This is a genomic window from Zeimonas sediminis, assembly GCF_023721795.1.
In the GTDB taxonomy this organism is placed as follows: Bacteria; Pseudomonadota; Gammaproteobacteria; order Burkholderiales; family Burkholderiaceae_E; genus Zeimonas; species Zeimonas sediminis.
Window position 1 is genome coordinate 2,069,490 of the sequence record NZ_JAMQYE010000001.1, and the last position, 56,307, is coordinate 2,125,796.

Sequence of the window (56,307 nt, forward strand, 5' to 3'; positions counted from 1 at the left end):
GCTGTAGCCGATCGCGGCCAGGATCCGGCCCAGGTTCGGGTCGGAGGCGAAGAATGCGGTCTTGACCAGCGGCGAATGGGCGATCGCGTAGGCCACGGCGGCGGCCTCCTCGGGGCTGGCCGCCTGCTCGACGTCGATCGTGATGAACTTGGTCGCGCCCTCGCCGTCGCGAACCAGCGCCTGCGCGAGTTTCTGGGCGACCGCCAGCAGGGCCGCCTTCAGCTCGGCGGCGCCGGGATCCGACTCGCTGGCGACCGACGCGCCGCTTGCGCCGCTGGCCACGAGGACCAGCGAATCGTTGGTCGAGGTGTCGCCGTCGACCGTGACCCGGTTGAAGCTGCGATCGGCGATCTCGCGCACCCAGCGCTCGAGCAGGGGCTGCGCGATCGCCGCGTCGGTCGCCATGTAGCCGAGCATCGTGGCCATGTTCGGGCGGATCATCCCGGCGCCCTTCGAGATGCCGGTGACCGTGACCGTTCGCCCGCCGATCGAGACCTGCGCCGACTCGCCCTTGGGGATCGTGTCGGTGGTCATGATCGCCTCGGCGGCGTCCAGCCAGTCGCCGGCGCCGAGGTCGGCGACCGCCGCGGAGATGCCGGCCGACAGGCGATCCATCGGCAGGTGCTCGAGGATCACGCCGGTCGAGAACGGCAGCACCCTGTCCGCGGCAAAGCCGAGCGCCTGGCCGAGCAGCTCGCAGCTGCGCCGCGCGTTGGCCAGCCCCGGCTCGCCGGTGCCGGCATTGGCGCAGCCGGTGTTGACCAGCAACGCGCGAATCGCGCCGCCGGAACCGGCGAGATGTTCCTGGCAGACGCGGACCGGCGCCGCGCGAAAGCGGTTGGTGGTGAACACGCCGGCCACGGTGCTGCCTTCGGCGAGCCGCATCACGAGCACGTCGCGCCGGCCCTGCTTGCGGATCGCGGCCCTCGCGGTGCCGATCTCGACGCCGGCGACCGGCAGCAGCGACTCGCGAGCGGGGGTAACGAGATTCACGGGCATCGGGTCACTCCGGGACGATCAGGCGAGCCGGCCGTGGCACTGCTTGTACTTCTTGCCGGAACCGCAGGGGCAGGGATCGTTGCGGCCGATCTTGTCGCCGAAGCGGCGCACCGGCTGCTGGCCGGAAGGCTGCGACTCGGGGGCGTGCTGGACCGCGATCGCGACCGACTCCGGGTCGGCCTCCGCAGAGGCCGCGGCGGCCTGGCCGAAGTCGGCGTGCGTGTAGTTGACGTTGGAGTAGTGCGGCTGCACCGCCTCCTCGGCCTGCTCGACCTGCTCGGCGCTCTGGATCCGCACCGTCATCAGGATGCGCGTGACGTCGTCGCGGATGCGCTGCTGCATCAGGTTGAACAGCTCGAAGGCCTCGCGCTTGTATTCCTGCTTGGGGTTCTTCTGGGCATAGCCGCGCAGGTGGATGCCCTGGCGCAGGTAGTCGAGCGCCGACAGGTGCTCGCGCCAGTGCTGGTCGATGGTCTGCAGCAGGATCGAGCGCTCGAAGCCCGCGAAGGCCTCTTCGCCGACCAGCTCGACCTTGGCGCGATAGTGCGCATCGGCCGCCTTCAGCACCTCGGCGAGCAGGTCCTCGTCGGTGAGCTCGGGGCGCTCGGCCAGCATCTGCGTGAGCGGCGCCTCGATCTGCCAGTCGGTCTCGAGCAGCTTCTGCAGCCCGGCGACGTCCCATTGCTCCTCGACCGACTCCTCGGGCACGAACTGGCGGAACAGGGCGCCGAACACCGCGTGGCGCAGGTCGGTGATCCGCTCGGCGATGCCCTCGGACTCGAGCAGCGAGTTGCGGTCGGAATAGACGATCTTGCGCTGGTCGTTGGCGACGTCGTCGTACTCGAGCAGCTGCTTGCGGATGTCGAAGTTGCGCGCCTCGACCTTGCGCTGCGCCGACTCGATCGACCGGGTGACCATGCCGGCCTCGATCGCCTCGCCCTCGGGCAGCTTCAGCCGGTCCATGATCGCCTTCAGGCGGTCGCCGGCGAAGATCTTGAGCAGCGGGTCGTCCATCGACAGGTAGAACCGCGAGGAGCCCGGGTCGCCCTGCCGGCCGGAACGCCCGCGCAGCTGGTTGTCGATGCGGCGGGACTCGTGGCGCTCGGTGCCGATGATGTGCAGGCCACCGGCCGCGATCACCTGGTCGTGAAGCGCCTGCCACTCGCCGCGGATCTTGTCGATTCGCGCGGTCTTCTCGGCCTCTGGCAGGCTCTCGTCGTCGCGGATGTGGTCGATCTGCTTCTCGGCGTTGCCGCCCAGCACGATGTCGGTGCCGCGGCCGGCCATGTTGGTGGCGATGGTGATCGCCCGCGGCCGGCCGGCCTCGGCGACGATCGCCGCCTCGCGCTCGTGCTGCTTGGCATTGAGCACCTGGTGCGGCAGCTTCTTGGCGGCGAGCATGCCCGACAGCAGCTCCGAGTTCTCGATCGAGGTCGTGCCCACCAGCACGGGCTGGCCGCGCTCGTGGCAGTCCTCGATGTCGGCGAGGATCGCGTTGTACTTCTCGCCGGCGGTGCGGAAGACCTGGTCCTGGCGGTCCTGGCGGATCATCGGCCGGTGCGTCGGGATCACGATGGTTTCCAGGCCGTAGATCTCCTGGAACTCGTAGGCCTCGGTGTCGGCCGTTCCGGTCATGCCGGCCAGCTTGCCGTACATCCGGAAGTAGTTCTGGAAGGTGATCGACGCGAGCGTCTGGTTCTCGGCCTGGATCGCGACGCCTTCCTTGGCCTCGACCGCCTGGTGAAGGCCGTCGGACCAGCGCCGGCCCGGCATCAGCCGCCCGGTGAATTCGTCGACGATGACCACCTCGCCGTTCTGCACCACGTAGTGCTGGTCGCGGTGGAACAGCGTGTGCGCCCTCAGCGCGGCCATCAGGTGGTGCATCAGCCCGATGTTGGCCGGGTCGTACAGGCTGGCGCCGCCGCCCAGCATGCCCATCTGCGCGAGGATCTCCTCGGCCTTCTCGTGGCCGGCCTCGGACAGGTAGACCTGGTGCGCCTTGCGGTCGACCCAGTAGTGGCCGGGGGGATCGGGCTCGCCGGACTTCGGCTCGTGCGGCATCTCGGCCAGGAGCTTGGGCACCTGGTTGATCCGCACGTACATCTCGGTGTGGTCCTCGGCCTGCCCCGAGATGATCAGCGGCGTGCGCGCCTCGTCGATCAGGATCGAGTCGACCTCGTCGACGATCGCGTAATGCAGCCCTCGCTGCCGGCGGTCGCCGACCGAGTACTCCATGTTGTCGCGCAGGTAGTCGAAGCCGAACTCGTTGTTCGTGCCGTAGGTGATGTCGGCCGCGTAGGCCTCTTTCTTGTCGGCGGTGGCCTGCTGCGACAGGATCGTGCCGACCGACATGCCGAGGAAACGGTAGAGCCGCCCCATCCACTCGGCGTCCCGGCTGGCGAGGTAGTCGTTCACCGTGACCACGTGCACGCCCTTGCCGGCCAGCGCGTTCAGGTACACCGCCAGGGTGGCGGTCAGCGTCTTGCCCTCGCCGGTGCGCATCTCGGCGATCTTGCCCGAGTGCAGCACCATGCCGCCGATCAGCTGCACGTCGAAGTGGCGCATACCGAGCACGCGCCGCGCCGCCTCGCGGCAGACCGCGAAGGCCTCGGGAAGCAGCGCGTCGACGGTTTCGCCGTTGGCGACGCGCTGGCGGAACTCGACGGTCTTGGCGGCGAGCTGCTCGTCGCTCAGCGCGGTGAGCGAGGGCTCCAGCGCGTTGATCTGGGCAACGGTCTTGCGATACCCCTTCAGCATCCGCTGGTTGCGGCTGCCGAAGATCCGGGTGAGGAATTTCTGGATCATCGGGTCTCGGGCGGTCGCGGCCTGCTCGCGAATGCGGCGGACGGACCGACGGGTAGATTAACCGGTGGAGTCTAGCACGCGACCTCGGGCGGCCCGGGCCCGTGCTATCGTCCGTCCGACCGAGGTTCCGCCCGCATGCAGCACGCCTTCCGACCCGGGTCTTCCCGGCCGATCCAGACCTTGCTGGACAGCGATCCGGCGCTGCGCCAGCTCGCCCGGCAGGTCGAGGACCTGGTCGCCCTGCAGCGCGCCCTGCAGGAGGCCAGCGCCGGCGCGCCGGTCACCGTTTCGGGACTCGCCGGCGGCACGCTGACCGTGGTGGTGCCCAGCGCTGCCTGGGCCACGCGCCTGCGCCAGAGCGAGCCTTCGCTGCTGGCCGCGCTGGCGCGCCAGGGAATGCGGGTGGAAAGACTGAAGATCCGGCCGCAGCGCCAGGCAAGGGCGGCGGCGCCGGCCGCGCCGCCGAAGGCGCCGGTGCCGGCCGGCGCGCTGGCCGCGCTCGATGCGCTCCGGGCCGGGGTGGGCCCGTCGCCGCTGCAGGAAGCGCTCGACCGGCTGATCGCCCGCCACCGAGGCTCGAGCCCGGCGCTCAGGCCTGGAGGCGCTCGACGATGACGATGCCGAAGAAGACGACCGCCAGCACGACCGTGAGCTTCAGCGCCAGCAGGCCGCGACGCAGCCAGACCCGGTCGCGGGTCAGGAGCCAGGCCAGCGCGCACAGCGCCACCGCGCCGAAGCCGACCAGCGCGAGGATGCGCAGCGCGACCATCATCGGGCAGCCCCGCGCCGCTCAGGCGTGAGCCCAGTCGAGGGCGAAGAACTTCGGCGCCTCGCGGCGCTCGGAGAAGCTGACGATCTCCCAGGCCTCGCGGCGCCCGAGCAGCGCGCGCAGCAACTGGTTGTTCAGCGCGTGGCCCGACTTGTGGGCGGTGTACGAGGCCAGCAGCGGATGGCCGACGAGGTACAGGTCGCCGATCGCGTCGAGGATCTTGTGCTTGACGAACTCGTCGCCGAAGCGCAGGCCGTCGGCATTCAGCACGCGGTACTCGTCCATGACGATCGCGTTGCCGAAGCTGCCCCCCTTGGCCAGGCCGTGGGCGCGCAGGTACTCGACGTCCTGCATGAAGCCGAAGGTGCGGGCGCGCGCGACGTCGCGCACGTAGGAGGTCTCGGCGAAGTCGACCTCGACCTCCTGGACGGTGGCGTCGATCGCCGGGTGGCCGAACTCGATCGAGAACCGGAGCCGGAAGCCGAAGTGCGGCTCGAGCCGCGCCCATTTGTCGCCTTCGCGGACCTCGACCGGCTCGAGCACGCGGATGAACTTCTTGGCCGCCGCCTGCTCGACGATGCCGGCCGACTGGACCAGGAACACGAAGGAGCCTGCCGAGCCGTCGAGGATCGGGATCTCGCCGGCGGTGACGTCGACGTAGAGATTGTCGATGCCGAGCCCGGCCAGCGCCGACATCAGGTGCTCGACGGTGGCCACGCGGACCTGCGCGGCGTCGCCGGCATCGCCGGCGGTGAGCGTCGAGGCCATCCGGGTGTCGGTGACCCGCGACGCCTCGCTGCGGATCTCGACCGGCGGATCGAGGTCGACCCGCCGGAAGACGATGCCGGTGTCCACGGCCGCGGGGCGCAGCACGAGCTCGACCCGCTCGCCCGAGTGCAGGCCTACGCCGGTGGTTCGCACCAGCGAGCGGATCGTGCGTTGTCGCATCATGGCCCTGGCGGTTGCGGCAGCGGGTGGCGCGGGCGCGGCGCGATCAGAGGCGCGCCAGCATGGCGTCGGCGCTCGATACCTCGAACTTGCCGGGCGCCTCGACGTCGAGCGACTTGACCACGCCGTCCTCGACCAGCATCGCGTAGCGCTGCGAGCGCACGCCCAGGCCGCGGGCCGACAGGTCGAGCTCGAGACCGATCGCCCTGGTGAACTCGCCGCTGCCGTCGGCCATCATGCGGACCTTGCCGCCGCACTGCTGGTCGCGGCCCCAGGCGCCCATCACGAACGCGTCGTTGACCGACACGCACCAGATCTCGTCGACACCCTTCGCCTTCAGCGCGTCGTGCTGCTTCAGGTAGCCCGGCACGTGCTGGGCCGAGCAGGTGGGCGTGTAGGCGCCGGGCAGGCCGAAGACGACGATCTTCTTGCCGCGAACCAGGTCCGAGACCTTGAACGCGTTCGGGCCGATCGAGCAGCCGTTGCCCTCGACTTCGATGAATTCGTGCAGCGTGGCTTCCGGCAGCTTGTCGCCGACCTTGATCGTCATGACGGAACTCCGTGGTGGGTTGTGGAACCCTTCATTTTATGACTTCGCGCCCCGCAACGCAGGCGCCCGGCCGTCTTGCCCCTTCGATCGGAGTGGGCAAGGCGGCCGGGCGCCGCCGCGACGGGGCGCCCGACACCCTCGCCCGCCCGCGGAGGCCACGCGGGCGGGCGTCGGGAAGCGGTCCTGCGCGGACCCGCTTCGCCGGCGCGGGGAAACCGGCGAACCGGGGCGCGCGGCCCTGGCTCAGTCGGCCTGCTTGCGCAGGAAGGCCGGGATGTCGAAGCGCTCGACGCCGCTGTCCTCGAGCGCTTGCACCTGGGCCACCGCCGAAGCGCGGCCGCTGCGCCACACGGTCGGCTGGTCGAGCTGGCCGTAGTTCGGCCCGGACGCGACCGCGTTGTCGGTGCCGGTGCGCAGTTGCGACTGCGGCACCAGCACGGGCTTGGCCGCGCGCTTGCCGATGCCGGTGGCGACCACGGTCACGCGCAGGCGGTCTTCCATGCCTTCGTCGAACACGGTGCCGTGGATGATCGTCGCGTCCTCGGCGCAGAAGGCCTTGATCGTGTTGATGACGTCGTTGGTCTCCTTGAGCTTCAGGCTGCGGTTGGCGGTGATGTTGACGATCACGCCGCGCGCGCCCTGCAGGTCGACGCCGTCGAGCAGCGGCGAGGCCACCGCCTGCTCGGCGGCGATCCGGGCGCGGTCGAGGCCGGCGGCCTCGCCGATCCCCATCATCGCCTTGCCCTGCTCGCCCATCACGGTGCGGACGTCGGCGAAGTCGACGTTGACCAGGCCCGGGATGTTGATGATCTCGGCGATGCCGGCCACCGCGTTGTGCAGCACGTCGTCGGCGCGCCGGAACGCGTCCTCGAGGCTGGCGTCGTCGTCCATCACCTCGAACAGCTTCTGGTTGAGCACGACGATCAGCGAGTCGACGTGATCGACGAGCTGGTCGATGCCCTGCTCGGCGATCTGCATCTTCTTCGCGCCCTCGAACTCGAATGGCTTGGTGACGACGCCGACCGTCAGCACGCCGAGCTCCTTGGCCACCTCCGCCACGATCGGCGAGGCGCCGGTGCCGGTGCCCTTGCCCATGCCCGCGGTGAGGAACACCATGTTGGCGCCCTGCAGCGCGGCGCGGATCTCGTCGCGCATCGCGTCGGCCGCCGCCCGTCCGGCCTCGGGCCGCGCGCCCGCGCCCAGGCCCTGGTCGCCCAGCTGGATCGTGCGCTCGGCGAGCGAGCGGCGCAGCGCCTGCTTGTCGGTGTTCAGCGCGATGAACTCGACGCCCTGCACGCCGCGGTTGATCATGTGGTTGACGGCGTTGCCGCCGGCACCACCGACGCCGATCACCTTGATCACGGCGCCTTCCACTTCGTTCTCGATCATTTCAAAGCTCATCGTCTTGGCCTCCAGGATGGTGAGGCGGCAGGTCGGGGAAGCCGGGCCGGATTCCGGCGCGCGCCCCCGCAGGCGCGGCCTCTCGGCCCCGCCTCCCCTTCATGCCGCCCCGGTGCGAAAAACACGGGGTCTTCGGAAAGTCAGAAATTCCCAAGGAACCACTCCTTCATGCGTCGCAGCGTTTCCTTGAACGAACCGGACTGCTCGGCCACCTTGCGGCCGCGCAGCCTCTGAATCCGGGCTTCCTCGAGCAGGCCGACCGCGGTCGAGTAGCGCGGCGAGCGCACCACGTCGGCCAGGCCGCCGCTGTAGGCCGGCATGCCGATGCGCACCGGCTTCAGGAAGATGTCCTCGGCGAGCTCGACCATGCCGGGCAGCAGGCTGGTGCCGCCGGTGAGCACCACGCCCGACGACAGCAGTTCCTCGTAGCCGGACTCGCGGATCACCTGCTGCACCAGCGAGAAGAGCTCCTCGACGCGCGGCTCGATGACGGCCGCCAGCGCCTGGCGCGACAGCGTGCGCGGGCTGCGGTCGCCCAGCCCGGGCACCTCGATCTTCGCGTTCGGATCGGCCAGCGCCTGCTTGGCGATGCCCGAGCGCAGCTTGATCTCCTCGGCCTCGGGGGTCGGCGTGCGCAGCGCCATCGCGACGTCGTTGGTGATCTGGTCGCCGGCGATCGGGATCACCGCGGTGTGGCGGATCGCCCCGCCGGTGAAGATCGCGATGTCGGTCGTGCCGCCGCCGATGTCGACCAGCGCGACGCCGAGCTCCTTCTCGTCCTGCGTGAGGATCGCCATGCTGGAGGCCAGCGGCTGCAGGATCAGGTCCTGCACCTCGAGCCCGCAGCGGCGCACGCACTTGACGATGTTCTGCGCCGCCGACACCGCGCCGGTCACGATGTGGACCTTGACCTCGAGCCGCACCCCGCTCATGCCGATCGGCTCGCGGATGTCCTCCTGGCCGTCGATGATGAACTCCTGCGGCAGCACGTGCAGGATCTGCTGGTCGGTCGGGATGTTGACCGCCTTCGCGGTCTCGATCACCCGCGCCATGTCGGCCTCGGTGACCTCCTTGTCCTTGATCGCGACCATGCCGCTCGAGTTGAACGAGCGGATGTGGCTGCCCGCGATGCCGGTGTAGACCGTGCGGATCTTGCAGTCCGCCATCAGTTCGGCTTCCTCGAGCGCGCGCTGGATCGAGGCGACGGTGCTCTCGATGTTCACCACCACGCCCTTCTTCAGGCCCTTCGAGTCGTGCTGGCCCAGCCCGACTATCTCGTAGTGGCCGTCGCCGCGCATCTCCGCGACGATCGCCACGATCTTCGAGGTGCCGATGTCGAGCCCGACGATCAGGTCCTTCGCGTCTCTGGTCATGCTCCGGTCCCGACTGCGTTGATGCCTGCCTTCATCCCTGCTTCCATCCCGCTCATTTGCCCGCCGCGGCGCGGCGCCTCCGTTTGCTGCCCGACCCTCATCGCCCGCGCTCCTGCCCGCGAGTCTCCTGCCTGCGCGACTCCTGCCCGCGACGCTCCTGCCCCCTGGCCGCCTTGCCCGCCGCCTGCGCGTCGGGATCGCCCGACTCCTCGAGCATCGCCAGCGAGCGCATCGCGAACCCGTTCGGATAGCGCAGGTCGATCACCTCGGCGCGGCGCTGGAGCTCGGCCATCGCCTGCGGATAGGTCTCGACCCAGCGCGCGAGCCGCCGGTCGATCGGCATGCCCTGCTCGCGGCCGAGCAACAGCGTCGTGCCGTCGGAGAGCTTCAGCGTCCAGGCGTGACGGTCGGACAGCGACACGGCCACCGGCTCCACGCCGAGCGGCGCCACGACCTGGCGCAGCTCGGCCCAGCGGCGCGCGACCTGCACCTCGGTGCCCGGCGGCCCCGAGAACTGCGGCAGGGGCCCGCTCTCCTCGGCCTCGCCGAGGTTGGCCGAGAACAGCTCGCCGAAGGTGTTGACCAGCCGGCCGTCGCCCCACAGCGCGAGCGGCCGGTGCTCCTCGATCTCGACGAGCAGCCCGTCGGGCCAGACGCGCCTCACGCTCGCCTTGCGCACCCAGGGGACCGTCTCGAGGAGCGCCCGGACGTCGGCCAGGCTGGTTGCGAAGAAGTTCCCCCGGACGCCGCGCACGACCGTGGCGCGGAGCACGGCGTCGGGCACGTGACGCAGCGTCTCGCCCGGCGCGGGCTCGATCTCGACGGCCCGAAGCGTGAACACCGGCCGCTGGGAAACCCACCAGAACGCGGCGCCGAGGCAGGCGGCGAGCACGAGCCCGAACATCAGGTTCGCGAGCGTGTTCAGCAGGCGGGCGTCTTGCCAGGGATTCACCGGCCGCCCCCGATCTTCAGCGAGGCGCCGGCCAGGATCGCCAGGCACAGGTCCTCGTAGGACATGCCGACGGCGCGCGCGGCCATCGGCACCAGCGAGTGGCCGGTCATGCCGGGCGAGGTGTTCACCTCGAGCAGGAAGGGCTCCTGGTCGGCGTCGCGCAGCATCACGTCGACGCGGCCCCATCCCTCGCAGTTCAGCGCGCGGTAGGCGTCGAGCGCCAGCGACGCGATCCGGGCGGCGAGCGGCGCCGGCAGCTCGGCCGGGCAGACGTATCGGGTGTCGTCGCGGAAGTACTTGTTCTGGTAGTCGTAGTTGCCGGCCGGCGCGACGATCTCGATGACCGGCAGCGCGCGCGCCGACTCGCCGGAGCCGAGGATCGCCACGGTCAGCTCGCGGCCGGCGACGAACTCCTCGCAGAGCACCTCGTCGTCGTGGCGACGGGCGATCTCCCAGGCGACGGCCGCCTGGTCGGCCGAGGTCAGCTTCGTGAAGCCGATCGTGGAACCCTCGCGCGAGGGCTTGACCGCCATCGGCAGGCCGAAGCGGGCCGCGGCCTGCACGACGTCGGCCGCGCATCGCGCGACCGCGAAGCCCGGCGTGGACAGGCCGTGCGTGAGCCAGATCCGCTTCGTGAAGACCTTGTCCATCGCGATCGCCGAGGCCATCACGCCGCTGCCGGTGTACGGGATGCCGAGCAGCTCGAGCGCGCCCTGCACGGTGCCGTCCTCGCCATAGCGCCCGTGCAGCGCGATGAAGGCCCGCTCGAAGCCGTCGCGGCGCAGGTCGTCGAGCGCGCGCTCGGCCGGGTCGAACGGGTGCGCATCGACGCCGCGCCGGCGCAGCGCCTCGAGCACCCCCGCGCCCGACATCATCGAGACCTCGCGTTCGGCCGAGCGGCCGCCGAACAGCACGGCCACGCGGCCCATCGCGGCCGGGTCGACGGTCTTCGGATCGACGCTCACTGGCCTTCCTCCTGCTCGGCGATCTCCTTCAGGCGGGCCGGCACCGAGCCGATCGAGCCCGCGCCCATCGTGACCACCACGTCGCCGTCGCGCGCGACATCGAGGATGCTCCCGGGCATGTCGGCGACGTCCTCGACGAACACCGGCTCGACGCGGCCGCCGACGCGGATCGCGCGGGTCAGCGCGCGCCCGTCGGCCGCGACGATCGGCGCCTCGCCGGCCGGATAGACCTCGGCGAGCAGCAGCAGGTCCACCGTCGAGAGCACGCGGACGAAGTCCTCGAACAGGTCGCGGGTGCGGGTGTAGCGGTGAGGCTGGAAGGCGAGAACGATCCGCCGGCCCGGGAAGGCGCCGCGCGCCGCGGCCAGCGTCGCCTCCATCTCGGCCGGGTGGTGGCCGTAGTCGTCGACCAGCGTGAAGCGGCCGCCGTCGGCGCTCGCGAACTCGCCCCAGCGCTGGAAGCGCCGGCCCACGCCGCGGAACTCGGCGAGCGCGGACGCGATCGCCTCGTCGGCGACGCCGAGCTCGTCGGCCACCGCGATCGCGGCCAGCGCGTTGCGCACGTTGTGCTCGCCGGGCAGGTTCAGCAGCACCGGCAGCGGCCGCGCGTCCTCGCGCAGCAGCGTGAAGCGCATCCGGCCCGCGTCGGGGCGCACGTCGACCGCGCGGAAGCGCGCGCCCTCGGACAGGCCGTAGCCGAGCACCGGCTTGGAAACGAAGGGCAGGATCTCGCGCACCACCGGATCGTCGACGCAGAGCACCGCCGCGCCGTAGAACGGCAGGCGATGGGTGAAATCGACGAAGGCCTGCTTGAGCCGCGCGAAGTCGTGCCCGTAGGTCTCCATGTGGTCGGCGTCGATGTTCGTGATCACCGCGACCATCGGCGACAGGTTCAGGAACGAGGCGTCGGACTCGTCGGCCTCGACGACGATGTACTCGCCGGTGCCGAGCCTGGCGTTGGCGCCGGCGCTGTTCAGCCGGCCGCCGATCACGAAGGTCGGGTCCAGGCCGCCCGCCGCGAGAACCGACGCGACCAGGCTCGTCGTCGTCGTCTTGCCGTGCGTGCCGGCGATCGCCACGCCCTGCTTGAGCTTCATGAGCTCGGCCAGCATCAGCGCGCGCGGCACCACCGGCACGCGACGGCCCCGGGCCGCGATCACCTCGGGATTGTCGCCGCGCACCGCGGTGGACGTGACCACGCAATCGGCGCCGTCGATGTTGCCGGCCGCGTGACCGATCGCGATCGCGGCGCCGAGCGCCTCGAGCCTGCGCGTGGTGGCGCTGTCGGCCACGTCGGATCCGCTGATCCGGTAGCCCAGGTTCAGCAGCACCTCGGCGATGCCGCTCATGCCGGCGCCGCCGATGCCCACGAAATGGATGTGCTTGACCTTGTGCTTCATTTGTCCAGTGCGACCTCCTCGCAGGCGTCGGCCACGGCGGCCGCCGCATCGGGCCGCGCGAGCGCGCGGGCGCGCGCGGCCATCTGCGCGCAGGCGCCGCGGTCGAGCTCGCCCACGAGCGCCGCGAGCCGCGATGCGTCGAGCTGCGATTGCGGAAGAAGGCGCGCCGCGCCCTGCGACGACAGGTAGCGCGCGTTGGCGGTCTGGTGGTCGTCGACCGCGTGCGGGAATGGCACCAGGACGCTCGCGACCCCGGCGGCGGCGATCTCCGAGACGGTCATCGCGCCGGCCCGGCAGACCAGCAGGTCGGCCTCGCCGTAGGCGGTGGCCATGTCGTCGATGAACTCGACGACCTGCGCGTCGAGCCCGGCCTCGCGGTAGCGGCGCTCGACCTCGTCGCGGCGGCCGCGCCCGGTCTGGTGCACGACCTGCGGGCGGGCGGACGCGGGGAGCGCAGCGATCGCCGCGGGAACCGTCTCGTTGAGCACCTGCGCGCCGAGGCTGCCGCCGACGACCAGCAGCCGCAGCGGGCCGCTGCGGCCCGCATAGCGCAGCGCCGGATCGGCGAGGCCGGCCAGGTCGGCGCGGACCGGGTTGCCGCAGGTGCGCGCGCCGGGCAGCGCGCCCGGGAAGGCCTCGAGGCGCCGGTCCGCCACCTTCGCGAGCAGCCGGTTGGTCAGCCCCGCGACCGAGTTCTGTTCGTGCACGACGAGCGGCCGGCCGGTCAGCGAGGCCATCATGCCGCCGGGGAAGGCCACGTAGCCGCCCATGCCCAGCACGACGGCCGGACGGGCGGCGCGCAGCGCGCGCAGGCTCTGCCAGAAGGCGCGCAGCAGCACCGCCGGCAGCAAGAGCTTGGTCAGGAGGCCCTTGCCGCGCAGCCCGCCGATCGCGACCGGCCGCATCGGGATCCCGTGTTTGGGCACCAGCATGGCCTCCATGCCCGCCGGATTGCCCAGCCACTCGACCTTCCAGCCGCGCGTGCGCATCTCGGCGGCCACCGCGAGGCCGGGCATCACGTGGCCGCCGGTGCCGCCGGCCATGATCATGACGGTCCGGCTCATGCGGCACCCCGCAACGAACGGCGATTCTGGCTCCGGCCGCTCGCCTTGGCTCGCTTGACTTCGCTGCGCGAAGTCAGCCTGCACCGAAATCGAAAACTCATGCGGCACCCCGCATGAGTTTTCGATTTTCGAAGTCCACGCGCAGCAGGATCGCGATCGCCACGCAGTTCACCAGGATGCCCGAGCCGCCGTAGCTCATCAGCGGCAGCGTCAGCCCCTTGGTCGGCAGCAGGCCGGTGTTCACGCCCATGTTGATGAAGGCCTGGAAGCCGATCCACAGGCCGATGCCCTTGGCGACCATCCCCGCGTACACGCGGTCGAGCTTGATCGACTGACGGCCGATCTCGAACGCGCGGCGCGTGAGCCAGAAGAAGGCGACGATGATCGCCATGACCCCGACCAGGCCGAGTTCCTCGCCGATGACCGCCAGCAGGAAGTCGGTGTGCGCCTCGGGCAGGTAGTGCAGCTTCTCCACCGAACCGCCCAGGCCCACGCCGAAGAACTCGCCGCGCCCGAACGCGATCAGCGAGTGCGACAGCTGGTAGCCCTTGCCTAGCGCGTTGGCCTCGTCGAAAGGATCGAGGTAGGCGAAGATCCGCTCGCGGCGCCACGGCGACAGCGCGATCAGCGCCGAGAAGGTGACGCCCGCGATCACGACCAGGCCGGCGAACAGCTTGCCGCTCAGGCCGCCCAGGAACAGGACCCCCATCGCGATCCCGGCGATGACCACGAAGGCGCCCATGTCCGGCTGCAGCAGCAGCAGCAGGCCGACCAGCGCCACCGCGAAACCCATCGGAAGGAAGCCCTTCCTGACGGTCTGCATGTGGTCCTGCTTGCGCACCGTGTAGTCGGCCGCGTAGAGGACGACGAACAGCTTCATCAGCTCCGACGGCTGCAGGTTCAGCACGTAGAGCGACAGCCACCGGCGCGCGCCGTACACGACCTTGCCGACTCCGGGCACCAGGACGATCACCAGCAGGACCAGCCCGAACAGAAAGAGCCAGCCCGACCACGCCTGCCAGCGGTTCATCGGCACCGAGAAGGCGACGACCGCTGCCGCGAGGCCCACGCAGACGGCCAGCAGGTGACGGAGCAGGAAGTGAGTCGGCTGGTAGCGCGCGAAGCGCGGCGAATCGGGCAGCGCGATCGACGCCGAGTAGACCATCACCAGGCCGGTGAGCAGCAGCGCGCCGACGACCCACAGCATCGCGACGTCGACGCCGGGGGCGGCCGAGGACAGGCGGGTGCCGGCGCGGGCGCCGGCACCGCGCGCGGTCGGCCTCAGGCGCAGGCTGCTCAGCACGGCGCCTCCAGCGGATTGCCTCGTTCGGCCGCGATCTCGCCGACCGTCCTCGCGAAGACCTCGGCGCGATGCGCGTAGTCGCGGAACATGTCTAGGCTGGCGCAGGCCGGCGACAGCAGCACCGCATCGCCCGCCCGCGCGCCCTGCGCGGCCGCGCGCACCGCCGCAGGCAGGTCCGGGCAGTCGACCAGCGGCACGCCGCAGTGGGCGAGCGCCGCGCGCAGCCGGGGCGCGTCGCGCCCGATCAGCCACACGCCGGTGGCATGGTGGGCCACGGCCGGCGCGAGCGGCGCGAAGTCCTGGCCCTTGCCGTCGCCGCCCGCGATCAGCCGGCAGCGCTTGCCGAGCCCCTCGAGCGCTGCGACGGTGGCGCCCACGTTGGTGCCCTTGCTGTCGTCGTAGTACTCGACGTCGTCGACGACCGCGATCAGCTGGCAGCGGTGCGGCTCGCCTTCGTAGGCGCGCAGGCCGTGCAGCATCCGCGCCATCGGCACGCCGATCGCGGCGCACAGCGCCAGCGCGGCCAGCGCGTTCAACTGGTTGTGCAGGCCGCGGATGCGCAGCGCGTCGGCCGGCATCAGCCTGCGGACGGTGAAGGGCGGCGGCTCGCGCCGGCGGCGCCCCGCCGGCAGGTCGTCGACCGCGACCGCCTGGGCCAGCCAGGTCAGCGCGCCGTCGCGCACCAGGCCGAAGTCGCCGGCGCTTGCCGGCGCATCGGCGCCGAAGCTCGCCATGGGCTCGCGGTCGATCGCGGTCGCGGCATCGCCGCGGTTGCACACGGCCACCGTGCCGGGGGCGTAGATGCGCTTCTTGGCGGCGGCATAGCTCGCCATCGACGCGTGCCAGTCGAGATGGTCCTCGCTGACGTTCAGGATCGCGGCGGCATCGGGCTTGAAGCCGTCGGCCAGCGCAAGCTGGAAGCTGGACAGTTCGAGCACCCAGACCTGCGGCAGGTCGTCGGCGGCGATCGCCTCGCGCAGCGCGTCGAGCATGGCCGGGCGGATGTTCCCGGCCGCACGCACGCTGTAGCCGGCAGAGGCGCACAGGTGGGCGGCCAGCGCGGTCGTGGTCGTCTTGCCGTTGGTGCCGGTCACCGCGATCACCTTCGGCGAGTAGCCGCCCTCGCGCAGCTCCGCCAGCGCCTGCGCGAAGAGCTCGAGCTCGCCGGCGACCGGGATGCCGCGCTCGCGGGCGGCAGCGCGGAAGGCGGCGGACGCGCCGGTCTCGATCGACAGCCCCGGGCTCCAGGCCAGCAGCTCGACGCCGTCGAGCCAGGCCGGGTCGAAGTCGCCGCCGAGCACCTCGACGTCGCCGACCGCCTCGCGCAATTCCGCGAGCCGGGGCAGCCTGGCCGGGTCTCCGGCCCGCGTGTCCGCCACGCGCAGCACCGCGCCGCGGGCGGCCAGCCAGCGCGCCATCGCCAGGCCGGAATCGCCGAGCCCGAGGACCAGCGCGCGCCGGCCCGCGAGGTCGAACAGCCTCAGCTGGGAGTCGGCGCCGGTGGTCAGGGTCGCGTCGGTCATGCCGCCCTCACCGCAGCTTCAGCGTCGACAGGCCGAACAGCACCAGCATCATCGTGACGATCCAGAAACGCACGACGACCTGGCTCTCCTTGACGCCCCCGACCTCGAAGTGGTGGTGCAGCGGCGCCATCCGGAAGATCCGCCGGCCCTCGCCGTAGCGCCGCTTCGTGTACTTGAAGTAGCCGACCTGCAGCATCACCGACAGCGTCTCCACGACGAAGACGCCGCCCATGATGAACAGCACGATCTCCTGCCGGACGATGACCGCGACCGTGCCGAGCGCGCCGCCCAGCGCCAGCGCGCCCACGTCGCCCATGAACACCTGCGCGGGGTAGGCGTTGTACCAGAGGAAGGCGAGCCCGGCGCCGGCGATCGCCGCGCAGAAGACGGTGAGCTCGCCGGCGCCCGGGATGTGCGGGATCAGCAGGTACTTGGCGAAGACCGCGTTGCCGGTCACGTAGGCGAAGACGCCGAGCGCGGAACCGACCAGCACCGACGGCATGATCGCCAGGCCGTCGGCGCCGTCGGTCAGGTTCACCGCGTTGCTGGTGCCCACGATCACCAGGTAGGTCAGCACGATGAAGCCGATCACGCCGAGCGGGTAGGCGACGTTCTTGAAGAAGGGCACGATCAGGTCGGCCTGCGCCGGCAGGCTCGCCGTGAAGCCGCTCCCGACCCAGTCGACGAACAGCGACCAGGCCTGCGCGTTGGACTGGGCGGGCACCGCGAAGGCCAGCGCGATGGCAGCCACCAGCCCGATCGCCGACTGCCAGAAATACTTCTCCTTCGCCGACATGCCCTTCGGATCGCGGTGCACGACCTTGCGGTAGTCGTCGATCCAGCCGATCCAGCCGAAGCCCAGCGTGACGACCAGCACGATCCAGACGAAGCGGTTCGTCAGGTCGGCCCACAGCAGCGTGGCCGCCCCGATCGAGATCAGGATCAGCGCGCCGCCCATGGTCGGCGTGCCGGACTTGGTCAGGTGCGTCTGCGGGCCGTCGGTGCGCACCGCCTGGCCGATCTTCATCTCGGTGAGCTTGCGGATCAGCGAGGGGCCGAAGATCAGGCCGATCGCCATCGCGGTCAGCGCGGCCAGCACGGCGCGCAGCGTGATGTAGCCGAAGACCGAGAAGGCCCGGATGTCCTGCGCCAGCCATTGCGTGAGCTCGAGCAGCATCAGTGCGCCTCCGGTGGCGGCCCGCCGGCGAGCGCGGCGACGACGCGCTCCATCCGCATGAAGCGCGAGCCCTTTACCAGCACGGTGGCCGGCGGCACCGCCAGCTCGCGTGCCGCGGCGACCAGCGCGTCGACTTCGTCGAAGTGCGTGGCCGAGGGGCCGCAGGCCGCGACCGTCTCGCGGGTCGCGTCGCCGAGCGCGAGCAGCCGGTCGACGCCCCGCTCGCGGGCGTAGTCGCCGACCTCGCGATGGAAGCGGGGCCCTTCGTCGCCGACCTCGCCCATGTCGCCGAGCACCAGCACCCTGGGCGAAGGCAGCGCGGCCAGCACGTCGATCGCCGCGCGCACCGAATCGGGATTGGCGTTGTAGCTGTCGTCGATCAGCGTGGCGCCGCTGGCGGCGCGCAGCCGGGCGAGCCGGCCCACCGCGGGGCGGAAGCGCTCGAGCCCGCGCACGATCGCGTCGGCGCCGGCGCCGGCGGCGAGCGCGCAGGCGGCGGCGGCAAGCGCGTTGCGCACGTTGTGCGCGCCGTCGATCGCGAGCCGCACCGGGTAGGCCTGGCCGGCGATCGCGATCGTGAAGCCCTCGGGCCGCGCGCCGGCCTCGGCCGATACGGTGAAGCGCGCATGGTCCGCCGCATCGGCGCGCAGGCCGAACTCGAAGCACCGGCGCGAGCCGGCCAGCTCGCGCCAGACCGGCGTGTGCGGATCGTCGCCGGGGAACACCGCGATGCCGTCGGCCGGCAGCGCGGCGATCGACTGGCCGTTCTCGATCGCGGTCGCCTCGACGCTGCGCATGAACTCCTGGTGCTCGCGCTGCGCGTTGTTGACCAGCGAGACCGTCGGCGCCGCGATCTGCGACAGCCACGCGATCTCGCCCGGCCGGTTCATGCCGAGCTCGACGACGGCCGCGCGATGCGCGTCGCGCAGGCCGAACAGCGTCAGCGGCAAGCCTACGTCGTTGTTCAGGTTGCCCCGGGTGGCGAGCCGCGCCTTCTCTCCGAAGGCCTCGGCGAGGATCGCGGCGATCATTTCCTTGACGGTCGTCTTGCCGTTGCTGCCGGTGACCGCGACGAGCGGCAGCGTGAAGCGGCGGCGCCAGCCAGCCGCCAGCTCGCCGAGCGCGCGGCGGGCGTCGGGCACCCAGAGCACCGGGAGGGGCAGGCCCTCGACCCAGCGCTCGACGAGCACCGCCGCGGCGCCCGCCGCGCGGGCCCGGACCGCGAAGTCGTGGGCGTCGAAGCGCTCGCCGCGCAGCGCGACGAACAACTGGCCCGGCAGCAGGGCGCGCGTGTCGGTGCACACGCCGGTCACCCGGACCGCGGGGTCGCCGATCAGCCTGCCGGCCGAGAGCCAGTCGAGCGCCTGGCGCAGGTCAAACATCGGCGTGCTCCCCGGCGGACTCGCGCAGGCCCAGCAGCTCGCGCACGGTGTCGATGTCCGAGTAGGGGTGCCGCACGCCGGCGATCTCCTGGTAGTTCTCGTGCCCCTTGCCGGCCACCAGCACGACGTCGGCCGGCGACGCGATCGCCAGCGTGCGCGCGATCGCCTCGCGCCTGTCGAGCTCGGTGAGCCAGGGTTCGCGGGTCAGGCCCGCCCGGATGTCGGACGCGATGCGGAACGGCGTCTCGCTGCGCGGGTTGTCGCTGGTGATCACCACCCGGTCCGCGTTGCGCTCGGCCACCAGCCCCATCAGCGGCCGCTTGCCGGTATCGCGGTCGCCGCCGGCGCCGAACACGCACCACAGGTAACCCCCGCGCGCCGTGGCCACCGGCCGCAGCGCCTGCAGCACGCTCATCAGCGCGTCGGGGGTGTGGGCGTAGTCGACCACGACCAGCGGCGCGCCTGGCGCCTCGATCCGCTGCATGCGCCCGGGGATCGGCTGCAGCGAGTGGAGGCGGCGCATGGCCTCGTCGAAGGGCATGCCCAGCGCGATCCAGGTCGCGGCGACCGCGGTCGCGTTCACCACGTTGAAGCGGCCGAGGACCGAGAACTCGATCTGGGCGCGACCGTAGTCCCCGCCGATCGAGACGTCCATCGCGCTGGCGCCCTCGTTGATCTGCCAGGCGGACAGCTTCTTCCTGGCGCGCCAGCCGTGCTCGCCTGGCAACTGCCCGAACGCGACCGTCTGCACGCCTTCGGCGACCGTGTCGATCACGACCGGGGCGATCGGGTCGTCGCCATTGACGATCGCCACCCGCAGGCCCGGCCACGCGAACAGCCTGAGCTTCGCGCCGAGGTAGGCGCGCTCGTCGCCGTGGTAGTCGAGGTGATCGCGCGAGAAGTTCGTGAAGACCGCAACGTCGACCCTCAGGCCGTCGATCCGCCCCTGGTCGATGCCGATCGACGACGCCTCCATCGCCACGACCTCGACGCCCGCGTCGACGAAGGCCGCGAGCATGCGCTGCAGCGACAACGCGTCGGGCGTGGTGAGCCCGAAGGACTGCAGCGACGCGCCCGCTTCGCCGGGCTCGACGATGCCGCTGCCCAGCGTGCCGATCACCGCGGCCCGGCGGCCCCACTCTGCCATCCCGCGCGCGATCCACTGCGTGCAGCTGGTCTTGCCGTTGGTGCCGGTGACCGCGACGACCTTCAGGCGCGACGAAGGGTCGCCGTACCACTGCGCCGCCAGGCGCCCGGCCAGCGCGGCCAGGCCCTCGACTTCCAGGTGCGGCACGCCGGGCTCGCCGAACCCGCCGCCCGCCTCGCTCAGCACGGCGGCGGCGCCTGCCGCCACCGCGGCGCCGATGTGCCGGCGACCGTCGCCGACCCGCCCGGGCATCGCGACGAAGACGTCGCCGGGCCGCACCGCGCGGCTGTCGGCAACCAGCGCCGCCCCGGGCGCGACCGTGTCGCGCAGCCAGGCCACGAGGCCCTGCACCGGCGAGTCGCCTTCCTGGCGCGGATCGGTCACATGCTCTCCTTGACGGCCTCGGCCGGCAGCACCACCTGCGCGAGGGGCGCGTCGGGCGGGATGCGCAGCGCGCGCAGCGAGTCGCCGACGATGCGCGCGAAGATCGGCGCCGCGACGACGCCGCCGTAGTACTTGCCCGCCGAGGGCTCGTCGATCATCACCGCCACGACGATGCGCGGGTCGGAGGCCGGCGCGAAGCCCACGAACGACGAGATGTACTTGTTGACGTAGCGCCCGCCCTCCTGCTTGTGGGCCGTGCCGGTCTTGCCGGCGACCCGGTAGCCGGCGATCTGGGCGCGCGGGGCGGTGCCGCCGGGGCCGGCCGCGAGCTCGAGCATCCGCCGGACCGCCTTCGCGGTCTGCGGGCGGATCACCTGCTCGCCATGCGGCTTGCCGTCCACGCGGAAGATCGAGACCGGCATCAGGTCGCCGTCGCGCGCGAACACGCTGTAGGCGCGCGCGAGCTGCAGCAGCGACACCGACATGCCGTGCCCGTAGGACATCGTGGCCTGCTCGATCGGCTTCCAGGTGCGATAGGGCCGGACGCGGCCGGCGACCGCGCCCGGAAAGCCGACCCTGGGCGCCTGGCCGAAGCCGAGCGCCGCATAGAACTCCCACATCTTCTGGGCCGGCATGTCGAGCGCGAGCTTCGCGGTGCCGACGTTCGACGACTTCTGGATGACTTCCTCGAGCGTCAGCAGCCCGTGCTGGTGGGCGTCGCCGATCGTGTGCGAGCCGATCCGCATCCGCCCGGGCGCGGTGTCGATGACGGTGTCCGGGCGTGCCTTGCCGAGCTCGAGCGCCAGCGCCGCGGTGAACGGCTTCATGGTCGAGCCCGGCTCGAAGGTGTCGGTGAGCACCCGGTTGCGCAGCTGCGCGCCGGTCAGCTTGTCGCGCCGGTTCGGGTCGTAGGTCGGCCAGTTCGCGAGCGCCAGCACCTCGCCGGTCTTCACGTCGAGCACCACCGCCGCCCCGGCCTTGGCCTTGTGCTCGCGGACCGCCTCGCGGATCGCGTCGAAGGTCTGGAACTGGATCTTCGCGTCGATCGACAGCGCGAGGTCGCTGCCGTGGTGCGGCTCGCGGGTCGCGCCGACGTCCTCGATCACCCGGCCGAAGCGGTCGCGTATCACGCGCCGGCTGCCCGGCTGGCCGGCCAGCACGCCGTTCTTCGCGAGCTCGACGCCCTCCTGGCCGATGTCCTCGACGTTGGTGAATCCGACGATGTGGGCGATCGTCTCGCCCTCGGGATAGTGGCGCTTGTATTCGCGCTGCTGGTGAATGCCGGGAATGCCGAGCGCGGCGATCTTCTGCGCGACCTCCGGGTCGACCTGCCGGCGCAGGTAGACGAAGGTCCGGTCGCTGTCGGCGAGCTTGCGCTCGAGCTCGGATCGCTTCATCTGCAGCAGCTTCGCCAGCTCGGCGACTTGCCCTGGCGTCGCGTCAACGTCGTCGGGCGACGCCCAGACCGCGCGCGCGGGCAGGCTCGACGCCAGCACCACGCCGTTGCGGTCGAAGATCTTGCCGCGCGAGGCCGGCAGCTCGATCGTGCGCGCGTAGCGGGACTCGCCCTGCCGCTGCAGGAAGTCCTGCGAGAAGACCTGCAGCCAGACGGCCCGGGCAGCGAGCGCAACGAAGCCGACCGCCACGCAGAACATCACCAGCTGCGAGCGGTAGGCGGGCAGCCGGACCCGCAGCAGCGGGTTCGCGGCGAAGGGCACGTGACGACCGCGCCTGCGCGTCATCGGCGCTCCTCCCCGGCCGCGGCGCCCGCGGGCTGCTTGGAAACCGGCTTCGGCGCGGCGGCCGCCGGAGCCGCGCGGGCCGGTCCGGCCGAAGGGAGCGCCCGGGCCGACGCGGCCGAGGACGCCGGCCCGCGCTGCGCGCCGGCCTGGGCGGCGGGCCGGGCGCCGCCTGCCGCGGCAGCGCGAACGCCGCCGGGCTTGCCTCCGGCCGCCTTCTCGATCCACGGCTGGCTCAGGCTCACCGTGCGGGTCACCGGATCGAGGCTCAGGTGCAGCGTGCGGTCCGCCGGCACCGCCTGCATGCCGAGCTCGCGCCGCGCGCGGGCGTCGATCAGCGCGGAGGTGGCGAGCTCGGTCTGCTCGACCTGCAACTGGTTCCAGCGCACCTCGTGCGCGCCGGCGTTGGCCTGCGCCCGCTCGAGATCGATGAAGAGCTTGCGGGCGCGGTGCTGCGAGGTCACGAGTCCGAGCGCGCAGATCACGAGCAGGGCGGTCAGCATGAGGTTGAACCTGACGAGCATCGTCCGCGCTCAGAGCCGCTCGGCGACCCGCAGCACTGCCGAGCGGGCGCGCGGGTTGGCCGCGATCTCGCGATCGCCGGGCAGCACGCGCGCCACCGGGCGCAGGCGCGCGGCCGCCAGCGGCCGCGGCGCGCCGGTGACCGGGTCGCGCGGAGCGTCCCGGCCGGCCTCGTGTGCGATGAACTGCTTGACCATCCGATCCTCGAGCGAGTGGAAGCTGATCACCGCGAGCCGCCCGCCGGGCGACAGGCAGGCGACCGCGCGATCGAGCACTAGCGCGAGCTCCTCAAGCTCCTGATTGACGAGAATCCGTAGAGCCTGAAAGGTGCGAGTGGCCGGGTCCTTGCCCACCTCCGGCCGCTTCTGGCGCCGCCTGACGACACCAGCCACGAGTGCGGCAAGCTCTCCCGTCGTGCGGAGCGCGTCGTCGCCGGCGTCCCGGCGGCGAGCAACAATCGCCTGTGCAATCGGAACAGCAAACCGTTCTTCCCCATATTCCCTCACCACCTTTGCGATGTCCTGCTCGGACGCCTCGAGCAGCCACTGGCGGGCCGACACGCCCCGGGTCGGATCCATCCGCATGTCCAGCGGGCCGTCCGCGCGAAAGCTGAAACCGCGATGCGCCTCGTCGAGCTGGGGCGAGGAAACGCCGAGGTCGAGCAGGATGCCGTCGGCCGAGGCGATGCCGCGGGCGTCGAGCACCTCCCGGATCTCCGAGAAGCGGGCGTGATCGATCGAGAAGCGCGGATCGGTCCACGCGCGGCCGGCCGCGACGGCCGAAGGGTCGCGGTCGATCGCGACCAGCCTGCCGGCCGGCCCGAGCGCGCGCAGGATCGCCGCGCTGTGGCCGCCGCGCCCGAAGGTGCCGTCCACGTAGCGGCCATCGGGGCGGATCGCGAGCGCGCGCATGCAGGCATCGAGCAGGACCGGTTCGTGTCCGGAGTCCGGGGCCCGTTGTTCGCGCGGTTCATCGCCGGGCGCATTCACGGGTCAAAAATTGAAGTTCGCGAGGGCTTCGGGCATCCCGGCGGCGATCGCGGCCTTCTCCTTATCGGCCAGCGTCGCGGCATCCCAGATCTCGAAGTGGTTGCCCATGCCCAGCAGCATCACCTCCTTCGACAACGAGGCCGCGTTTCGCAACTCCGGGGAGATCAGGATGCGGCCGGTGCCGTCCATCTCGACGTCGCAGGCGCTGCCCAGAAAGATCCGGGTCCAGGCGCGCGCGGAGATCGGCAGCGCGGCGAGCCGCTCGCGCTGGGCCTCCCAGACCGGCCGGGGAAACAGCAGCAGGCAGCCGTCGGGATGGCGGGTGAGGGTCAGCTTGTGTTCACACTGGGCGCCGAGCGCGTCGCGATGCCGGGTCGGGACGGTCATCCGCCCTTTCGCATCGAGCAACAGCGCTGAACTTCCCTGGAACATGCCCTTCCGATCCGGCTGCGTGCGTGGGACGGCGCCCCACCGGAAGGGCTCCTCTCCCCACTAATCTGCACTTATTTGCACAAGTCACCACTTTACGGAAAAGGCTGCGGCATGGCAAGCCGAACCGGATGGAATTTTCCAGTCCTGACAAAGACTTAGCGAAATCTGCTGAAAAATGGCAAACGAACGAATTCGTCGCCCGATTAAGGACTTGGGCGACGAAGTGAATGTGCCTTGTGAAGAAAACGGAAAGGAAGGGGGAGCGAGCCTGTAGGCCGGATTCTGTTCGCCGGGCCGAGACCCGGCGTGACGACCATTCGTCTGGGCGGTCGGTTGCCCGACCGCTCTAGCCATCTACCCGCATGCTCGGACGGGCCGTCCTGTGCCGCCCGAAGGCGACGCGCATGCCTATTCGATGTTGCTCCGGGTGGGGTTTGACGTGCCGGCCGTGTCGCCACGGCCGCGGTGAGCTCTTACCTCGCCGTTTCACCCTTGCCGTCGGCAGCCGGCGAACCGGCTGCCGCTTGGGCGGTCTGCTCTCTGTTCCACTTTCCGTCGCCCTGGGCCTTTCGGCTTGCTGCGCCTGGCCGTTAGCCAGCACCCTGCCCTGCGGAGTCCGGACCTTCCTCCAGCGCGGCTCGCGCCGCGTCCAGCGGCCGTCCAGCTCGCTCCCGACAGGAATTCTACCCCTTTGGGGCAGCAGTGGAAAGTCAGTGCTCGCTATCAGGAGAAGGTCTGGCGCCGGCGGCCCGGGAAGATCGAGGCCCGCAAGCCACCCGGGACGGGCCCGAAGGCCCGGTGGCTCAGCGACGCACGCCCGGCAAGCGGATCGCGTCGGGGTTGTCCTCGATGTAGGCGCGAACGATGGCTGCGAAATCGGCGTCGGCCCGGAAACCCATGGCCAGCGCCCGCGAGGTGTCGAAGGTCGCGGCCCAGGTGCGGACCAGCTTCAGGACCGCCTCGTCGGGCTGGTGCCGGACCAGCGCGACCGCCTGCTCGCCGGCCGCCTCGCGCAGCGCGGCCAGTTCCTCTTCCATGCTGACGACCAGGCCGGGCAGGTTCAGCGAGCGGTTCCAGCCCCAGTCCTGCGGCGTGAGCTCGAGCGCGTGCAGGAACATCTTCACGACCGCGCGCGGCGACGCGACCCACATCTTCGTCGACGGCTCGACCGGCAGGATCGCCTCGACCCCGGACAGCGGCTCGCGGATGATCCCCGAAGCGAAGCCCGAGGCCGCGGCGTTGGGCCGGCCGGGGCGCACCACCACGGTGGGCACGCGGACGCTGCGCCCGTCGACGTAGCCCTTGCGGCTGAAGTCCTGGACCAGCAGTTCGCCGATCAGCTTCTGGATGCCGTAGGAGCCCTGCGGCGTGGGGGTGGTCGCGTCGGTCACGACCGGCGGCAGGTCGCCGCCGAAGACCGCGATCGAACTGGCGAAGAGCACCCGGGGCTGGTGGCCGACCGCGCGGCAGGTCTCGAGAAGCAGCCGGGTGCCGTCGAGGTTCACCCGCATGCCGAGGTCGAAGTCGGCCTCGGCGCCGCCGCTGACCACGGCGGCCAGGTGCACGACGACTGCGGTGTCGGCATCGACGAGGCGACGGACCGTTGCCGGATCGGCGATGTCGCCGGTCACGTATTCCACGCGCGGATCCTGCAGCGCGCCGGCCGTCTGGTCGAAGCAGACGATCCGGTCGATCTTCGCGTCGCCGGCCGCGAGCCGCAGCGAGCCGCGATCGAGCAGCGCTCGGGTCAGCTGCTGGCCGAGGAAGCCGGCGCCGCCGGTCACCAGGATCTTCATCGTCGGGAACTCCTTCGTCTGTCTGGTCTGAATACCGAGCCGTCATTGTAGAACGCGGGGTCGGCGTTCCCCGGCCACCAGCCGGGGATGCCGAGCAGCGGCAGCGGCCGAAGGCTCTCGCGCGACAGTGCCTGCGCATCGAGCGAGGCCGCCACGCGGGCGTCCAGGTCGTCCAGCTCGTCGAGCGCGTCCGGTGCATCGGGCGCGCCGAGCGAGGCGACGCTCGGCGCGTGGGACCGGTCGCCCGCCAACGCGCCCGGCAGGCCGCCGGCCGGCCGGCGCACCGCGAGGGCCTGCGCGCAGATCGCCTTGTACGGGGCCTGCAGCTTCTCGAGCAGCGCGTGGCCCACGACCAGCACGCGAACGCCGCCGGCGAACGCGTCGCGCCGCGCGACGAACAGGCCCGTCCAGTCGAAACGGCGCCATCGATCGAGCGCGTCGTCGTCGTCGCTCACGAACAGCGCTCCGCTCTCGTCGAACAGCGTGACCGCGTCGCGCAATGCGCCGCGGCGCCCGGCGAGGCTCTCGGGGCGGGCCCGGATCGCCTCGGCCTGAAGCCGGTTCATCCGCGCCTTGATCGCCGGCCAGCGGAGCCAGCACAGCGCGTTGAACCAGTCGTGGACCATGCCGTCGCCCGACACACGGGTCGGCACGCGCCCGCTCGCGGCAATGCCGAGTTCGTAGGGCGAATCGTCCGCCTGCGCGGCGTCGACGAAGCGCACCGGCCGGCCGCTCTCGAGCGCGAGCCGCCGCGCCTCGGCCATTTCGTTCAGGCATTCGAGGTCCAGCCGCCCCCCGGCACGCGGATCGCTGCCCGCGAGCCAGTCGGAGAACGGCGCCAGCCAGGGCTCGGTGCGAGTCTGCGTCAGGCGACGAGCTTCCACTCGAGCGACTCGCCGCCGGCCAGCGGCACGATGTCGTCGTCGCCGAAGGGTAACGTTTCAGGGATCGTCCAGCGCTCGCGCCGCAACGTGATGCGGCCGGCATTGCGCGGCAGCCGGTAGAAGTCGGGTCCGTGGAAGCTGGCGAAGGCCTCGAGCCGGTCGAGCGCGCCGGCCCGCTCGAAGGCGGTCGCGTACAGCTCCATTGCGTGCGGCGCGGTGTAGCAGCCGGCGCAGGCGGCGGCGTGCGCCTTCAGCCGCGCCGGGTGCGGCGCGCTGTCGGTGCCGAGGAAGAAGCGCGGGTTGCCGCCGGTGGCCGCAGCCACCAGCGCCTGGCGATGAACCTCGCGCTTGAGCACCGGCAGGCAGTACCAGTGCGGGCGCAGGCCGCCGCTGAAGATCGCATTGCGGTTGTAGAGCAGGTGGTGCGCGGTGATCGTGGCGCCGATGCCGTCGGCGGCCTGCTCGACGTACTGCGCCGCCTCGCGGGTCGTGATGTGCTCGAACACGATGCGCAGCGCCGGGAAGTCGCGCCGCAGCGGCTCGAGCACCCGGTCTATGAACACTGCCTCGCGGTCGAAGACGTCGATGTCGGCGTCGGTCACTTCGCCGTGCACCAGAAGCGGCATGCCGACCCGCTGCATCGCCTCGAGCGCCGCGCGCGGCCGCGCGATGTCGGTGACGCCGGCGTCCGAGTTCGTGGTCGCGCCGGCAGGGTAGAGCTTGACCGCCCGCACCACGCCGCCCTCGGCGGCGCGCAGGATCTCGTCGGACGGGGTGACGTCGGTCAGGTACAGCGTCATCAGCGGCTCGAAGTCGCTGCCCGGCGGCAGCGCGGCGAGGATCCGCTCGCGATACGCGAGCGCCTGCGCCACGGTGGTCACCGGCGGCTTCAGGTTCGGCATGACGATCGCCCGGGCGAACTGCGCGGCGCTCGCACCCGCCACCGCCTCGAGCGCGCTGCCGTCGCGCAGGTGCAGGTGCCAGTCGTCGGGCCGGGTCAGGGTCAGCGTGGCGGGAGTCTGCTTCGTGTTCAAGATCGGCTCCGGATCGGTTTCTTTCGCGGCCCGGCGCGCCGGCGCCCGCGACCCGCGGACGCCCGCCCGGGCGGAGGGGCTCAGCTGGGCAACAGCAGGATCGCCCGGTAGTCGTTGACGTTGGTGCGCGTCGGCCCGGTCACCACCAGGTCGTCGAGCGAAGAGAAGAAGCGCCACGCGTCGTTGTCGTCGAGCAGCCTGCGCGCGTCGAGGCCCAGGACGCGGGCCCGAGCGAGCGAGTCCGGCGCGAGCAGCGCGCCGGCGTTGTCCTCGACGCCGTCGATGCCGTCGGTGTCGGCGGCGATCGCCCACGCGCCGGCCAGCCCGTCGAGCTCGCGACCGAGCGCCAGCAGGAATTCGGCGCAGCGGCCGCCCCGGCCCTTGCCGCGAACCGTGACCGTGCACTCGCCGCCCGACACCAGCGCGACCGGCCGGGCGAACGGCGCGTCGCGCGAGGCGATCTCGCGCGCGAGCGCCGCCATCACCTGGGCCACGTCGCGCGCCTCGCCGGTCACCGTGTCGCCGAGGATCGCCGCGCGGACGCCGGCACGCCCGAACACGGCGGCGCCGGCCTCCAGGCTGCGGTGGGCGGTGGCCACCAGCTCGCTGCGCACCCGCCCGAAGACCGGATCGCCGGGCTTCGGCGTCTCGCCGACCTCGCCGCGAAGGCCGGCCTGCAGGTGCCGGGCAACCGACTCGGGCGGCGCGACGTCCCAGCGCGCCAGAACGTCGAGCGCGTCGGCATAGGTGCTCGGGTCCGGCGCGCAGGGGCCGCTCGCGATCGCCGACAGGTCGTCGCCGGCCACGTCCGAGATCACCAGGGCCAGAACGCTCGCGCGGGTGGCCTGCGCGAGCCGGCCGCCCTGGATCCGCGACAGGTGCTTGCGCACCACGTTCATCTCCTGGATCGGCGCGCCGCTCGCCAGCAGGGAGCGCGTCACCGCCTTCAGGTCGGCCATCGGCACAGCGTCGACCGGCAGGCTCAGCAGGCTCGAGCCGCCGCCGGAGACCAGGACCAGCAGCAGGTCGTCGGGGCCGAGCTCGCCGGCCCGGCGCAGGATGTCGGCGGCCGCCCGCTCGCCGGCCTCGTCGGGCACCGGGTGACCGGCCTCGATCACCTGCAGGCGGCGGCAGGGCATGCCGTGCGCGTAGCGGGTGATGACCAGACCCTCGAGGGGCGCGTCGCCGGGCCAGTGGTCGTCGACCGCCCGGGCCATGCTGGCCGCCGCCTTCCCGGCGCCGACGACCAGCGTACGCCGGAACTTCCGGATCTCGTTCGGAACGGGCAGGAAGCCGGAAAGGGTCTTCAGCGGGTCGGCGGCGTCGACCGCCGCCCGGAAGCTCTCGAGGAGCAGTTCGCGGGGGTTCATCCCGCGAACTTTACCGCAGCGGGGCCGGCGCCCCGCAGCCCCGAACGCGAAGAAATCGACGCGAGCGGCCCGGGGTCGCCGAGCCGATCTCCTCGCGCGCCGTCAGTCGGCGTAGACGCCGGCCTTCTGGATCACCGGACGCCAGCGATCGATCTCGGAAGCGAGGTGCTTGCGCAGCGCCTCGGGCGTGGCGCGATCGGTCGACACGGTCGTTGCCCCGAGGTCGGCGAAGCGCTTGTTGAGGTTCTCGTCCTTCAGCGCCTGCTGCAGCCCGGCGACCAGCTTGTCGATGACCGCCTTCGGCGTGCCCTTGGGCGCGTACATGCCGTGCCAGATCGAGATGTCGAAGTCCTTGTAGCCCTGCTCGATCATCGTGGGCACATCGGGCAGCGACGGGATCCGCTTCGGCGAGGTGATCGCGATCGCCTTCACCTTGCCGCCCTTGATCTGCGGGGTCGTGTTGGTGGTCTGGTCGCACAGCAGGTCGACCTGCCCGCCCATCAGGTCTGCCATCGCAGGCGCCGTGCCCTTGTACGGCACGGTGACCAGCTCCTGGCTGATCGCCGCCTGGAACATCAGGCCGCACAGGTGCGAGGCCGCGCCGATGCCTGCGTTGGCGAGCGTGACCTTCGATGCGTTGGCCTTCAGGTAGGGAACGAGCTCGGCCATGTTCTTCGCAGGCAGGTCGTTCTTCACCATGATCGTCATCGGCACCTCGTTGATCATGCCGATGAACTCGAAGTCCTCGAGCGGCTTGTACTGGAGCTTCCGGTACAGCGACGGCTGGGTCGCCATCCCGATGTGGAAGACCAGCAGCGAGTAGCCGTCGGGTTTGGCGCGGGCGACCTTGCCGACGCCGATCGTGCCGCCGGCGCCGGCGGCGTTCTCGACGACGAAGTTGGCGCCGGGCATGGCCTTGGCCATCGCGTCGGCAACGGTGCGCGCCACCGTGTCGGTCGGGCCGCCGGCCGCGAAGGGCACGGTGATCGAGATCGCGCGGGTCGGGTAGTCCTGCGCGAAGGCAGGGGCGGCCGAAAGAACGGCCGCGGCGCCGGCGAGGCCGGCAACGAGGCGCTTCAGCGCCGGGCGACGATGCGACATGGGGGGTCTCCTTTGAGGAAGGACGAGGAGGCGAGAGAACGGATGGGCGGAATGTATCCGATCTCCGCCCCCCTTCACGCAATGACCCCGATCCGGCCCGAGATCGTGCCGCCGCCCTGCCGCCGCGCCCCCTTCCGGCGCGCCGCAGCCCCCGCCCCCGCGCTGCGGGTTCGAGGACGGTGGCCAGGCCGCGCTCAGCCGAGCGCTTCGGCGACCGCGCGGCCGACGTCGGCGGTGGTGGCCTTGCCGCCCATGTCGGGCGTGCGCGGGCCGTTCTCGGTCACCTGCTCGATCGCGCGCAGGATCGCATCGTGGGCGTCCTTGTGCCCGAGGTGCTCGAGCATCATCGCACCGCACCAGATCTGCCCGATCGGGTTGGCGACGCCCTTGCCTGCGATGTCCGGCGCCGAACCGTGCACCGGCTCGAACAAGGACGGGAACTTGCGCTCGGGGTTGATGTTGGCCGACGGCGCGATGCCGATCGTGCCGGTGCAGGCCGGGCCCAGGTCGGACAGGATGTCGCCGAACAGGTTGCTCGCGACGACCACGTCGAACCAGTGCGGGTTGCGCACGAAGTGCGCGGTCAGGATGTCGATGTGGAACTTGTCGACCTTCACGTCGGGATAGCTCGCCTGCATCTCGGCGACCCGCTCGTCCCAGTAGGGCATCGAGATGAAGATGCCGTTCGACTTGGTGGCCGAGGTCAGGTGCTTCTTCGGCCGCTTGCGGGCCAGCTCGAAGGCGTAGCGCAGCACGCGGTCGACGCCGGTACGGGTGAAGATCGACTCCTGGATCACGATCTCGCGGTCGGTGCCGGGGAACATCTTGCCGCCGATCGACGAGTACTCGCCCTCGGTGTTCTCGCGCACCACGTAGAAGTCGATGTCGCCGGGCTTGCGGTTTGCCAGCGGGCTGGGCACGCCGGGCATCAACCGCACCGGGCGCAGGTTGATGTACTGGTCGAACTCGCGGCGGAACAGCAGCAGCGAACCCCACAGCGAGATGTGGTCGGGCACCGTGGCCGGCCAGCCGACCGCGCCGTAGAAGATCGCATCGTGGCCGCCGATCTGGTCCTTCCAGTTCGACGGCATCATTTCGCCGTGCTTCGCATACCAGTCGCAGCTCGCGAAGTCGAAGTGGTCGTAACGAAGGTCGATGCCGAACTTGCGCGCCGCCGCGTCGAGCACGCGCAGGCCTTCGGGCACCACCTCCTTGCCGATGCCGTCGCCCGGGATCACCGCGATCCGGTGTGTGGTCATTGTTGCGATCTCCTGAGGGAATCCCGCGAACTCCGGGAATGTGGTGAACTCTGTTAGCGAGTGTAAAGCCTGACCGGGACGGTCAACCCCGGCCCGCACGCGTCCGTTTCCGAAATCATGAACGCGATCCGAATCGGCGGCCTTGCCGCGCTGGGCCTCAGCCTGCTGCTGGCGGGCTGCGTCACGCCGGCAACCACCGCCGTCTACTACGAAGAGGGGCATCCGGCGGCCGGCCCGGTCTACGTGGAGCCCTACCCGCTGGCGCCGGCATGGGTCGATCCCTACTACGTGCCCCGCCATCCGCCGCCGGTTTACCTGCCACCGCCGGCCTACCTGCCGCCTCCGGTCATCGTCACCCCGCCCCCGGTCTACGTCGCGCCGCCGGTGTACACGCGCCCGCCGTCGTACCGGCCGCCGCCCAACCACCGGCCGCCTCCGGGCCTCCGGCCACCCCCGAACGGTCGCCCGCCGCCCGTGGCGCAGCCACCGAGTCACCGGCCGCCGCCAGGCCGGCCCGCGCCAAGGCCGCGGGGGCCGATGCCTTGGGAGACGGGGCCGGAAACGGGGGAGCGGTCGGGGTCCTGATCGGGCCGCAAGGCCGCGGCGCACCCCCATCCGCCATCTGCGAGAAATCGTTCACGACCCGACCGGCCCGGCTGCAGGCATAGTGCATGAGCCGGGAGGAGCGGAGTCGGCCGCTCGTCCCTTCGATTCTCCGGGGGAGGGCAGAGCCGTGTCGACCATCGCGCAACTTCTGAAGAGCCGGCGCCTCGAGGCGGGCGGGTCTCCCGTGCTGCTTGCCAGCGGCAGGCAACCAGGCTCGTACGCCGACCTGTCGACGCAGGCGGAACAGTGCGCGGACGTCTTCCGTGCCGCGGGGCTCGGTCGCGGCTCCCGGATCGCCGTGTCCCTGCCGAACGGCCCGGAGGCCGCATCGGCCGTCCTCGCGATCGCTTCCTGCGCGACCTGCGTTCCACTGAATCCCGACTACCGGGGCGACGAGTTCCGCTTCTACCTCGAGGACTCTCGCGCCGACGCGATCGTGATCCGGCGCGACGAGCGCGGGCCGGTTCGCGATGCCGCTGCCGACCTGGGCCTCGCGGTGTTCGAGCTCGACACGGATCCAGGCGCACCAGCCGGGCGCTTCGACCTGACCGCCGCGGCCATCGGCGCCCACGCGCCTCGTCGAACGGACGAGTCGGCCTCCGACCTCTCCTCGCCCGCGGCAGACGATGTGGCGCTGATCCTGCACACGTCGGGCACCACCGCCCGACCGAAGATCGTGCCGTTGTCGCAGGCAAATCTCGTCGCGTCGGCTCACAGCATCGCGGCCCACCTCGCGCTGTCGCCGCGCGATCGGGGCCTGAACGTGATGCCGCTCTTCCACATCCACGGCCTCGTCGGCTCCCTGCTGTCGACGATCGCCTCGGGAGGGAGCCTCGCCTGCATGCCCGGCTTCGAGGCCGAACAGTTCTTCGACTGGGTCGCGGAGTTCGATCCGAGCTGGTACACGGCGGTCCCGACGATTCACCAGGCCATCCTGGCGGCGGGAGGCGCGTACCGCGCCCGGGCGCCCCTGCACGACTTTCGCTTCGTCCGCTCGTCGTCGGCGGCGCTTCCACCCTCGACCCTCGCGGGGCTGGAGTCTCTCTTCGGCGCGCCGGTCGTCGAAGCCTACGGAATGACCGAAGCCTCGCACCAGATGGCGACGAATCCCTTGCCGCCTCGTACGCGGAAGCCCGGCACCGTCGGCCTGCCCGCAGGCGTCGAGATCGCGATTCTCGACGGTTCCGGAATCGAGCTGGCACAGGGTGAAACCGGCGAGATCGCGATACGCGGTCCGGGCGTGACCTCGGGCTACGAGAACAACCCCGAGGCGAACGCCAGCGCCTTCACGCGCGGCTGGTTCCGCACCGGCGACCAGGGCTTCTTCGATGCGGACGGCTATCTGCGCATCACCGGCCGACTGAAGGAGATCGTGAATCGCGGCGGCGAGAAGATCTCGCCGCGGGAGATCGACGAGGCCCTGCTGGAGCACCCCGAGGTGGCCCAGGCCACCTGTTTCGCGGTGCCGCACGCGTCCCTCGGAGAGGACCTCGCGGCCGCGGTGGTGCCGAAAGCCGGGTGCCGGCCAGACGAAGCGAGCCTTCGGCGGTTCCTCTTCGGCCGCGTCGCCGACTACAAGGTGCCCAGCCAGATCGTGCTCGTCGACTCGATCCCGAAGGGACCGACCGGCAAGATCCAGCGCACGAGCCTGCACGAGAAGCTGGGGCCGGCGCTGGCGAGGCCGTTCGAGGCCCCGCGCACCGACACGGAGGCGATCCTGGAGTCCGTCTTCCGCGAGGTCCTTGCGACGGGCCCCCTCGGCATCCATGCGAACTTCTTCCTGGCCGGGGGTGACTCGCTGCGCGGAATGCAGGTCGTGGGCCGGATACGCGAGCGGCTGTCGGTCGAGCTGCCCGTCGTGACCCTTTTTCGACACCCGACCGTGGCGGAGCTGGCTTCGGCGATCGACGCGCTGGCGCAGCCGGCTCTCGACCGGGAGGCCGCACTCATGGCGGAGATCGACTCGATGTCCGACGAGGAGGTTGCGAGAATGCTCGAGGAGATGGAGCGGGGAGACGGTCGGTGACCCTCGGCGAACGGGATCGACGGGAAGATGGCGAACCCGGCGCCTCGGCGCGCCCAGCCAAGCCCCTGCCGTCTCCTGCCGACGCGAGAAAGCGGCTTCTCGAGCTGAGGCTGAAGGCCGGGCGCGACGCGCCCGCCGCGCCGCCGAAGACGCGCGACGGTGGCGCGCTCTCCGCGCCCGTCGCTTCCCACGCACAGGAAGCGCTCTGGTTCATCGAGCGCCTGCTCGGACCGAGCGACCTCTATCACGTGACGAAGGCGGTCCGACTTCGGGGCCGCCTGGACGAGGCCGCCCTCGAACGCAGCCTGTCGGCGCTGATCGAGAGGCATCCCTGCCTGCGGACCGGCTTCGAGGAGCGCGACGGCAAGCCGGTTCCGTTCGTGAGCGCGCCCTCCCCCGCGAAGCTCGCGACCGCGCGGGCCGGCGGCAATACGGCGGAGGAGCGCCGGCTCTCGACCTTGCGCCTGATGGAGGCCGAGGCGATGCGGCCCTTCGACCTCGCCAGGCCGCCCCTGATCCGGGGCCTCCTGATCAGGGTCGGACCGGAGGACCACGTCTTCCTGCTGGTGGCGCACCACATCGTCACGGACGGCTGGTCGATGGGCATCATCGCGCGCGAGATCGGGGAGCTGTACGGAGCGTTCTCCGCGGGCGGCGTTCCTGCCCTGCCCCCGCTCGGGGCCGACTTCGCAGGGCACGCAGTGTCCCAGCGACTTCGCATCGCGTCCGATTCCGGCGCGCGCGACCTCGACTACTGGCGAGCGCAGTTGCAGGGGCTCGAACCGCTCGACCTCCCGACCGACCCGCAGCTGGCGGATGGCGCTCGCTACGAGGGCCGGACCGAGACCGCAGTCATTCCCGTCGACCTCGCCCAGGCCCTCCGCTCGCTCGCGCAGCGCTCGGGGGCCACCTTGTTCATGGCGCTGCTCGCCGCCTACCAGGCGCTGCTCATGCGCCTGTCCGGGCAGCACGACTTCGCCGTGGGGGTGCCGGTCGCAGGGCGAGACGGCACCGCCCTGGAAGGCGTGGTCGGCTACTTCGTGAACGCGCTCGCCGTCCGGACGGACCTGTCCGGTTCGCCGGGCTTCCTGACCCTGCTGGCGCGGACCCGCCGGACCGTCCTGGATGCCCTGGAGCACCAGCAGACGCCTTTCGAGCAACTGGTGCACGAGCTCGCCCCGGATCGGGACCCTGACCGCAACCCGCTGTTCGACGTGATGTTCAACTACACGGAAGGGCTGCGCGGGCGCTTCCTTCTTCCCGGCCTCGAGTGCACGAGCGAGACCGTGCCGCGGATGCCGTCGAAGTTCGCCATGACCCTGTATGCGGAGGCTCAGGGCGACGGCGTCGAACTGCGCCTCGCGTATCGGGGCGACCGTTTCTCGCAGGCGCGGGCCGCGGCGATGCTCGCGCAGTACGTCGCCCTGATCGAGCAGGTCGTCGCGCAGCCCGAGGCGCCGGTCGGCGCCCACTCCCTCGTGACGGACCAGACCCGCGCCCTGCTGCCGGATCCGGCCGCGGAGATCTCCGCCCCGCCGCAGGTCCCGGTTCCTGCCCGGATCGCGATCCGCGAAGGCGACCGACAGCTCGGCTACCGCGACCTCGTAGCGGGGGCCCTGGACCTCGCCTCGCTGCTCAGGGCGCGCGGAGTGGCGCGCGGCGACGTCGTCGCGATCCAGATGCCCCGCAGCGCGGCGCTCGTCGAGGCCATGCTGGCAGCGCTGATGAGCGGCGCGGCACTCATGGTCGTGGATCCGGCATTGCCGCGCGAGCGGAGATTGGTGATGCTTCGCGAAGCCCGCGCAAGGCTCGTCTGCGTTTCCGACGCCGCGGGCGCCTGCGCCGAGCCCCCTTACCCCGGGGTCGAGGCGCTGCGGGTCGACGAAGGTCGCGCCGCAGCCGGGAGCGCCCCCGAACCCTCAGAGGCCGCAGAGGTCGACGGCAACGATCCCGCCTACCTGTTCTTCACCTCGGGAAGCACCGGGCAGCCGAAGGCGATCCTCGGGCGGCACAAGAGCCTGAGCCACTTCCTGGACTGGCAGCGGGCGCAGTACCGGATCGGCGCGGACGACCGGGTGTCCCAGCTCATCGGCCTGTCCTTCGACCCGCTGCTGCGCGACGTCTTCCTTCCGCTGACGAGCGGCGGCACGCTCTGCATACCGGGCGAGGACGACTTCGCGGATCCCATCGGCTGGCTCATGCGCGAGAAGGTCACGGTGGTCCACTCGACCCCTGCGGTCGTGCAGAGCTGGCTGGCGGCCCGGCCGGCGGACGCGGAACTGCCGGACCTTCGCTGGCTGTTCCTGTCGGGCGAACCGCTGACCGACTCCCTGGTGCAGCGGTGGCGCCGAGGCCCCGGCCGGCGAACCCGGCTCGTCAACTTCTACGGCCCCACCGAAACGACCATGATCCGGTGCGCGTACGAGATCCCCGAAGACGTGCAACCCGGCATCCAGCCGGTCGGTCTGCCGCTGCCGCACAGCCAGGCGCTGGTCCTCAATCCCGCCGGAGGCCTCTGCGGCATCGGCGAGCCGGGCGAGATCGTGTTGCGGACGCCCTTCTCCACGCTCGGCTACCTCAACCTGCCGGACGAGAACGCGCGCCGCTTCCGCCGGAACCCATTTCGCGACGACGACGCCGACCTCGTCTATTTCACCGGCGATCGCGGGCGCTACAGGCCCGACGGCGTGCTCGAGATCTGCGGCCGGCTCGACGACCAGGTCAAGATTCGCGGCGTGCGTGTGGAGCCAGGCGAAGTGGCCGCCGTGCTGTCTCGCCACGAAGGGGTCGATGAATGCGTGGTCGTCGCGCGCCCCGATCCCCGTGGAGAAACGGCCCTGGCAGCGTACTTCGTGGCGGGCGGGCCGACCGCCCCCGGGGCGTCGGAGCTTCGGGCCTACCTGAAGCGACATCTTTCCGCCGCGCTCGTGCCCGCCTCCTTCGTCCGGCTCGACTCGCTTCCGCTTCTGCCGAACGGGAAGGTCGACCGGCGGGCCTTGCCGGCCCCCGACTGGGGCGCGTCGGCGGCAGGCTACGCTGCGCCCCGCTCGGAGATCGAAAGGACGCTGGCGAGCATCTGGGAAGGACTTCTCGGCGTCGAGCGCGTCGGGCTCGACGACGACTTCTTCGAGCTGGGCGGGCACTCGATGCTGGCAATCCGCGTTCTGGCCGAAGTGGACAGGCGCCTGGGAAGGCAGCTCCGAATGGCTGCCTTCTTCGAGGCGCCGACGATCCGCCAGTTCGCCGCGCTGCTGGGCAGCGACGCGACTGACGGCAAGGGCTGCGTGGTCACGGTCCAGAAAGGAGACGGCAGCCGGCCCCTCTTCTTCGTTTCCGGCTGGGGCGCGCAGCTGATCGTGCTCAAGGAGCTCGCCAAGGGACTCGACGCCGGACAGTCGCTGCACGTCCTGGACACGGCCGCCTTCGACCCGGACGCGATTCGAGCAGCCGGGCAGGCGCTGACGATCGAATGGGTGGCCGCGCGCATGGTCGAGGACATGCGGCGGGTGCAGGCGACGGGACCCTACCGGCTCGCAGGCTATTCGATGGGCGGGAAGATCGTGCACGAGATCGCCCAGCAACTCGTCAGGTCCGGCGAGCGTGTCGCGCTTCTCGCCCTGCTCGACTCGCGGGCTCCGGGATACCCCCGCCGAAGGTCGGCGCCGGTGCGGGTGTTCCTGCACCTGCGCAAGGCGCTGGCGATGCCGCCGAGCGAGATGGCCCGATATATCGCCGGCCGGGCGCGCTGGATGGTCCGGCACATGATGCCGCGCGAGCGCGCCCTGTTCGAGGACGGCGAGGTCGAGCACACGGCGTTGACGCTGGCCATGGAGCGCGCAGCGCGGGCGATGCACGCCGCCTGGAGTGTCTACCAGCCTCGCTTCTACCCCGGCCGGCTGACGATGATCAGGGCGGAGGGCACGCCGGAGAAGGTGGGCGAGATCCACGACGACCCGACCCTGGGATGGGCGGCGCTCAGCGGCGAAGGCGTCGAGCTCCGGAGCATGCAGTGCGCGCACAACCACATGCTGCTTGCGCCGCACGCGGAGGACCTCGCGAAGATCCTGGCGCAGCTCATTGCCGACGAAGGACCGGCCTCCGCCGCCCGGCGGCAGCGCGAGAGCGCCGACTGCCATGCCTGAGGTCTGGAAGGTGGACGTCGAGGCGGAACGCCACCGGCTCGAGCGATACGGCGCCTTGCTGGCTCCTGCCGAAGCCGAACGCGCGTCACGCTTCCGACGGAGCGACGATCGCCTTCGCTTCCTGGTCGCGCGCGGAACCCTTCGCGAGATCCTGGCGGATCGACTCGGTTGCGCGCCGGATGCGATCGAGTTCGATACCGGCCCGAACGGCAAGCCCGCCCTGTCCAGCCGCACCGTCGGTGGGCCGCAATTCAACTCCAGCCACTCCGGCAGGTGGGTGCTGCACGCGTTCGACGACCTGCCGGTCGGCGTGGACATCGAGGAAATCAGGCCCGAGATGGCGATCCTGGAGGACTACGCCCGGGCGCTGTCGCCCGAGGAGCGGCGCCTGGTTTCCAGGGCCGCACCCGCCGACCGCTCCGCAGCACTGGCTCGTGTCTGGGTCCGCAAGGAGGCGTACGTCAAGGCCCTGGGAGAGGGATTGAGCGGCTCGTTGCCTGACATCGCCATCGACGAGGCCCCGGACGGAACGCCGACTCTCGCGCGCTCCGGGAACCGCCAGGTCGATCCCCGGGCGTGGAGCCTTGTCGACCTGGACGTCGACCCCGCGTACAGGGCCTGCCTCGCGCACGTCCGCCACCGGGGACCGACAGTGCTGCGAGAATACGGTTCGACCTGCTCGAGGACGCTCGGATGAGAGACCGGCCGGCATCCCGGAGCGCCGGCGTGCGCCGGGGCGCGAGCCTGCTCATGTGCGCGACGGCGGCTGCGCTGTGCTGGCCGGGCCACGTGCGCGGGGTCGAGGCCGTTGCCGCGCCCCCGCCCGCAGCCGTGCCCTCCGGGCAGGCGCGCAAGCCCGACGCCCGGGAGTTCTTCGAGCGCGGCCAGCTGATCGAGCGGACCGAGCACGGTGACGGGGCGATCGCGCGCGCCTACGTCCTCTACTGCGAAGCCGCCCGCCTGGGCAGCCCCGACGCGCTGATGCGCCTGGGCTGGATCCATGCCGACGGGCAGGGCCGCCCCCGCGACGAGGGCATCGCGAGCACGCTCTTCCGTCGCGCGGCCGGGTTCTCGGGCCGCCACGACCGCCTGCCCGAGTGCCTGCGCGAACCCTGGCAGCCCCTGGTCATGCCGCCGATCGACACGACGGCGCCCCCTCCCGTCAGGGCGGCAGCGCCGCCCGCCATTCCGAGGCCTGCCGAGTTCGAGCCGGCGGTCCTGTCGCCCGGTCGCCAGAAACTCGTGCGGACGGTGCTGCGGATGGCCCTCGACTACAAGGTCGACCCGCGCCTCGTCTTCGCGGTGATGCAGACCGAGTCGAACTTCGACGCGAACGCCGTGTCCCCGAAGAACGCGCAGGGCCTGATGCAGCTGATCCCCGAGACGGCCGAGCGATTCGCGGTGCGGGACGTCTTCGACCCGATCGACAACCTGCGCGGCGGAATCGGTTACCTGCGCTGGCTGCTCGCCTACTACCGGGGCGACGTGATCCTGACGCTCGCCGCCTACAACGCCGGCGAGGGCGCGGTCGACCGGCACCGGGGCGTGCCGCCGTTTCCGGAAACGCTCGCCTATGTCCAGCGGATCCGCGCGCTCTATCCGCACGACCGGCATTTCTTCGATCCCCGGGTCGCCGATCCGCCGGTCTGGCTGGGCGCCGCGGCCCCGGACCGTCGCGATCGGCCGCCGCTCGCCTCGCGCCGCTGAACGGGGCGGCTCCCCGCCGGCGCCCGCCCGGATCGCGCTTCGTCCCCTCTCAGTCGCGCCCGCGCGAGGACCCGCCGGCGTCCGCTTCCTGTTCCTCCCGCTGCTGCAGCGCCCACAGCCGCGCGTACTCGCCGCCCGCTCGCAGCAACTCGCGGTGGGTGCCGCGCTCGACGATCCGGCCGCCCGCCATCACCAGGATCTGCGCCGCGTCGGCGACGGTCGACAACCGGTGCGCGACGACCAGCGTGGTCCGGTGCGCCGCGGCGCTGCGCAGCGCCCCCTGTATCGCCTGCTCGTTCCGGCTGTCGAGCGCCGAGGTCGCCTCGTCGAGCACCAGGATCGGCGGATCCTTGAGCAGCGCCCGCGCGATCGCGACCCGCTGCTTCTCGCCGCCCGACAGCTTCAGCCCCCGCTCGCCCACCACCGTGTCGTAGCCCTTCGGCAGCGTCTCGACGAAATCGTGCAGCCTGGCGGCGCGCGCGGCCGCGACGATCTCCGCGTCGCCCGCGTCGGGCCGGCCGTAGCCGATGTTGTAGCGGATCGTGTCGTTGAACAGCACCGTGTCCTGCGGCACGATCCCGATCGCCGCGCGCAGGCTGGCCTGGGTCACCGACCGGATGTCCTGGCCGTCGATCGCGACCCGCCCGTCGCTCACGTCGTAGAAGCGGAACAGCAGCCGCGCGAGCGTCGACTTGCCCGCCCCGCTGGCGCCGACCACCGCGGTGGTCGTGCCCGGCGCCATCGCGAAGTCGACCTCGTGCAGGATCGTGCGGTCTGCGTCGTAGCCGAACGACACTCGCTCGAACCGGATCGCCGGCGCGCCGGCGAGCGCGAGCGGCCGCGCATCGGGCGCGTCGTCGATCTCGCGCCGCTCGGACAGCAGCCGGAACATCCGTTCCATGTCGGTCAGCGCCTGCCGCAGCTCCCGGTACAGCACGCCGAGGAAATTGAGCGGCGCATAGAGCTGGATCATGAACGCGTTGACCAGCACCAGGTCCCCGAGCGACATCGTGCCGTCGACGACGCCGGCGGTGGCCCGCCAGAGCAGCAGCGTGACCGCGGTGGCGATGATCACCGCCTGGCCGAGGTTCAGAACGCTGAGCGAGGCCTGCGAGCGGATCGCCGCGCGCATCTTCTCGCGCAGGTTCTCGTCGTAGCGCCCCGCCTCGAAGTCCTCGTTGCCGAAGTAGCGGACCGTCTCGTAGTTGAGCAGTGCGTCGATCGCGCGCGTGTTCGCGCGCGAGTCCTGCTCGTTCATCCGGCGGCGGAACTGCGTCCGCCACTCGGTGACCCGCACCGTCCACAGCACGTAGAGCGACAGCGCCCCGATCGCGATGCCGGCGAACCAAGGGTCGTAGTTCAGCGCCAGGTAGCCGACCACCAGGAGGACCTCGATCAGCGTGGGCAGCACGCTGTACAGCGTGAACGAGATCAGGCTGGAGATGCCCTGCGCGCCGCGCTCGATGTCGCGCGACATGCCGCCCATCTGCCGGTCGAGGTGAAAGCGCAGCGACAGCGACAGCAGGTGCCGGAAGACCTGCAGCGTGATCGTGCGCGAGGCGTCGTGGGTGACCCGCGAGAACACCAGCTCGCGCAGCTCGGTGAACAGCGTCGTGCCGAGCCTCAGCGCGCCGTAGCCGACGAGCAGCGCCGCCGGCACGACCAGCGCCGCGCGGGCGGCGTCCTTCTGCACGTCGAGCGAGTCGACGATCTCCTTGAGCACCAGCGGCACGCCGACGTTGGCGAACTTCGCCGCCACCAGGCACGACAACGCGAACGCGATCCGCCAGCGCCAGCGCCACAGGTAGGGCAGAAGGCGCGCGACCGTGTGCCAGTCGCCGGGCGGCTGCGCGGCTGCGCCGGCCGGAGGCATGTCGAAGGTCGCGCTGCGTCGCATGGGGATCGGGTCCGGCAAAAGGCGTTATTCTGCTTCGATCCGCACGCGACCGGAGAAGCGCCGATGGAAGCCCACACGACCACGCTGCCCGAAGGGCGGATGCCGGTGCTTCGCGTCGTGCCGATGCCTGCCGACGCGAACGTGCACGGCGACGTGTTCGGCGGCTGGATCATGTCTCAGGTCGACATCGCCGGCTCGCTGCCCGCGGTGCGCCGGGCCAACGGCCGGGTCGCCACCGTGGCGGTCAATTCCTTCGTGTTCAAGCAGCCGGTCTTCGTCGGCGACCTGCTCAGCTTCTACGCCGAGGTGGTCAAGGTGGGCCGCACCTCGGTCACCGTCTTCGTCGAGGTCTACGCGCAGCGCAACCGGCTGGTCGACGAGGTGGTCAAGGTGACCGAGGCCACGCTCACCTACGTGGCCACCGACGAGGACCGCCAGCCGCGTCCGCTGCCGCCGGCCTGAGCGAGGGCCAGGCTCAGCTGACCCAGCCGCCCGCGAACGGGAAGCTCTGGCCGGCGAAGAAGTTCACCTCGGAGCTCGCCAGGAAGACCGCGAACAGCGCGTCCTCGCGCGCGGTGGCCAGCCGCCCGGCCGGCACCTCGCGCCTGAGCCGCTCCTGGAAGGCCGGCATCGCCTGCACCTCGGGCCCGTAGTACATCGGGTTCTCGACGAAGTTCTGCGCGATCAGGTTGACCTGCACGTTGCTCGCCGCCACCTCGGCGCCCACCGCGCGCACGTAGGAGACCTGCGCGCCGCGCGCCGCCGCATAGGTCGACGTGCGCTTCTGGCCGCGCAGCGCGGTCGCGCTGCCCATCACCACGATCTTTCCCTCGCGCCGTTCGAGCATCCCGGGCAGCACCGCGCGGAACAGCCGCGGCAACGGGTCGACCATGTTCGCGAACACGTGGCGCCACTCTTCGTCGCCGACCTCGTGCGCGCGGGTCGACGGCGCCGGCACGCCGAGGTTCGCGATCAGCACGTCGACCCGCCCCGCCGCCTCGACCGCTTGCCGGGCCGCCGCGGGCGCGGCGAGCGAGCCCTCGTGCGCGACGACCGTCGCGCCGTGCTCGCGAAAGGCCTCGACCAGAACCGGCCCCATGAATTCCGCGGCCTGGGTGACCAGCACCCGCTTGCCGGCCAGGCTGTCCCCGATCCTCGCCATCGCGCTCTCCTCGCTTCCCTCGATCGGGCGATTATCGCGCCCTATAACCGCGCAGGGGAGCGAGAATCGGTGCCGCAGCGTTCCACTGCGGCTAGAATCCGCGCGCCGCGGACGCCCCGCGGGCCGCCGGGCGGCCCGTAAGTTCGTCCCGCGAAAGCCGAACAGGCAGACTGATCATGACAATCGTCCTATTCATCGCCGGGCTGGTCCTGCTGGTCGCGGGCGCCGAGCTGCTGGTCCGCGGAGCCTCCAGGCTGGCCGCGGCCTTCGGCATGTCGCCGCTCGTGATCGGACTGACCGTGGTCGCGTTCGGGACCAGCGCGCCGGAGATCGCGATCTCGGTCGGCGCGTCGCTGAACGGCCAGACCGACGTCGCGGTGGGCAACGTGGTCGGCAGCAACATCTTCAACGTGCTGTTCATCCTGGGCGCCTCGGCGCTGATCGTGCCGCTGGCCGTCGCGCGGCAGGTGATCCGGCAGGAGGTCCCGGTGATGATCGGCGCTTCGCTGCTGCTGCTGGCGCTGATCCTCGACGGATCGCTCGATCGGCTCGACGGCACGCTTCTGACGCTCTTGGTCTTCGCCTACCTGGCTTTCCTGGTGGTGCAGTCCCGCCGCGAAGCTCAGGCGGCCGCCGACCGCGCGGTCCGGGGGGCGGCGCCGGAGCGGAAGGCGCAGGCCGCCGGCCTGCCGCTGCAGGTCGCGCTGATCGTGGGCGGCCTGGTCGCGCTGGTCTTCGGCGCGCGGATGCTGGTGGAGGCGGCAGTGGACTTCGCCCGCGCGCTCGGGGTCAGCGAGCTGGTCATAGGCCTGACGATCGTCGCGGCCGGCACCTCGCTGCCCGAGGTCGCCGCCTCGATCACCGCGGCGCTGCGCGGCGAGCGCGACATGGCGGTCGGCAACGTGGTCGGCAGCAACATCCTGAACATCCTCGCCTGCCTGGGCCTGGCCTCGCTGGTGTCGCCGGCGCCGCTGGCGATCGCGCCGTCGGTGCTGAACTTCGACATCTGGGTGATGCTGGCCGCGGCGCTGGCCTGCCTGCCGGTGCTGGTCACCGGCCGCGAGATCGCCCGTTGGGAAGGGGCGATCCTGGTCGGCTACTATCTGGCCTACGCCGCCTACCTGATCCTCGCGGCCCAGCAGCATGACGCGCTCGCCGCCTTCTCGGACATCATGCTGTCCTTCGCGATCCCCCTCACGATCGTGACCCTCGTGGCGCTGGCGGTCCGCCCCGGCGCCACCCGGAGCCTTCGCCGATGACCTCCCTGCCCATCCTGGCCCTGCTGCCGTTCGCGGCGGCGCTGCTGCTCGCTGCGGTGCCCAATCGCTCGAAGGCCGCCGCAGCGTGGATCGCCGGCGCGACCGCCCTGATCGGCTGCGCGCTGCTCGCCGGCCTCGCGCCCGCGGTCTTCGACGGCCAGGTGCCGGCCTGGAGCGTTTCGTGGATGCCCGGCCTGGGCATGGACTTCGGCTTCAGGCTCGACGGCCTGGCCTGGATGTTCGCGCTGCTGATCCTGGGCATCGGCGCGCTGGTCGTGCTCTACGGCGCCTACTACCTGCACCACGAGGACCCGCCGGCGCGCTTCTTCATGTTCCTGATGCTGTTCATGGGGGCGATGCTCGGCGTGGTGCTGGCCGACAACCTGCTGCTGCTCGTGGTGTTCTGGGAGCTGACCAGCCTGTCGTCGTTCCTGCTGATCGGCTACTGGAACCACCGGATCGACGCCCGGGAGGGCGCGCGGATGGCGCTCACGATCACCGGTGCCGGCGGCCTGGCGCTGCTGGCCGGCGTGCTGCTGATCGGCCACATCGTCGGCAGCCTGAAGCTCGACGACGTCCTGGCCGCCGGCGACGTCATCCGCGCCCATCCGCTGTACCTGCCGGCCCTGCTGCTGGTGCTGGCCGGCGCGTTCACCAAGTCGGCCCAGTTCCCCTTCCACTTCTGGCTGCCGCACGCGATGGCAGCGCCCACGCCGGTGTCGGCCTACCTGCACTCGGCCACCATGGTGAAGGCCGGCGTGTTCCTTCTGGCCCGCATGTACCCGGCGCTTGGCGGCAGCGACGCCTGGTTCTGGATCGTCACGCTGACCGGCCTGGCCACGCTGCTGACCGGCGCCTACCTGGCGATCTTCAAGCACGACCTGAAGGGCCTGCTCGCCTACTCCACGATCAGCCACCTGGGCCTGATCACGATGCTGTTCGGCCTGGACACGCGGCTGGCCGTGGTCGCCGGCGTCTTCCACATCATGAACCACGCGACCTTCAAGGCCTCGCTGTTCATGTCGGCCGGCATCATCGACCACGAGAGCGGCACGCGCGACATGCGCAAGCTCAACGGCCTGTTCCGCTACATGCCGCAGACCGCGGTGCTCGGAATGGTCGCGGCGTCGGCAATGGCCGGCGTGCCGCTGCTCAACGGCTTCCTGTCCAAGGAGATGTTCTTCGCCGAGACGCTGGCGCGCGGCGACGGCGGCTTCATCGGCATCCTGCTGCCGGTGGGCGCCACGCTCGCCGGCCTGTTCAGCGTGGCCTACAGCGCGCGCTTCGTTCACGACGTGTTCTTCAACGGCGAGCCCAAGGACCTGCCGAAGACCCCGCACGAGCCGCCGCGCTTCATGCGCGTGCCGGTCGAGTTGCTGGTGGTGCTGTGCGTGGCGGTGGGCATCGCGCCGGCGCTCACCGTGGCGCCGCTGCTGGCCGTGGCCGCCGGCGCCGCGCTGGGCGGGCCGCTTCCCGAGTACAGCCTGGCGGTCTGGCACGGCTTCAACCTGCCGCTCGCGATGAGCGCGATCGCGCTGGTCGGCGGGCTGGCGCTGTACTTCGGGCTGCAACGCCGGGTGAACCTGCACCAGGTCATCCACATCCCGCGCGGCGGCCGGGAGGCCTTCCTGTTCGTGCTCGAGCGCACCTACGAGGCCGCGCGCGGCCTCACGCTCGCGCTGCAGAACGGCAACCTGCAGCGCTACCTGATGCTGCTGGTGGTCTGCGCGATCGCGGCCGGCGCCCTGCCCTTCCTGGAGCACGGTTTCCGCGTGGCCGACGCCGGCGCGGACGCCGCGCCGGTCCCGCCGTTCAACGGGGCGGCTGCGGCGATCTGGGCGGTGGGCGTGGTCTCTGCCTTCGCCACGATGATCGCCTACCGTCGGCGGCTGCTGGCGCTGATCCCGCTGGGCGCGGTGGGCCTGGTGGTGAGCCTGACCTTCGTGCACTTCTCCGCGCCCGACCTGGCGCTCACGCAGATCCTGGTCGAGGTGGTGACCATCATCCTGATGATGCTCGCGCTGGCCTGGCTGCCCGAGGAGAGCCCGCGCGAGCGCAACCGCTGGGAGACCGGCCGCGACGCGCTGCTGGCGATCGGCGCCGGCCTGGGCGTGACGGCGCTGGTCTACGCGGTGCTCGACCGGCCGGTGTCCTCGATCTCGCCCTACTTCCTCGAGACCGCGCTGCCCGAGGGCGGCGGCTCGAACGCGGTCAACGTGATCCTGGTCGACTACCGCGGCTTCGACACGCTGGGCGAGATCACCGTGCTGGGCATCGCCGGCGTCGCGATCCACGCGATCCTCGCCGGCTTCATGCCGTCGCGCCGGCCCAACCCCGGCGTCGCGGGCGCCGACCCGCATCCGCTGATGCTGGCGATCGTGTCGCGCCTGCTGCTGCCGCTGGCCGCGCTGGTGTCTGCCTACCTGTTCCTGCGCGGCCACAACCTGCCGGGCGGCGGCTTCATCGCCGGCCTGGTGCTCGCCATCGCGCTGATCCTGCAGTACGTGGCCAACGGCCAGCGTTTCGTGGGCACGCGCATGCGAACCGACTTCCGGCCCTGGATCGGCTGGGGCCTGCTGATCGCCGGCGGCACCGGCGTGGCGGCCTGGTTCTTCGACGCGCCCTTCCTGACCAGCACCTACGACTATCCGCTGTGGCCGATCGTCGGCGCGGTGCCCCTGGCCAGCGCCGCGGCCTTCGACCTGGGCGTATTCCTGACCGTGGTCGGCGCGACGATGGTCGGGCTGGCCTCGATCGCCCGACTGAACAGCCCGGACGATGCGGCCGCGGCGGCACCGGCCGGCGAACTCTCCGGACCCGGCAGCGCGGCGAACGCCGGGAAGCTTGCACAAGAAAGGAGCCAGGGATGAGCCTGCTCGTCGCGCTGGGGATCGGCGCACTCACCGGCACCGGCATCTGGCTGATGCTGCGTGCCCGCACCTTCGACCTGATCCTGGGCCTGACCCTGCTGTCGTACGCGGTGAACCTGTTCATCTTCGCGATGGGCCGGCTCAAGGTCGCCGCGCCGCCCATCCTGGATCCGTCTCTGCCGCCCACCCTCGAAACCTATGCCGATCCGCTTCCGCAGGCCCTGGTGCTGACCGCGATCGTGATCGGCTTCGCGATGACCGCGCTGATGCTGGTCATCGCGCTGCGCACCCATCTCGAGACCGGCTCCGACCACGTCGACGGCGGAGGCTCCGACCGCACATGAACTGGCCCCACCTGATCGTCGTCCCGGTCGTCCTGCCGCTGCTGGCAGGCGCTGCGCTGCTACTGCTCGAGCGCCGCTCCGAGCGCGGCGGCGCGCAGCCCGGCGGCAACCCCGCGGCGCTGCTGTCGCTGCTCTCCGTGATCGCCCAGCTGCTCGTGGCGCTGATGCTCGCCGCGCGCGCCGCCGGCGGCGGCGTCGAAGCCTACCTGCTCGGCAACTGGCAGGCGCCTTTCGGCATCGCGCTCGCGCTCGACCGCCTGTCGGCGATGATGCTGGTGCTCACCGCGCTGGTCGCGCTGGGCAGCGCGCTGTACGCGCGCGCCGGCGACGCCGCGCGCGGCCCGCACTTCCACGCCCTGTTCCAGTTCCAGCTGATGGGCCTGAACGGCGCCTTCCTGACCGCCGACCTGTTCAATCTGTTCGTGTTCTTCGAGGTGCTGCTGATCGCCTCGTACGGCCTGCTGCTGCACGGCGGCGGCGCGGCGCGGCTGAAGGCCTCGATCCACTACGTGGCCTTCAACCTGGCCGGGTCGTCGCTGTTCCTGATCGCGGTGGCGCTGCTCTACGGCCTCACCGGCACGCTGAACATGGCCGACCTGGCCGAGCGGGTGGCTGCGCTGCCCGGCACCGACACCGCGATGATCCGCGCGGCCGGCCTGCTGCTGCTCGTGGTGTTCTCGGTGAAGGCCGCGCTGCTGCCGCTCTACTTCTGGCTGCCCGAGACCTACGGCGCGGCCACCGCGCCGGTGGCGGCCCTGTTCGCGATCATGACCAAGGTGGGCGTCTACTCGATCGCGCGGGTGTACACGCTGGTGTTCGGCGACGACGGCGGCACGGCCGCGAACGTGGCCTGGCCGTGGCTGCCGCTGCTGGCCCTGGGCACGCTCGCGCTCGGCGCGGTGGGCACGCTGGCGGCCACCCGGCTGCGCGGCGTGGTCGCCTACCTGGTGGTCGGCTCGGCGGGCACACTGCTGCTCGCGCTGGGGCTGGGCAACGAGGCCTCGGTTTCGGCGGGCCTGTTCTACATGATCAACAGCACGCTGATGGCGGGCGCGTTGTTCCTGCTGGTCGACCGGATCGCCGCCGCCCGTGCGGTCCAGGGCGACCACCTGCGGCCGGACGACTTCCAAGGCAATCGCGCGATGCTGGGCGCCGCCTTCTTCACCTGCGCGATCGCTGCGGGCGGCCTGCCGCCGCTGGCCGGCTTCCTCGGCAAGGCCATGCTGCTGGAAGCCGCCACCCCCACCACGCTGGCCGTGTGGACCTGGATCGTGGTGCTCGGGGCGGGCCTGGGCACGATCGTCGCGCTTTCGCGCGCCGGCAGCCTGCTGTTCTGGCGCAGCGGGCCCCGGCATGCGCAGCATGGCGAGGAAGCGCACGGCCACAGCGCGCACGGACACGGCACGCAGGGCCCGGCCTCGCACGGCGTGCCCGAGGCCCGGGACGGCACAGGGCTGGCCCCGGGACAAGCACTGGGCGCCGGTCTGCTGGTCGCGCTGCTGCCGCTGCTGGCCCTGTTCGGAGGCCCGGTGCACGGCTACACCACCGCCGCCGCCGAGCAGCTGTTCGAGCGCCGCGCCTACATCGACGCGGTGCTCGGCACGAAGCCCGTACCCGCCGCGATCGACGTTCGCCGCGAGATGCGCGAGCGCGGCGACATCAAGGGAGCCAAGAAGCCATGAAGCGACTGCTTCCCGCCCCGCTGCTGAGCGCCACGCTTTTCGTGGCCTGGTTGATGCTCAACCAGTCGGCCTCTGCAGGCAATCTGGTGCTGGCCGCGATCTTCGCGGTGGGCCTGCCGCTGGCATTCGGCGGCTTCCGCGTCGACCCGCCGCGCATCCGCCGGCCGCTGGTCATCGCGAAGCTCGGACTGGTGGTGCTGTACGACATCGTGATGTCGAACATCGAAGTGGCCCGGCGCATCCTCGGCCCGGAGTCGAAGATCACGCCGCGCTTCGTGTGGGTGCCGCTCGACATCCGCGACCCGCACGGCATCGCCACGCTGGCCGGCATCATCACGATGACCCCCGGCACGCTGTCCTCGGACCTGACCGAAGATCGCAGCCACCTTCTCGTGCACGCGTTCAACGTCGACGACGAACAGGCGCTGATCGCGTCGATCAAGGAACGCTACGAAACCCCGCTGCGGGAGATCTTCGAATGATCCTCGGCCAGGTCCTGCCCTTCGCGATCGGCGCCTTCGCGCTGGCGCTGCTGCTCGCCGCGTGGCGGCTTCTGCGCGGCCCGGACATGCCCGACCGCATCCTCGCGCTCGACACGCTCTACATCAACTCGCTGGCCCTGCTGGTGCTGGCGGGCCTGCAGTACGGCACCAACCTGTACTTCGAGGTGGCGCTGGTGATGAGCATGCTGGGCTTCATCGGCACCGTGGTGCTGTCCAAGTTCCTGTCGCACGGCGACATCGCGGAGTGAGCGCATGAGCCTGCAAGACCTTCCGCTGTGGCTCGACCTGCTGCTGACCGCACTGGTCGTGATCGGTGCCTTCTTCGCGCTGGTCGGCTCGTGGGGCCTGGCCAAGCTGTCCGACTTCTACAAGCGGCTGCACGGCCCGACCAAGGCCACCACGCTGGGCGTGGGATGCGTGCTGATCGCTTCGTCGATCTGGTTCAGCATCGGCCAGAAGACCGTCAGCGTGCACGAGTTCCTGATCACACTGTTCCTGTTCCTGACCGCGCCGGTGTCTGCGCACCTGCTGATCAAGGCGGCGATGAACCTGGATCGGTCGGGCCGGCCGGCGCCGCCGAAGGGTCGGGGCGGCCGCTGACCGAGACCATCGTCCAGGCGCCGTCCTGCCTGAGGTAGACCTCGCTCCAATTGCCGGTGACCTCGACCGGCGCCGCGCCCAGGGGAACGACCGTCGCGCGCCAGGCGTAGTGAACGACGCCGACCTTCCCGTCGTAGATCCGCACGCTCAGCGGATGGAGTTCGTACTCGCGCAGATCCGGCGAATCGCCCGACACCGAGCGAACCGCGGCCTCGCGGTCGTGCGGAAGCGGCGCGCTGATGTCCCAGCCCACGTAGTCCGGGTGGAGGGTGGCGCGGATCAGGGCTTCGTTCCGCCCCTGCGACACGGCCCAGAGGCCGACGACATGCTGCCAGAGTTCGCGCTGCTCGGGGGTGAAGCCGGTGACGGGGAGCGCGGGATCGGGCGCCATGATGATCTCCCGGCTCAAGCAGATTGCGGTATCGGCGGACGGCTCTTGCGGTAGGAGTTCTTCAGGACGATCTTGCCGTCGCGAAGCGTGAACAGGTCGCAGCCGTGAACCTCGACGCGGGTGCCGTCCGCGCGCGTCCCGGTGAAGGTCCACTCCGACACGCCGCGGTCGCCATGGACGAAGTGGCGCGCGTTCGCCCAATGGGCGTCGGGAAACGTGGCCCAGACCTCGGCGAAGCCGGCGCGCACGGCTTCCCGGCCCGCGTATCGGGTGCCGCAGACCTCAGGGCCGGCCGAGGACTCGAAGACGCAGTCCTCGGCCATGAACGACATCAGCGCGTCGACGTCGTGGCGGTTCCACGCGTCGGCGAAGGCCTGCAGGAACTCGGTGGTCACCTCGGGAGTCGCTGTCTGCATGATCGGGCACCTCCGTGTCGGCTCCGCGATGCGCGGCGCCGATACCGGTGGCCGGAGCCGACCGGCATCGCGGATCGTCGATCGTAGGCCGGAAGCGCCCTTTCCGGAAGGCCGCGGCGAGGACAGCGCTCCCGCAGCCGCCGACGACCCGGCCTACTTCGGCCGGTAGAGCGCGCAGAGCTTGTTGCCGTCGGGATCGCGAACGTAGCCGAGGTACAGCGATCCGGACGCGCCTTCGCGCAGTCCCGGCGGGTTCTCTATCGAGGTGCCGCCATGAGCGACCGCGACATCGTGGAACTGCTGCACCTGCTCAGGCGAACTGCACTTGAATCCGATCGTTCCGCCGTTCGCATGGGTGGCGGCGCCGCCGTCGATCGGCTCGGAAACACAGAAAGTGCTGCCGTCATGTCGGTAGAACAGCCTGGCATGGCCGGAAGCGGCGATGTTGCGCACCGCTTCTCCAGCCCCGAGAACGCCCAGGACGGCGTCGTAGAAGCGCTTGGACTTCTCGATGTCATTGGTTCCGACCATCACATGACTCAGCACCTATCGTCTCCCTTGCTCGCGGCGGGTGAATGAACTTCGAGCGCTCATGGTAGCCGGCAACGCAGGCCGGCCACGACCGGGTCGCGCATGCCCTGCTGCATGTCGATCAGGAGCAGGGCCGATGCATCGGCCACATGCTCCCTCTTCGGGCCCGGGAAGGCGTCGAAGATCTTGCGGTGGGCGTGGTACGACCACGGATCCTGCCGCTCATAGTAGCCGGCAACCCACGCCTGCAGGTTGGCCAGCATCGCATCTTGGTCCTGCCTGGATGCGTACTTGTGCGGCTCCCAAGGGCGGCGACGGTTGTTGGCCAGGCAGACTTCGAGCCCCGGGTTGAGGAACACGAGCTCGGTGCAGTGGCCCGAGGCCGCTTCGACCAGCTCCCCGTAGCACCCTTCGATGACCCAGCGCTCGTGGGAGGCCAGAAAGGCATCCAGCGACCGGGCGATGTGTTCCGGCGCCCGTTGAACGGCCACCTTGCCCGGTTCCCAGACGATGGAATCCAGGTCGAGGTGGACCAGCGAGTGCTCCTGCGCCAGTCGTGCGGCAAGGGTGGTCTTGCCGGAACCGGAGTTGCCGAATATGAGGACTCTCATGGCGGCCAGGCGGTCAGGCTTCATCGACTGCAACGGATGTCCGACAGCCCGCCCGGGATCACTTCGCAGCCGAAGCGACCAGGCACTCGCCTGGCACCTCGAACCCGCCCTGCGATTCGAAGCTGCGCATCGACCGTTCCACCTCGTCCCAGACGGACTCGCGTTCGTCCGGGGGCAGATGGGCCATCATGGCGTTGAACGCACCGAAGGCTTCGCGGGCGAGCTGCACGTACTCGGCCGCGCTGGCCATCCTCAGGGGCGCCGGCACGGCGCGAACCTCGGGGTCGGCAAATCCGGCCTGACGAAAGACGCCCTCCAGCACTCCCTGGCCGCCGAGGCTGAACGGTCCGGGTTGCCCCGGAACCGGCGGCGGGAGCTGCGCGCGCCGGCGGATGATCGACACCGGCACCGCACCCCAATCGTTTCGCTCGGGCGTCGAGAAGACCACGACCGCGACCCGGCCGCCCGGTCTCAGCGCGCGGCGCCACTCGCGAAGCGCCGTGACGGGAGCCGGCATGTACATCAGCCCCAGTCGACACAGCACCGCATCGAAGGAAGCGTCCGGCAGGTCCAGCTTCTCGCCGTCCATGGCGCGAGTCTCGACCTGCTCGAATCCGCGCTCGCGGGCGACCTGGCGCGCAAGCTCGACGATCCCTTCCGAGATGTCGGTCGCCAGCACGTAGCCGTCCGGGCCGACGCGTTCGGCGGCACTGACGGCCGGCTCGCCTGCGCCGGCGGCAATGTCCAGGATGCGCTGGCCGGACCGGATCCTGGCCAGGTCGAGCATCTCGCGCGTGGCTTCGCCATACCAGCGATCCAGAACGGGATTCCAGCGTCGCCAGGCCGCCCCGTCCTTGTTCCATTGCTCTCGCTGGGCGTTCTTGTACTTCGCTGCGTCGAATGAGGGTTGCTGCGCGTCCATGCAAGTCCTCCTTTCGATGAGGCCCCCTCACTGCGGACGCGAGAGCTGACCCTCGATCACGTCGGTGTTCTGCGAGTCGATGATCGACCATCCCGCAGGGCCGCGCGACAGCAGGTTGAGGAGGATCCCCTTACGCGCGGGAAGCGGCGCGCCCTCGGGGGAAACATGCCCTTCCAGGATCCACCGAACCCTGGAGATGGCGATGCCGTCCGCCGGAAATCGAACGGCCACGTCCGAGAGGGTCAGCCGGCTGTGCTTGAACAGGGTCGCGTGCGTGAGCTCGTGCGCCTTCCTGATCTCTTCCCTGCCTTTCCACCAGAGCCCCACGACGTTGACGAACTCGGCGTTGGGGTCGAAGAGCTCGCCGAATGCGTGCATGTCGTGCCGATTCCAGCAATCGGCGAAGGCGCGGACGACCTGCGTCACCTCCGTGATCGGATCGGACATCGCTGTCTCCTCGGCAAAGAGAAAGCTTATGCCTCTTCGGCGTGCCTGTCGTGCGTTGCGCTGCTACCGGCCGATCTGGTGCAGGACGAAGGCCACGGCGAAGCCCATCACCGAGACCAGGCCGGCGCCCAGCCCTCCGCGTTCGCGCGCCTCGGGAACCAGGTCGTCGATCAGCATGGTCAGCAGCGCGCCGGCGGCAAAGGCCTCGGCGGCGGCCACCGCGCCGGCGTTTCCGGAAGCGCTCACCGTCGCGCCGACTGCCGCGGCCAGCGCCGACACGGCGATCACGATGCCCCACATGACCAGGATTCGTCGGTCGCTGAAACCCGGCTGGCCGCGCAGCTCCGCCGCCGAGGCCATCCCTTCCGGAAAGTTCGAGATCACGACGGCCAGCAGGAAGGGCACGCTCAGGCCGGTGCCCGTGGCGATCGACAGGCCCAGGATGAACGATTCGGGTATGCCGTCGAGCATCGCGCCCATCAGGATCGCGATCCCCCTGCTTGCGGCGGCGCCGGAACGGACGCGACGCTCCAGCAACTCGCTGCCCAGGAAATAGGCGATGGCGCCCGCGGCAAGCCAGAAGCCCAGCGCCACCGGGCCGCCGCGGGCGACCGCGTCGAGCACGAGCTCGAAGGTGATGGCGCAGATGAGCGCTCCCGCGCCGAAAGCCGCCACGAGGCCCACCAGGCGGCCGGGCAAGCTGCGCCTGAGCGCGAGCCACGCGCCCAGCATGAGCGGCAGCGCGGCCAGTGCGCCGATCGCCAGCGCGGAAACGAAAGCGGTCGGCAAATCGCCCGTCATCACCGCCTCGGCGCGCTCGTCACTGCCCACTGCCTCGAGGGGACTGGCTCAGCTGCCGGATTCCGACGAAGGCCCACCAGAACCGGCATGTGCCCCCTTCGTGGATGATCAGGATGCCCAAGATTGGAATTCACCGACTCGGCGCGGCTTCATCGCGCGGCGCCCGGTGGCGCGAAATGGGGTGCGAGCACCGAGAACGACTGCGTCGATGACCTTGCCAGGTTTCAGTGAAATGAGCCCTGAATGATGAATCCAAAATGAGGGGTCGGATTGGTGACGATGATCTGCTCCCCATTCGGCTTCTTGATGACATAGCCATCGAACACACGTTCCTGGCCGCCTTGCAGATTGCCATAGACCCTGACTTTCTCCTGGAGAGAGACGTTCGGTCTCCTGTCGTCAGGCAACCTGGCTCGGACGAAGATCGAGCCAGAGTCATCGGCCAGGGTGAAGCCGTCCTGATCGAGATGCGTGATCGTTCCTTCGATCGTGGTTACTGGGGGCAACCGCACGTTCTTGATCGGCGTAGTGCCGGTACATCCGCCTGCGGTGAGCACGACTGCGAGCCAGACGGACAGAATCAGAAGTCTCATCGCGATCCGCCTTGTCGTCGAGATTCCCGGATGGGTCCAAATGTACGCGGCGAACGGCGCCGATGCCGTTGAACGAACTCAGCGGCGCCGTCGAGTCGTCGCTCCGAAGCCGACGGGGCAACATCGGGAAGCCCCTTCCGGCCCGGGAGTTCGCCGATCGAACGAGCGGCCGCACTCCGGCCGGATGAGGCTCTGCAAGGCGTTGCGCGGCATCGACCCGACCTGGCTTCGGTAAATCGTCTCGGCGCAGGGGTCGCGCCCCGTGTTCACCCGATCTTCGAAAAATCCGGCTTGCGCTTCTCGAGAAACGCGCTGAAGGCCTCGCGCGCCGCCGGCTCGCGCAGCATGCGCCCGAAGACCTCGCCCTCGCGCAGCATCGCCTCGCGCACGCCGCCCGCGGCCGGCTGCTTCATCAGCGCCTTGGTGGCCACGAGCGAGGTCAGCGGCTTGGCCGCGAGCTTGGCCGCCTGCGCGCGCGCGCAAACCTCGACCTCGGCTGCCGGCAGCACCCGGTTCACGATGCCCAGCTCGCGCGCTTCCTCGGCGCCGAAGGGCTCGCCGAGCAGCAGCTTCTCGGCGGCGCGCTGGTGGCCGGCGATCGCCGGCAGCAGCAGGCTGGAGCCTGCCTCGGGGCACAGGCCCAGGTTCACGAAGGGCAGGCTGAAAGCCGCGTTGTCGCCGGCGTAGACCAGGTCGCAGTGCAGCAGCATCGTGGTGCCCACGCCGACCGCCGGCCCGCAGACCGACGCGATCAGCGGCTTGGGGAAAGCGGCCAGCGCGCGCAGGAAGCGGTGCACCGGCGCGTCTCCCGCCTGCGGCGGGTTGTCCAGGAAGTCGCCGAGGTCGTTGCCGGCGGTGAAGGCCTCGTGGCTGCCGGTGATCAGCGCCACGCGCACCGCGCCGTCGGCCGCCGCCCGCTCGAGCCCGTCGGCCAGCGCCGCGTACATCGCGGCGGTGATCGCGTTCTTGCGGGCGGGCCGGTCGAAGCGCAGCTCGCAGATTCCGTCGGCCACGCCGACCTTCACGTCCTCGGTCATCGATCTTCCTCGTTATTCGTTGAACTTCTTGCGCCCGCGACGAGGCCGGCGCCGGTCATTTCGGCCACAACACCATCTGCGTGCAGCGGAACAGCGCGACCGTGCGGCCGGTCTCGCGGTGCGTGACCACCGCGTCCCAGACCTGGGTCGTGCGCCCCATGTGCGCGGCGGTGGCCACCACCTCGATCGTACCGTCGCGCGCGGTGCCCAGGTGATTGCTCTTGAGCTCGATCGTCGTGAAGCCGCTCGCGCCTTCCGGAAGATGGGCCACCGTGCCGTAGCCGCAGGTGGTGTCGGCCAGCGTGATCACGGTGCCGGCGTGCAGGAAGCCGTTGGGCGCGAAGAGCTCGGGCCGCACCGCAAGATGCGCGCGCATCCGGCCCTCGGCCACCTCGTCGACGACGACGCCCATCAGCCCGGGCAGGTGCCCCGGGCTGCGCGCGTTGAAGTGCTCCGGCGTCATGCCGGGCCGCAGGCCCGGTTTCGCCCCTT

At 71.0% G+C, this 56,307-nt stretch carries 52 protein-coding genes and 1 other RNA gene (2 of these 53 running past the window's edge); 14 read left to right on the forward strand and 39 right to left on the reverse strand.

The genetic code is table 11. The features are described 5' to 3' along the window. Positions 1–999, reverse strand: partial view of a bifunctional glutamate N-acetyltransferase/amino-acid acetyltransferase ArgJ gene (gene argJ, locus M6I34_RS09655; RefSeq protein WP_272485476.1) — the 5' portion only. Its footprint begins 231 nt before the window's first position; the window shows 999 of its 1,230 coding nt (coding positions 1–999); its start codon is at positions 997–999; its stop codon lies off the left edge, out of view. Positions 1,000–1,017: 18 nt separating this feature from the next. Beyond that, positions 1,018–3,801, reverse strand: a complete 2,784-nt coding sequence (gene secA, locus M6I34_RS09660) for a preprotein translocase subunit SecA (protein ID WP_272486648.1) — start codon at positions 3,799–3,801, stop codon at positions 1,018–1,020. A gap of 138 nt (positions 3,802–3,939) precedes the next feature. Between secA and M6I34_RS09665 the strand changes: the two genes are divergently transcribed. Then, on the forward strand, positions 3,940–4,419 hold the full coding sequence (locus M6I34_RS09665; RefSeq protein ID WP_272485477.1) for a DciA family protein: 480 nt from the start codon (positions 3,940–3,942) through the stop codon (positions 4,417–4,419). On the opposite strand, the gene M6I34_RS09670 is transcribed toward M6I34_RS09665, so the two are convergent. The 25 genes from M6I34_RS09670 to M6I34_RS09790 all read right to left on the reverse strand — a co-directional run bounded on the left by M6I34_RS09670 (position 4,394) and on the right by M6I34_RS09790 (position 31,268). Beyond that, on the reverse strand, positions 4,394–4,576 hold the full coding sequence (locus M6I34_RS09670; protein WP_272485478.1) for a hypothetical protein: 183 nt from the start codon (positions 4,574–4,576) through the stop codon (positions 4,394–4,396). The genes M6I34_RS09665 and M6I34_RS09670 overlap by 26 nt on opposite strands. An 18-nt stretch (positions 4,577–4,594) precedes the next feature. Beyond that, complete coding sequence (gene lpxC / locus M6I34_RS09675; protein ID WP_272485479.1) at positions 4,595–5,524, reverse strand: UDP-3-O-acyl-N-acetylglucosamine deacetylase; 930 nt, start codon at positions 5,522–5,524, stop codon at positions 4,595–4,597. 43 nt (positions 5,525–5,567) lie between these two features. After that, entirely contained in the window at positions 5,568–6,071 is a 504-nt protein-coding gene (locus tag M6I34_RS09680; protein WP_272485480.1) for a peroxiredoxin, read from the reverse strand. Positions 6,072–6,314: 243 nt separating this feature from the next. Continuing rightward, on the reverse strand, positions 6,315–7,472 hold the full coding sequence (ftsZ, locus tag M6I34_RS09685; RefSeq protein ID WP_272485481.1) for a cell division protein FtsZ: 1,158 nt from the start codon (positions 7,470–7,472) through the stop codon (positions 6,315–6,317). A 140-nt stretch (positions 7,473–7,612) separates the two neighbouring features. Further along, the gene (gene ftsA / locus M6I34_RS09690; RefSeq protein ID WP_272485482.1) at positions 7,613–8,845 is read right to left on the reverse strand and encodes a cell division protein FtsA; all 1,233 of its coding nucleotides are present in this window, start codon (positions 8,843–8,845) and stop codon (positions 7,613–7,615) included. Between the two features lie 97 nt (positions 8,846–8,942). Further along, positions 8,943–9,797 carry a cell division protein FtsQ/DivIB gene (locus M6I34_RS09695; RefSeq protein WP_272485483.1) on the reverse strand — a complete coding sequence of 285 codons (855 nt, stop codon included), beginning with the start codon at positions 9,795–9,797 and terminating at the stop codon, positions 8,943–8,945. Continuing rightward, positions 9,794–10,726, reverse strand: coding sequence for a D-alanine--D-alanine ligase (locus M6I34_RS09700; protein ID WP_272486649.1), 933 nt, complete (start codon positions 10,724–10,726; stop codon positions 9,794–9,796). The genes M6I34_RS09695 and M6I34_RS09700 overlap by 4 nt, the downstream gene beginning before the upstream one ends. A gap of 32 nt (positions 10,727–10,758) precedes the next feature. Further along, positions 10,759–12,162 carry a UDP-N-acetylmuramate--L-alanine ligase gene (gene murC, locus M6I34_RS09705; RefSeq protein ID WP_272485484.1) on the reverse strand — a complete coding sequence of 468 codons (1,404 nt, stop codon included), beginning with the start codon at positions 12,160–12,162 and terminating at the stop codon, positions 10,759–10,761. Further along, the gene (murG, locus tag M6I34_RS09710) at positions 12,159–13,226 is read right to left on the reverse strand and encodes an undecaprenyldiphospho-muramoylpentapeptide beta-N-acetylglucosaminyltransferase (RefSeq protein WP_272485485.1); all 1,068 of its coding nucleotides are present in this window, start codon (positions 13,224–13,226) and stop codon (positions 12,159–12,161) included. Before murG ends, murC begins: the two co-directional genes overlap by 4 nt. A 97-nt stretch (positions 13,227–13,323) precedes the next feature. Further along, complete coding sequence (gene ftsW, locus M6I34_RS09715) at positions 13,324–14,634, reverse strand: putative lipid II flippase FtsW (RefSeq protein WP_418953549.1); 1,311 nt, start codon at positions 14,632–14,634, stop codon at positions 13,324–13,326. Further along, positions 14,523–16,052 carry a UDP-N-acetylmuramoyl-L-alanine--D-glutamate ligase gene (murD, locus tag M6I34_RS09720; RefSeq protein ID WP_336254505.1) on the reverse strand — a complete coding sequence of 510 codons (1,530 nt, stop codon included), beginning with the start codon at positions 16,050–16,052 and terminating at the stop codon, positions 14,523–14,525. The genes ftsW and murD overlap by 112 nt, the downstream gene beginning before the upstream one ends. A gap of 7 nt (positions 16,053–16,059) precedes the next feature. After that, positions 16,060–17,229, reverse strand: a complete 1,170-nt coding sequence (gene mraY / locus M6I34_RS09725; protein WP_272485487.1) for a phospho-N-acetylmuramoyl-pentapeptide-transferase — start codon at positions 17,227–17,229, stop codon at positions 16,060–16,062. After that, entirely contained in the window at positions 17,229–18,611 is a 1,383-nt protein-coding gene (locus M6I34_RS09730; protein ID WP_272485488.1) for a UDP-N-acetylmuramoyl-tripeptide--D-alanyl-D-alanine ligase, read from the reverse strand. The genes mraY and M6I34_RS09730 overlap by 1 nt, the downstream gene beginning before the upstream one ends. Continuing rightward, positions 18,604–20,142 (reverse strand): UDP-N-acetylmuramoyl-L-alanyl-D-glutamate--2,6-diaminopimelate ligase, encoded by a 1,539-nt coding sequence (locus M6I34_RS09735; RefSeq protein WP_272485489.1) that lies wholly within the window; start codon positions 20,140–20,142, stop codon positions 18,604–18,606. Before M6I34_RS09735 ends, M6I34_RS09730 begins: the two co-directional genes overlap by 8 nt. Then, positions 20,139–21,884: a peptidoglycan D,D-transpeptidase FtsI family protein gene (locus M6I34_RS09740; RefSeq protein ID WP_272485490.1), complete on the reverse strand. Its 1,746-nt coding sequence runs from the start codon at positions 21,882–21,884 to the stop codon at positions 20,139–20,141. The genes M6I34_RS09735 and M6I34_RS09740 overlap by 4 nt, the downstream gene beginning before the upstream one ends. Next, positions 21,881–22,405, reverse strand: a complete 525-nt coding sequence (gene ftsL / locus M6I34_RS09745) for a cell division protein FtsL (protein WP_272485491.1) — start codon at positions 22,403–22,405, stop codon at positions 21,881–21,883. The genes M6I34_RS09740 and ftsL overlap by 4 nt, the downstream gene beginning before the upstream one ends. Positions 22,406–22,414: 9 nt before the next feature. Beyond that, positions 22,415–23,392, reverse strand: coding sequence for a 16S rRNA (cytosine(1402)-N(4))-methyltransferase RsmH (rsmH, locus tag M6I34_RS09750; RefSeq protein WP_418953507.1), 978 nt, complete (start codon positions 23,390–23,392; stop codon positions 22,415–22,417). A 3-nt stretch (positions 23,393–23,395) separates the two neighbouring features. Continuing rightward, a complete protein-coding gene (gene mraZ / locus M6I34_RS09755) occupies positions 23,396–23,824 on the reverse strand; it encodes a division/cell wall cluster transcriptional repressor MraZ (RefSeq protein ID WP_272485493.1) in 429 nt (142 codons plus the stop codon). A 255-nt stretch (positions 23,825–24,079) separates the two neighbouring features. Next, positions 24,080–24,496, reverse strand: an RNA gene (gene rnpB, locus M6I34_RS09760) — RNase P RNA component class A. A gap of 131 nt (positions 24,497–24,627) precedes the next feature. Further along, on the reverse strand, positions 24,628–25,620 hold the full coding sequence (denD, locus tag M6I34_RS09765) for a D-erythronate dehydrogenase (protein WP_272485494.1): 993 nt from the start codon (positions 25,618–25,620) through the stop codon (positions 24,628–24,630). Continuing rightward, on the reverse strand, positions 25,617–26,504 hold the full coding sequence (locus tag M6I34_RS09770; RefSeq protein ID WP_272485495.1) for a DUF3025 domain-containing protein: 888 nt from the start codon (positions 26,502–26,504) through the stop codon (positions 25,617–25,619). The genes denD and M6I34_RS09770 overlap by 4 nt, the downstream gene beginning before the upstream one ends. Further along, on the reverse strand, positions 26,486–27,538 hold the full coding sequence (gene pyrC, locus M6I34_RS09775) for a dihydroorotase (protein ID WP_272485496.1): 1,053 nt from the start codon (positions 27,536–27,538) through the stop codon (positions 26,486–26,488). The genes M6I34_RS09770 and pyrC overlap by 19 nt, the downstream gene beginning before the upstream one ends. An 80-nt stretch (positions 27,539–27,618) precedes the next feature. After that, positions 27,619–28,908 (reverse strand): glycerate kinase type-2 family protein, encoded by a 1,290-nt coding sequence (locus M6I34_RS09780; protein WP_272485497.1) that lies wholly within the window; start codon positions 28,906–28,908, stop codon positions 27,619–27,621. Between the two features lie 102 nt (positions 28,909–29,010). Further along, on the reverse strand, positions 29,011–30,009 hold the full coding sequence (locus tag M6I34_RS09785) for a tripartite tricarboxylate transporter substrate binding protein BugD (RefSeq protein WP_272485498.1): 999 nt from the start codon (positions 30,007–30,009) through the stop codon (positions 29,011–29,013). A gap of 194 nt (positions 30,010–30,203) precedes the next feature. Next, entirely contained in the window at positions 30,204–31,268 is a 1,065-nt protein-coding gene (locus M6I34_RS09790; protein WP_272485499.1) for a tartrate dehydrogenase, read from the reverse strand. Between the two features lie 117 nt (positions 31,269–31,385). On the opposite strand from M6I34_RS09790, the gene M6I34_RS09795 reads away from it, so the two are divergent. The 5 genes from M6I34_RS09795 (at position 31,386) to M6I34_RS09815 (ending at position 39,749) form a co-directional block, all read left to right on the forward strand. Continuing rightward, a complete protein-coding gene (locus M6I34_RS09795; protein ID WP_272485500.1) occupies positions 31,386–31,853 on the forward strand; it encodes a hypothetical protein in 468 nt (155 codons plus the stop codon). 148 nt (positions 31,854–32,001) lie between these two features. Further along, positions 32,002–33,900 carry an AMP-binding protein gene (locus tag M6I34_RS09800; protein WP_272485501.1) on the forward strand — a complete coding sequence of 633 codons (1,899 nt, stop codon included), beginning with the start codon at positions 32,002–32,004 and terminating at the stop codon, positions 33,898–33,900. Continuing rightward, positions 33,897–38,042: a non-ribosomal peptide synthetase gene (locus M6I34_RS09805; RefSeq protein ID WP_272485502.1), complete on the forward strand. Its 4,146-nt coding sequence runs from the start codon at positions 33,897–33,899 to the stop codon at positions 38,040–38,042. The genes M6I34_RS09800 and M6I34_RS09805 overlap by 4 nt, the downstream gene beginning before the upstream one ends. Further along, positions 38,035–38,739 carry a 4'-phosphopantetheinyl transferase family protein gene (locus M6I34_RS09810; protein ID WP_272485503.1) on the forward strand — a complete coding sequence of 235 codons (705 nt, stop codon included), beginning with the start codon at positions 38,035–38,037 and terminating at the stop codon, positions 38,737–38,739. The genes M6I34_RS09805 and M6I34_RS09810 overlap by 8 nt, the downstream gene beginning before the upstream one ends. Before the next feature lie 53 nt (positions 38,740–38,792). Beyond that, positions 38,793–39,749 carry a transglycosylase SLT domain-containing protein gene (locus M6I34_RS09815; RefSeq protein ID WP_272485504.1) on the forward strand — a complete coding sequence of 319 codons (957 nt, stop codon included), beginning with the start codon at positions 38,793–38,795 and terminating at the stop codon, positions 39,747–39,749. Positions 39,750–39,798: 49 nt separating this feature from the next. Here the strand turns inward: M6I34_RS09815 and M6I34_RS09820 are convergent, their stop codons facing one another. Next, positions 39,799–41,646, reverse strand: coding sequence for an ABCB family ABC transporter ATP-binding protein/permease (locus tag M6I34_RS09820; RefSeq protein ID WP_272485505.1), 1,848 nt, complete (start codon positions 41,644–41,646; stop codon positions 39,799–39,801). Between the two features lie 63 nt (positions 41,647–41,709). Here M6I34_RS09820 and M6I34_RS09825 point away from each other — a divergent pair, with 63 nt between their 5' ends. Beyond that, positions 41,710–42,108: an acyl-CoA thioesterase gene (locus M6I34_RS09825; protein WP_272485506.1), complete on the forward strand. Its 399-nt coding sequence runs from the start codon at positions 41,710–41,712 to the stop codon at positions 42,106–42,108. 13 nt (positions 42,109–42,121) lie between these two features. On the opposite strand, the gene M6I34_RS09830 is transcribed toward M6I34_RS09825, so the two are convergent. Continuing rightward, entirely contained in the window at positions 42,122–42,808 is a 687-nt protein-coding gene (locus M6I34_RS09830; protein ID WP_272485507.1) for an SDR family oxidoreductase, read from the reverse strand. Positions 42,809–42,984: 176 nt separating this feature from the next. Here M6I34_RS09830 and M6I34_RS09835 point away from each other — a divergent pair, with 176 nt between their 5' ends. The 7 genes from M6I34_RS09835 to M6I34_RS09865 are packed head-to-tail and all read left to right on the forward strand — an operon-like array spanning position 42,985 to position 50,066. Then, positions 42,985–44,067, forward strand: coding sequence for a calcium/sodium antiporter (locus tag M6I34_RS09835; RefSeq protein WP_272485508.1), 1,083 nt, complete (start codon positions 42,985–42,987; stop codon positions 44,065–44,067). Next, positions 44,064–46,937, forward strand: a complete 2,874-nt coding sequence (locus M6I34_RS09840; protein WP_272485509.1) for a monovalent cation/H+ antiporter subunit A — start codon at positions 44,064–44,066, stop codon at positions 46,935–46,937. The genes M6I34_RS09835 and M6I34_RS09840 overlap by 4 nt, the downstream gene beginning before the upstream one ends. Beyond that, entirely contained in the window at positions 46,934–47,281 is a 348-nt protein-coding gene (locus M6I34_RS09845) for a Na+/H+ antiporter subunit C (protein ID WP_272485510.1), read from the forward strand. Before M6I34_RS09840 ends, M6I34_RS09845 begins: the two co-directional genes overlap by 4 nt. Further along, entirely contained in the window at positions 47,278–48,963 is a 1,686-nt protein-coding gene (locus tag M6I34_RS09850) for a monovalent cation/H+ antiporter subunit D (protein ID WP_272485511.1), read from the forward strand. The genes M6I34_RS09845 and M6I34_RS09850 overlap by 4 nt, the downstream gene beginning before the upstream one ends. Then, positions 48,960–49,445: a Na+/H+ antiporter subunit E gene (locus M6I34_RS09855; protein ID WP_272485512.1), complete on the forward strand. Its 486-nt coding sequence runs from the start codon at positions 48,960–48,962 to the stop codon at positions 49,443–49,445. The genes M6I34_RS09850 and M6I34_RS09855 overlap by 4 nt, the downstream gene beginning before the upstream one ends. Continuing rightward, positions 49,442–49,714 (forward strand): K+/H+ antiporter subunit F, encoded by a 273-nt coding sequence (locus M6I34_RS09860; RefSeq protein ID WP_272485513.1) that lies wholly within the window; start codon positions 49,442–49,444, stop codon positions 49,712–49,714. The genes M6I34_RS09855 and M6I34_RS09860 overlap by 4 nt, the downstream gene beginning before the upstream one ends. Before the next feature lie 4 nt (positions 49,715–49,718). Continuing rightward, entirely contained in the window at positions 49,719–50,066 is a 348-nt protein-coding gene (locus tag M6I34_RS09865) for a Na+/H+ antiporter subunit G (protein ID WP_272485514.1), read from the forward strand. On the opposite strand, the gene M6I34_RS09870 is transcribed toward M6I34_RS09865, so the two are convergent. The 10 genes from M6I34_RS09870 to M6I34_RS09915 form a co-directional block, all read right to left on the reverse strand. Further along, a complete protein-coding gene (locus M6I34_RS09870) occupies positions 49,999–50,457 on the reverse strand; it encodes a nuclear transport factor 2 family protein (protein WP_272485515.1) in 459 nt (152 codons plus the stop codon). The genes M6I34_RS09865 and M6I34_RS09870 overlap by 68 nt on opposite strands. Before the next feature lie 14 nt (positions 50,458–50,471). Then, positions 50,472–50,873 (reverse strand): nuclear transport factor 2 family protein, encoded by a 402-nt coding sequence (locus M6I34_RS09875; protein ID WP_272485516.1) that lies wholly within the window; start codon positions 50,871–50,873, stop codon positions 50,472–50,474. A 153-nt stretch (positions 50,874–51,026) separates the two neighbouring features. Then, a complete protein-coding gene (locus tag M6I34_RS09880; RefSeq protein ID WP_272485517.1) occupies positions 51,027–51,419 on the reverse strand; it encodes a VOC family protein in 393 nt (130 codons plus the stop codon). A 44-nt stretch (positions 51,420–51,463) separates the two neighbouring features. Then, on the reverse strand, positions 51,464–52,048 hold the full coding sequence (locus M6I34_RS09885; protein ID WP_272485518.1) for an ATP-binding protein: 585 nt from the start codon (positions 52,046–52,048) through the stop codon (positions 51,464–51,466). A 25-nt stretch (positions 52,049–52,073) separates the two neighbouring features. Further along, complete coding sequence (locus tag M6I34_RS09890; protein ID WP_272485519.1) at positions 52,074–52,937, reverse strand: class I SAM-dependent methyltransferase; 864 nt, start codon at positions 52,935–52,937, stop codon at positions 52,074–52,076. A gap of 27 nt (positions 52,938–52,964) precedes the next feature. After that, complete coding sequence (locus M6I34_RS09895; RefSeq protein ID WP_272485520.1) at positions 52,965–53,384, reverse strand: SgcJ/EcaC family oxidoreductase; 420 nt, start codon at positions 53,382–53,384, stop codon at positions 52,965–52,967. 63 nt (positions 53,385–53,447) lie between these two features. Then, entirely contained in the window at positions 53,448–54,185 is a 738-nt protein-coding gene (locus M6I34_RS09900) for a ZIP family metal transporter (protein ID WP_272485521.1), read from the reverse strand. Between the two features lie 224 nt (positions 54,186–54,409). Further along, positions 54,410–54,778 carry a single stranded DNA-binding domain-containing protein gene (locus tag M6I34_RS09905; protein ID WP_272485522.1) on the reverse strand — a complete coding sequence of 123 codons (369 nt, stop codon included), beginning with the start codon at positions 54,776–54,778 and terminating at the stop codon, positions 54,410–54,412. Positions 54,779–55,044: 266 nt separating this feature from the next. After that, positions 55,045–55,815 carry an enoyl-CoA hydratase gene (locus M6I34_RS09910; RefSeq protein ID WP_272485523.1) on the reverse strand — a complete coding sequence of 257 codons (771 nt, stop codon included), beginning with the start codon at positions 55,813–55,815 and terminating at the stop codon, positions 55,045–55,047. A gap of 55 nt (positions 55,816–55,870) precedes the next feature. Further along, positions 55,871–56,307: the 3' portion of a PaaI family thioesterase gene (locus M6I34_RS09915; protein WP_272485524.1), read on the reverse strand. The gene runs 16 nt beyond the window's last position; 437 of the gene's 453 nt are visible here — the last part of the coding sequence; its start codon lies off the right edge, out of view; the stop codon is at positions 55,871–55,873.

Bases quoted from the DNA above. Each gene is read 5' to 3' on its own strand.
- M6I34_RS09865 (WP_272485514.1), top strand. From the start codon at position 49,719: ATGAGCCTGCAAGACCTTCCGCTGTGGCTCGACCTGCTGCTGACCGCA.
- M6I34_RS09780 (WP_272485497.1), bottom strand. From the start codon at position 28,908: ATGAACCCCCGCGAACTGCTCCTCGAGAGCTTCCGGGCGGCGGTCGAC.
- M6I34_RS09665 (WP_272485477.1), top strand. From the start codon at position 3,940: ATGCAGCACGCCTTCCGACCCGGGTCTTCCCGGCCGATCCAGACCTTG.
- mraY (WP_272485487.1), bottom strand. From the start codon at position 17,229: ATGCTGCTCGAGCTCACGCAATGGCTGGCGCAGGACATCCGGGCCTTC.
- ftsL (WP_272485491.1), bottom strand. From the start codon at position 22,405: ATGCTCGTCAGGTTCAACCTCATGCTGACCGCCCTGCTCGTGATCTGC.
- M6I34_RS09860 (WP_272485513.1), top strand. From the start codon at position 49,442: ATGATCCTCGGCCAGGTCCTGCCCTTCGCGATCGGCGCCTTCGCGCTG.
- M6I34_RS09840 (WP_272485509.1), top strand. From the start codon at position 44,064: ATGACCTCCCTGCCCATCCTGGCCCTGCTGCCGTTCGCGGCGGCGCTG.
- M6I34_RS09670 (WP_272485478.1), bottom strand. From the start codon at position 4,576: ATGATGGTCGCGCTGCGCATCCTCGCGCTGGTCGGCTTCGGCGCGGTG.
- M6I34_RS09890 (WP_272485519.1), bottom strand. From the start codon at position 52,937: ATGGACGCGCAGCAACCCTCATTCGACGCAGCGAAGTACAAGAACGCC.
- M6I34_RS09700 (WP_272486649.1), bottom strand. From the start codon at position 10,726: ATGGGCCGCGTGGCCGTGCTGTTCGGCGGCCGCTCGGCCGAACGCGAG.
- denD (WP_272485494.1), bottom strand. From the start codon at position 25,620: ATGAAGATCCTGGTGACCGGCGGCGCCGGCTTCCTCGGCCAGCAGCTG.
- M6I34_RS09895 (WP_272485520.1), bottom strand. From the start codon at position 53,384: ATGTCCGATCCGATCACGGAGGTGACGCAGGTCGTCCGCGCCTTCGCC.
- M6I34_RS09905 (WP_272485522.1), bottom strand. From the start codon at position 54,778: ATGAGACTTCTGATTCTGTCCGTCTGGCTCGCAGTCGTGCTCACCGCA.
- M6I34_RS09855 (WP_272485512.1), top strand. From the start codon at position 48,960: ATGAAGCGACTGCTTCCCGCCCCGCTGCTGAGCGCCACGCTTTTCGTG.
- M6I34_RS09740 (WP_272485490.1), bottom strand. From the start codon at position 21,884: ATGACGCGCAGGCGCGGTCGTCACGTGCCCTTCGCCGCGAACCCGCTG.
- M6I34_RS09795 (WP_272485500.1), top strand. From the start codon at position 31,386: ATGAACGCGATCCGAATCGGCGGCCTTGCCGCGCTGGGCCTCAGCCTG.
- M6I34_RS09790 (WP_272485499.1), bottom strand. From the start codon at position 31,268: ATGACCACACACCGGATCGCGGTGATCCCGGGCGACGGCATCGGCAAG.
- mraZ (WP_272485493.1), bottom strand. From the start codon at position 23,824: ATGTTCCAGGGAAGTTCAGCGCTGTTGCTCGATGCGAAAGGGCGGATG.
- M6I34_RS09870 (WP_272485515.1), bottom strand. From the start codon at position 50,457: ATGGCGCCCGATCCCGCGCTCCCCGTCACCGGCTTCACCCCCGAGCAG.
- M6I34_RS09835 (WP_272485508.1), top strand. From the start codon at position 42,985: ATGACAATCGTCCTATTCATCGCCGGGCTGGTCCTGCTGGTCGCGGGC.
- ftsZ (WP_272485481.1), bottom strand. From the start codon at position 7,472: ATGAGCTTTGAAATGATCGAGAACGAAGTGGAAGGCGCCGTGATCAAG.
- M6I34_RS09680 (WP_272485480.1), bottom strand. From the start codon at position 6,071: ATGACGATCAAGGTCGGCGACAAGCTGCCGGAAGCCACGCTGCACGAA.
- M6I34_RS09785 (WP_272485498.1), bottom strand. From the start codon at position 30,009: ATGTCGCATCGTCGCCCGGCGCTGAAGCGCCTCGTTGCCGGCCTCGCC.
- M6I34_RS09875 (WP_272485516.1), bottom strand. From the start codon at position 50,873: ATGCAGACAGCGACTCCCGAGGTGACCACCGAGTTCCTGCAGGCCTTC.
- M6I34_RS09900 (WP_272485521.1), bottom strand. From the start codon at position 54,185: ATGACGGGCGATTTGCCGACCGCTTTCGTTTCCGCGCTGGCGATCGGC.
- M6I34_RS09815 (WP_272485504.1), top strand. From the start codon at position 38,793: ATGTGCGCGACGGCGGCTGCGCTGTGCTGGCCGGGCCACGTGCGCGGG.
- murD (WP_336254505.1), bottom strand. From the start codon at position 16,052: ATGACCGACGCGACCCTGACCACCGGCGCCGACTCCCAGCTGAGGCTG.
- murG (WP_272485485.1), bottom strand. From the start codon at position 13,226: ATGAGCCGGACCGTCATGATCATGGCCGGCGGCACCGGCGGCCACGTG.
- M6I34_RS09825 (WP_272485506.1), top strand. From the start codon at position 41,710: ATGGAAGCCCACACGACCACGCTGCCCGAAGGGCGGATGCCGGTGCTT.
- M6I34_RS09820 (WP_272485505.1), bottom strand. From the start codon at position 41,646: ATGCGACGCAGCGCGACCTTCGACATGCCTCCGGCCGGCGCAGCCGCG.
- M6I34_RS09910 (WP_272485523.1), bottom strand. From the start codon at position 55,815: ATGACCGAGGACGTGAAGGTCGGCGTGGCCGACGGAATCTGCGAGCTG.
- M6I34_RS09845 (WP_272485510.1), top strand. From the start codon at position 46,934: ATGAGCCTGCTCGTCGCGCTGGGGATCGGCGCACTCACCGGCACCGGC.
- M6I34_RS09850 (WP_272485511.1), top strand. From the start codon at position 47,278: ATGAACTGGCCCCACCTGATCGTCGTCCCGGTCGTCCTGCCGCTGCTG.
- M6I34_RS09730 (WP_272485488.1), bottom strand. From the start codon at position 18,611: ATGTTTGACCTGCGCCAGGCGCTCGACTGGCTCTCGGCCGGCAGGCTG.
- murC (WP_272485484.1), bottom strand. From the start codon at position 12,162: ATGAAGCACAAGGTCAAGCACATCCATTTCGTGGGCATCGGCGGCGCC.
- M6I34_RS09810 (WP_272485503.1), top strand. From the start codon at position 38,035: ATGCCTGAGGTCTGGAAGGTGGACGTCGAGGCGGAACGCCACCGGCTC.
- lpxC (WP_272485479.1), bottom strand. From the start codon at position 5,524: ATGATGCGACAACGCACGATCCGCTCGCTGGTGCGAACCACCGGCGTA.
- M6I34_RS09830 (WP_272485507.1), bottom strand. From the start codon at position 42,808: ATGGCGAGGATCGGGGACAGCCTGGCCGGCAAGCGGGTGCTGGTCACC.
- ftsA (WP_272485482.1), bottom strand. From the start codon at position 8,845: ATGACCAGAGACGCGAAGGACCTGATCGTCGGGCTCGACATCGGCACC.